Origin of the sequence: Micromonospora sp. NPDC047738 (assembly GCF_040642675.1) — a bacterium.
In the GTDB taxonomy this organism is placed as follows: Bacteria; Actinomycetota; Actinomycetes; order Mycobacteriales; family Micromonosporaceae; genus Micromonospora.
Map to the genome: position 1 here is coordinate 115,344 of NZ_JBEYSO010000016.1, position 47,954 is coordinate 163,297.

At 72.8% G+C, this 47,954-nt stretch carries 35 protein-coding genes (1 of these 35 only partly in view); 19 read left to right on the forward strand and 16 right to left on the reverse strand.

Going from position 1 to position 47,954, the window contains the following annotated elements:
* Positions 1-3,135: the 3' portion of an amino acid adenylation domain-containing protein gene (locus tag ABZ783_RS23625; RefSeq protein WP_357441778.1), read on the forward strand. It extends 783 nt beyond the left edge of the window; 3,135 of the gene's 3,918 nt are visible here — the last part of the coding sequence; its start codon lies beyond the left edge, outside the window; its stop codon occupies positions 3,133-3,135.
* Between the two features lie 86 nt (positions 3,136-3,221).
* Here ABZ783_RS23625 and ABZ783_RS23630 read toward each other — a convergent pair whose 3' ends face one another.
* On the reverse strand, positions 3,222-4,247 hold the full coding sequence (locus ABZ783_RS23630; RefSeq protein WP_357441780.1) for an acyl-CoA dehydrogenase family protein: 1,026 nt from the start codon (positions 4,245-4,247) through the stop codon (positions 3,222-3,224).
* Between the two features lie 203 nt (positions 4,248-4,450).
* On the opposite strand from ABZ783_RS23630, the gene ABZ783_RS23635 reads away from it, so the two are divergent.
* A complete protein-coding gene (locus tag ABZ783_RS23635) occupies positions 4,451-4,804 on the forward strand; it encodes a VOC family protein (protein WP_073834315.1) in 354 nt (117 codons plus the stop codon).
* An 86-nt stretch (positions 4,805-4,890) separates the two neighbouring features.
* Here ABZ783_RS23635 and ABZ783_RS23640 read toward each other — a convergent pair whose 3' ends face one another.
* Positions 4,891-6,165 (reverse strand): condensation domain-containing protein, encoded by a 1,275-nt coding sequence (locus ABZ783_RS23640; protein WP_357441781.1) that lies wholly within the window; start codon positions 6,163-6,165, stop codon positions 4,891-4,893.
* Between the two features lie 156 nt (positions 6,166-6,321).
* On the opposite strand from ABZ783_RS23640, the gene ABZ783_RS23645 reads away from it, so the two are divergent.
* The 6 genes from ABZ783_RS23645 (at position 6,322) to ABZ783_RS23670 (ending at position 12,953) form a co-directional block, all read left to right on the forward strand.
* Complete coding sequence (locus tag ABZ783_RS23645) at positions 6,322-7,521, forward strand: cytochrome P450 (RefSeq protein WP_357441783.1); 1,200 nt, start codon at positions 6,322-6,324, stop codon at positions 7,519-7,521.
* A 52-nt stretch (positions 7,522-7,573) separates the two neighbouring features.
* Positions 7,574-8,731, forward strand: coding sequence for an acyl-CoA dehydrogenase family protein (locus ABZ783_RS23650; protein WP_357441785.1), 1,158 nt, complete (start codon positions 7,574-7,576; stop codon positions 8,729-8,731).
* A 30-nt stretch (positions 8,732-8,761) separates the two neighbouring features.
* The gene (locus tag ABZ783_RS23655; RefSeq protein WP_357441787.1) at positions 8,762-9,865 is read left to right on the forward strand and encodes an acyl-CoA dehydrogenase family protein; all 1,104 of its coding nucleotides are present in this window, start codon (positions 8,762-8,764) and stop codon (positions 9,863-9,865) included.
* Positions 9,866-9,900: 35 nt separating this feature from the next.
* On the forward strand, positions 9,901-10,248 hold the full coding sequence (locus ABZ783_RS23660; protein WP_357441789.1) for an MmcQ/YjbR family DNA-binding protein: 348 nt from the start codon (positions 9,901-9,903) through the stop codon (positions 10,246-10,248).
* A 66-nt stretch (positions 10,249-10,314) separates the two neighbouring features.
* Entirely contained in the window at positions 10,315-11,331 is a 1,017-nt protein-coding gene (locus ABZ783_RS23665) for a methyltransferase (protein WP_357441791.1), read from the forward strand.
* Positions 11,328-12,953 (forward strand): AMP-binding protein, encoded by a 1,626-nt coding sequence (locus tag ABZ783_RS23670; RefSeq protein ID WP_357441792.1) that lies wholly within the window; start codon positions 11,328-11,330, stop codon positions 12,951-12,953. Before ABZ783_RS23665 ends, ABZ783_RS23670 begins: the two co-directional genes overlap by 4 nt.
* 7 nt (positions 12,954-12,960) lie before the next feature.
* Here the strand turns inward: ABZ783_RS23670 and ABZ783_RS23675 are convergent, their stop codons facing one another.
* The 5 genes from ABZ783_RS23675 to ABZ783_RS23695 all read right to left on the reverse strand — a co-directional run bounded on the left by ABZ783_RS23675 (position 12,961) and on the right by ABZ783_RS23695 (position 27,685).
* The gene (locus tag ABZ783_RS23675) at positions 12,961-13,728 is read right to left on the reverse strand and encodes an alpha/beta fold hydrolase (protein WP_357441793.1); all 768 of its coding nucleotides are present in this window, start codon (positions 13,726-13,728) and stop codon (positions 12,961-12,963) included.
* Positions 13,725-14,858 (reverse strand): Gfo/Idh/MocA family oxidoreductase, encoded by a 1,134-nt coding sequence (locus ABZ783_RS23680; RefSeq protein ID WP_357441795.1) that lies wholly within the window; start codon positions 14,856-14,858, stop codon positions 13,725-13,727. The genes ABZ783_RS23675 and ABZ783_RS23680 overlap by 4 nt, the downstream gene beginning before the upstream one ends.
* Complete coding sequence (locus tag ABZ783_RS23685) at positions 14,855-15,973, reverse strand: saccharopine dehydrogenase NADP-binding domain-containing protein (RefSeq protein WP_357441797.1); 1,119 nt, start codon at positions 15,971-15,973, stop codon at positions 14,855-14,857. Before ABZ783_RS23685 ends, ABZ783_RS23680 begins: the two co-directional genes overlap by 4 nt.
* An 85-nt stretch (positions 15,974-16,058) precedes the next feature.
* The gene (locus ABZ783_RS23690) at positions 16,059-21,182 is read right to left on the reverse strand and encodes an amino acid adenylation domain-containing protein (RefSeq protein ID WP_357441799.1); all 5,124 of its coding nucleotides are present in this window, start codon (positions 21,180-21,182) and stop codon (positions 16,059-16,061) included.
* Entirely contained in the window at positions 21,179-27,685 is a 6,507-nt protein-coding gene (locus tag ABZ783_RS23695; protein WP_357441842.1) for an amino acid adenylation domain-containing protein, read from the reverse strand. The genes ABZ783_RS23690 and ABZ783_RS23695 overlap by 4 nt, the downstream gene beginning before the upstream one ends.
* A 203-nt stretch (positions 27,686-27,888) precedes the next feature.
* Between ABZ783_RS23695 and ABZ783_RS23700 the strand changes: the two genes are divergently transcribed.
* The 3 genes from ABZ783_RS23700 (at position 27,889) to ABZ783_RS23710 (ending at position 30,355) form a co-directional block, all read left to right on the forward strand.
* Positions 27,889-28,617: a 4'-phosphopantetheinyl transferase superfamily protein gene (locus ABZ783_RS23700; protein WP_357441801.1), complete on the forward strand. Its 729-nt coding sequence runs from the start codon at positions 27,889-27,891 to the stop codon at positions 28,615-28,617.
* A 43-nt stretch (positions 28,618-28,660) separates the two neighbouring features.
* Complete coding sequence (locus ABZ783_RS23705; RefSeq protein WP_357441803.1) at positions 28,661-29,086, forward strand: VOC family protein; 426 nt, start codon at positions 28,661-28,663, stop codon at positions 29,084-29,086.
* A 63-nt stretch (positions 29,087-29,149) separates the two neighbouring features.
* Positions 29,150-30,355, forward strand: a complete 1,206-nt coding sequence (locus ABZ783_RS23710; RefSeq protein ID WP_357441805.1) for a cytochrome P450 — start codon at positions 29,150-29,152, stop codon at positions 30,353-30,355.
* A 117-nt stretch (positions 30,356-30,472) separates the two neighbouring features.
* On the opposite strand, the gene ABZ783_RS23715 is transcribed toward ABZ783_RS23710, so the two are convergent.
* Both ABZ783_RS23715 and ABZ783_RS23720 read right to left on the reverse strand, forming a co-directional pair.
* Entirely contained in the window at positions 30,473-31,504 is a 1,032-nt protein-coding gene (locus tag ABZ783_RS23715; RefSeq protein WP_357441807.1) for a methyltransferase, read from the reverse strand.
* The gene (locus ABZ783_RS23720; protein ID WP_357441808.1) at positions 31,497-32,453 is read right to left on the reverse strand and encodes a ferritin-like domain-containing protein; all 957 of its coding nucleotides are present in this window, start codon (positions 32,451-32,453) and stop codon (positions 31,497-31,499) included. Before ABZ783_RS23720 ends, ABZ783_RS23715 begins: the two co-directional genes overlap by 8 nt.
* A gap of 58 nt (positions 32,454-32,511) precedes the next feature.
* Between ABZ783_RS23720 and ABZ783_RS23725 the strand changes: the two genes are divergently transcribed.
* The 4 genes from ABZ783_RS23725 to ABZ783_RS23740 all read left to right on the forward strand — a co-directional run bounded on the left by ABZ783_RS23725 (position 32,512) and on the right by ABZ783_RS23740 (position 36,022).
* The gene (locus tag ABZ783_RS23725) at positions 32,512-33,813 is read left to right on the forward strand and encodes a condensation domain-containing protein (protein ID WP_357441810.1); all 1,302 of its coding nucleotides are present in this window, start codon (positions 32,512-32,514) and stop codon (positions 33,811-33,813) included.
* Between the two features lie 163 nt (positions 33,814-33,976).
* Complete coding sequence (locus ABZ783_RS23730) at positions 33,977-35,077, forward strand: LLM class flavin-dependent oxidoreductase (protein ID WP_357441812.1); 1,101 nt, start codon at positions 33,977-33,979, stop codon at positions 35,075-35,077.
* The gene (locus tag ABZ783_RS23735; protein WP_357441813.1) at positions 35,074-35,688 is read left to right on the forward strand and encodes an NAD(P)H-dependent oxidoreductase; all 615 of its coding nucleotides are present in this window, start codon (positions 35,074-35,076) and stop codon (positions 35,686-35,688) included. The genes ABZ783_RS23730 and ABZ783_RS23735 overlap by 4 nt, the downstream gene beginning before the upstream one ends.
* Positions 35,689-35,734: 46 nt before the next feature.
* Positions 35,735-36,022 carry a phosphopantetheine-binding protein gene (locus ABZ783_RS23740; protein WP_357441815.1) on the forward strand — a complete coding sequence of 96 codons (288 nt, stop codon included), beginning with the start codon at positions 35,735-35,737 and terminating at the stop codon, positions 36,020-36,022.
* Between the two features lie 193 nt (positions 36,023-36,215).
* Here the strand turns inward: ABZ783_RS23740 and ABZ783_RS23745 are convergent, their stop codons facing one another.
* A complete protein-coding gene (locus tag ABZ783_RS23745; protein ID WP_357441817.1) occupies positions 36,216-37,304 on the reverse strand; it encodes a methyltransferase domain-containing protein in 1,089 nt (362 codons plus the stop codon).
* A 185-nt stretch (positions 37,305-37,489) separates the two neighbouring features.
* On the opposite strand from ABZ783_RS23745, the gene ABZ783_RS23750 reads away from it, so the two are divergent.
* The gene (locus ABZ783_RS23750) at positions 37,490-38,626 is read left to right on the forward strand and encodes an acyl-CoA dehydrogenase family protein (protein WP_357441819.1); all 1,137 of its coding nucleotides are present in this window, start codon (positions 37,490-37,492) and stop codon (positions 38,624-38,626) included.
* 16 nt (positions 38,627-38,642) lie between these two features.
* Here ABZ783_RS23750 and ABZ783_RS23755 read toward each other — a convergent pair whose 3' ends face one another.
* Entirely contained in the window at positions 38,643-39,104 is a 462-nt protein-coding gene (locus tag ABZ783_RS23755) for a hypothetical protein (protein WP_357441821.1), read from the reverse strand.
* A 267-nt stretch (positions 39,105-39,371) separates the two neighbouring features.
* Positions 39,372-40,835, reverse strand: a complete 1,464-nt coding sequence (locus ABZ783_RS23760; RefSeq protein WP_357441823.1) for an aldehyde dehydrogenase family protein — start codon at positions 40,833-40,835, stop codon at positions 39,372-39,374.
* Positions 40,836-41,044: 209 nt separating this feature from the next.
* On the opposite strand from ABZ783_RS23760, the gene ABZ783_RS23765 reads away from it, so the two are divergent.
* Entirely contained in the window at positions 41,045-42,736 is a 1,692-nt protein-coding gene (locus ABZ783_RS23765) for an MFS transporter (RefSeq protein ID WP_357441825.1), read from the forward strand.
* Between the two features lie 486 nt (positions 42,737-43,222).
* On the opposite strand, the gene ABZ783_RS23770 is transcribed toward ABZ783_RS23765, so the two are convergent.
* The gene (locus ABZ783_RS23770; RefSeq protein ID WP_357441827.1) at positions 43,223-43,756 is read right to left on the reverse strand and encodes a DUF4188 domain-containing protein; all 534 of its coding nucleotides are present in this window, start codon (positions 43,754-43,756) and stop codon (positions 43,223-43,225) included.
* Positions 43,757-43,920: 164 nt separating this feature from the next.
* Between ABZ783_RS23770 and ABZ783_RS23775 the strand changes: the two genes are divergently transcribed.
* Positions 43,921-44,712 carry a DUF427 domain-containing protein gene (locus ABZ783_RS23775; RefSeq protein ID WP_357441829.1) on the forward strand — a complete coding sequence of 264 codons (792 nt, stop codon included), beginning with the start codon at positions 43,921-43,923 and terminating at the stop codon, positions 44,710-44,712.
* A 348-nt stretch (positions 44,713-45,060) separates the two neighbouring features.
* Here ABZ783_RS23775 and ABZ783_RS23780 read toward each other — a convergent pair whose 3' ends face one another.
* Positions 45,061-45,336, reverse strand: a complete 276-nt coding sequence (locus ABZ783_RS23780) for a CPCC family cysteine-rich protein (protein WP_357441830.1) — start codon at positions 45,334-45,336, stop codon at positions 45,061-45,063.
* Positions 45,337-45,934: 598 nt separating this feature from the next.
* Positions 45,935-46,660 (reverse strand): YcnI family protein, encoded by a 726-nt coding sequence (locus ABZ783_RS23785; protein ID WP_357441832.1) that lies wholly within the window; start codon positions 46,658-46,660, stop codon positions 45,935-45,937.
* A 349-nt stretch (positions 46,661-47,009) separates the two neighbouring features.
* Between ABZ783_RS23785 and ABZ783_RS23790 the strand changes: the two genes are divergently transcribed.
* A complete protein-coding gene (locus tag ABZ783_RS23790; protein WP_357441835.1) occupies positions 47,010-47,591 on the forward strand; it encodes a sigma-70 family RNA polymerase sigma factor in 582 nt (193 codons plus the stop codon).
* A 42-nt stretch (positions 47,592-47,633) separates the two neighbouring features.
* Here the strand turns inward: ABZ783_RS23790 and ABZ783_RS23795 are convergent, their stop codons facing one another.
* On the reverse strand, positions 47,634-47,873 hold the full coding sequence (locus ABZ783_RS23795) for a transposase (RefSeq protein WP_357441844.1): 240 nt from the start codon (positions 47,871-47,873) through the stop codon (positions 47,634-47,636).
* Positions 47,874-47,954: the final 81 nt, after the last annotated feature.

Consider the following 47,954-nt stretch of genomic DNA (forward strand, 5'->3'; position numbering starts at 1 on the left):
GGCGACCGGCTGCCGTTTCACCCGGACGCCGACAAGATCATCGGCAACTTCAGCAGCACCCTGCTGATGGAGTGCCGCCAGGGCGGCGCGGGCGACACCTTCCTCGACCGGGCCCGCGCCTGGCGCCGGCAACTGCTTCAGGACATGGAACACTCCTCCTTCAGCGGGGTCTCCGTCATCCGGCAGCTCAACCAGCGGCAGGGCAACGCCCGCAACGCGCTGATGCCGGTGGTGTTCACCAGCATGCTCGGCGTCGGGGAGGCGGACACCGGGGTCTTCCTGGAACACCTCGGCTGGCAGCGGCTGGAGGGCAAGGTCCGCACGCCGCAGGTCGCGTTGGACCACCAGGTGTTCGTGGCCGGCAACGCTCTGGTCACCACCTGGGACAGCGCGGACGACCTCTACCCGGCGGGCATGATCGACGACATGTTCGCCGCGTACCGGTCCCTGCTGATCCGGCTGGCCACCGAGGACGAGGCGTGGGGGACGGAATCGTTCGATCTCACCCCGGCGGCCCAGCTCAAGATCCGCGAGCAGGTCAACGACACGGCGGCGCCGGCCCGGGTGGTCACCATGCACGAGCTCTTCGAGGAGCAGGCCGAGCGACAGCCGGACCGGCTCGCGGTGATCGCCGGCGGCCGGGAGATCACCTACGCGCAGCTGCGCGACCAGGCCAGCGCCGTCGCGGCGGAACTCGTCGCCGCCGGGGTACGGCCCGGCGAGGTGGTCGGTGTGCAGGCGCTGCGCGGTGCGCACCAGATCATCGCGTTGATCGGGGTTCTGATGGCCGGGGCCGCGTACGTGCCGGTCTCGCCGCGGTGGCCGCGCCGACGCCGGGAGCAGGTGGCCGAGATCTGCGGACTACGGGTGCTGCTGGCCGACCGCAGCGTCCAGGGCGAGGAGCCGTACCCGGGAGCGCGGACCGTCGACATCGCCACCGCCATCGCCTGCCAGGACGGCGCGGCGCGGCCGGCGGTGGACGTCGACCCGGAGTCGCTGGCGTACGTAATCTTCACGTCCGGCACCTCCGGCACGCCGAAGGGGGTGATGATCTCGCACGGCAGCGTCGTCAACACGCTGGTCGACATCAACGAGCGGTTCGGCCTCGGCCCCCGCGACCGGGTGCTCGCCGTCTCCGACTACACATTCGACCTGTCGGTGTGGGACGTGTTCGGGATGCTGGCCGCGGGCGGGGCGGTGGTCGTGCCGACACCCGGGCAGGAACGGGAGGTCACCCACCTCTACGAGTTGTGCCTGGCCGCCGGGGTCACGGTGTGGAACAGCGTCCCGGCCTACTTGGCGATGTTCGTTGAGTTCGTACGCACGAGCGGCCGGCACTCGCTCACCGAGCTGCGGCTGGCCATGGTCAGCGGCGACTGGGTGCCGATCAACCTCGGCGCGGAGCTGGCGGAGATCGCGCCGCACGCCGCGTGCGTGAGCCTCGGGGGCGCGACGGAGGCGTCGATCTGGTCCAACTACCACCCGGTGCCGGTGCGGGTGCCCCCGCACTGGATTTCGATCCCGTACGGCCATCCGCTACGCAACCAGCGCTTCCAGGTGCTCGACGCCCGCCTGATGGACCGCCCCGACTGGGTGCCGGGCGAGTTGTTCATCGGCGGGCGTGGCCTCGCCCTGGGCTACCTGGGCGACGGGGACCTGACCGCCGCGTCGTTCCTCGTGCACCCCCGGCGGCAGGAACGGATCTACCGCACGGGCGACTGGGCCCGCTACTGGCCCGACGGCACGCTGGAGTTCCTGGGCCGGGAGGACCCACAGGTCAAGGTCAACGGCTTCCGGGTGGAACTCGGCGAGATCGAGGCGGCGCTGCTGGCTCATCCGGCGGTCGCTGACGCCGCCGTGGTCACCCGTACCGACGGACGGGCCGTGTCGCTGGTCGCCTTCGTGGCCTCGCAGACCCCGGCCGAGCAGCTGGTCGCGCAGCTGAAGGCCCACCTTGAGGCCCGGTTGCCGGACTACATGGTGCCGCGCAGCATCGACGTGCGGCTTCGGCTGCCGCTGACCGCCAACGGCAAGGTCGACCGGCGGCAGCTGGCCGAGCGGGCCGCCGCCGTGGGGGCCGCCCGGCAGGTCGGCGACGACGCGCCCCGCACCGCCACCGAGCGGGCCCTGGCCGCGCTGTGGCAGGAGCTGTTGGACGTGCCGGAGGTCGGCCGCGCCGTCGACTTCTTCGCCTACGGCGGCAGTTCGCTGCTCGCGGCGCGCCTGATGAACCGCATCGAGCAGCAGTTGGGGCGGCGGCTGCCGCTGGCCACGCTGTACACCTCGGGCACCGTCGGGGAGCTCGCCGCCCTGCTCGACGCCGCAGGCGGCACCGGGCCGGCGCGCAGCCTGGTCCCGCTGGCCGACAACGGGCACCGCCCGCTGATCCTGGTGCACCCGGTCGGCGGCGACCTGCTGTGTTACCGCCCGCTGGTGGCCGAGCTGGCGCAGCGGCACCGGGTGCTCGGCCTGTCCGCGCCGTCCCCGGCGCAGCCGGGCGTGACCATCGAGGAGTTGGCCACCCGCTACCTGGCGGAACTCGCGCCGGTCATCGCGAACGAGCCACCGGACCGGACGGTCCGGCTGGCCGGCTGGTCGCTGGGCGGCGTGGTGGCGTACGAGATGGCCCGGCGGCTGCGGTGGCAGGGACGGAATTGTGCGGTGGTGCTCATCGACCCCTGGGTCGGCTGCGGCACCGGCCGCCCGGTCGACGACGCCACCCTCGTGCAGGCGTTCCTGCACAACCTGGCTGGCGCGCCGGTGGAGGTGCCGAGCGACCCGTGCGCCACGGACACTGTCCAGGAGACGCTACGCCGGACGTGGGCGGCGCCGCCGCCGCAGCTCAAGGAGCTGAAGTCGGTGACGTACGCCGAGCTGCACGACATGTACCGGGTTTTCGAGGCCAACACCCGGGCGCTGCTGCGGTACTCGTTCGTCGCCGAGCAGGGTCTGGAGCTGGACGTGGTGGAGGCGGCGCGGGGGCTGACCGGGCCGGCGGCGGGCTACCTGTCGCCACTGCGGCACGCCGCGGCGGCGCTGCAGGCCCGCTTCCACGTGCTGGAGGGCGACCACTTCACGGTGGTGAACCGCGATCAGGCGCAGGCCGTGGCCCAGCTGGTCGACCGGATGCCGTAGGCCGGACGCGCGCAGGCCCGCGACGCCGGTCGTGCGCGTCGCGAGCCCAGCCCCGGGGCGGCGCCCGGCGACGCCGCCCCGGGGTGTCAGGCGACGCCGCCGGAGGTGACGAACGCCGTGTGCAGGGCATCGCGGATGCCCGGGCGGGAGCCGAAGACCAGCAGGAAGGTCGCCTCCCGCACCAGGCGCTGGGCGTGCTGATCGAGCAGAACCGCGCGGCTGCCGGCGGCCACGGCGAGGTTCGCGCTGGCCCGCAGCGCCAGCTCCGAGGCGGCAGCCCGGGCCGCGGGCATGGTGTCCGGGTCGGCGGCGTCGAGGCGGTCCCGGACGGCGTCGAGCTGCTGGCGCAGCCGCGGCTCATCGGCCAGCTCGATCGCCCGGTCGGCCACCCCGAGCGCGAGGGAACCGTTGAACCGCAGCGTCGCCGGGTCGCGTTGCCGCCACGCCTCGAGCGGCATCTGGTTGGCGACGCGGTCGGCGGGCACGAAGTGGTTGTCGAAGGTGACCGTCACCGTGCTGCTGGCGTTCACCGCCGACATCCGCAACGGCTCGACGGCCAGCGTGCCACTCGTCGCGGCGTCGACCAGGGCGAAGACCAGCGTGTCGTCGGGCAGCCGGGCGGCCACGTAGATCGTGTCGATCAGGCCCCAGCCGCTCACCCACGGCGCGGCGCCGGAGAACAGGAACCCGCCGTCGGCCGGCGTCGCCACCAGCGCTGACGGACCGGGCCGCACCGCCGCGCCGATCGCCAGTCCCGCCCGGCGCCGCCCCGTGGCCAGCGGCTCCAGCCAGGCCGCACGAAGCTGGGCGTTGCCGGTGTTGGCCGCCGCCATCACCGCGTTGTGGTGCTGGGCCCAGACGAACGTGGTGGTGAGGCAGCCGCTGGCGAGCGTCTCGATGACGCGGCACACCGCTGGGAAGCTCGGCAGGTCGAGGCGGTTGAACTCCGGGGGCGCGGCCAGTCCGTAAAAGCCCTGCTCGGCGAGCAGGTCCAGGTGGGAGATCGGGACGCGGTCGGCGCCGTCGACCGCAAGCGCGGCGGGGAAGAGCGCCTCGTCGGCGATCTCGCGCGCCTGCCGCAGGCTCGTGGACTCGTCGATGGAGACAGTCACAGCAGTGCCCTCCGTTCATGGGGCCCTGGGGGGCCGGTGGTGCGGGCCCACGGGCCCGGTGGCGCGTCGGCCGCCGCGGTGGCTGGCCCGCCAGCCACCGGAACTCGCCTTCACTAGTATCCTCGTGCGTCTGCGGAAGACGAGCCAATACCCGTTATGATGCTAGGACATCTCCCCTGACAGATCACGCACCGGAGGGCGCCGTGGCAGGAGAACCTTCGTTCATCGAGTTCGCAGTTCCGGTCCCCGAACGCACCCGGGAGTTCTACGAGGCGCTGTTCGGCTGGAAGTTCACGATGCTCACCCACGGGTCGTACATCGAGATGCCGGGCGCGGCCCCGGGCCTGGAGGCCGGCTCCCACCCGGACACCGACCCCCCGCACATCATCGTCTACTTCGGGGTGGACGACCTGGCCAAGGCCGTCGAGCGGGTCAAGGAGCTGGGCGGCGAGGTGGGCCCGCTGCGGCCGCCGAGCCCGCAGTACGGCGCTTTCGCCGAGTGCCGCGACAACCAGGGCGTGGCCTTCGGCCTGCGGGAGCTGCCCAAGGCCGGGTGACCGGCCGTCCGGATGCGACGGGGGTGGTCGGCGGCGCGCCGGCCGCCCGCCGGCCCCGATGCACCGCCGTGGCACGCATCGGCGCCTCAGGAAGGCGTGCCCGGCAGGCGGCCCGGGTCCGTCACCACCGCCGCGGCCAGCTCCACGTAGTCCTTGACGAGCTGCCGCGCCCAGTCCGGAGTGAACCGGTCGCGGTCGCACATGACGACGGCGGTGAGCGCGTCGCCCTGGGGTACGACGACGAACTCCAGCGCGAACCGGCTGCGCTCCAGCTGCGCTTCGAGGTCGTCCAGCTCGTCGCCGCTCATGTCGGCCCTCGGCACGAACGACCCGAGCAGCTGGAACATGACGTCGTCGGTACGGCCCTCCCCCGTGACCGTTCCGGGCGGCAGCAGCTGCGCCGGCAGCTCCTGGTGGCGCAGGCCCTCCATCACCACGTTGCGCACCTGCCGGAGCAGGTCGGTGAACGGCTCGGCGGCGACCACCCGGCCCCGCAGCAGCACCATGGACACGAAGAAGCCGACCGTGTCGCGGACCTCCGGCCGGCTGCGGTTGGCGAACAGCGACGCGACCGTCAGGTCCGACTGGCCGGTGGCCCGGTGCAGCACCAGGTAGAACAGGGAGAGCATCACCGGGAAGAGGGTGGTGCGTTGCTTGCGGGCGAGCTGGTGCAGCCCTTGCGCCACGTGCGGGTCGATGGTCAGCTCCACCGACACCCAGGCCGGCTCGCCGGGGCCCCGGGGGACCTCGGCGCGCTCCGGCAGGCGCACCAGCCGCGCCCCGTCGAGCTGCCCGCGCCAGTGGCCGAACAGGGCTCCCGAATCCGGCCCGGAGATCAGCTCCCGCTGCCATGCCGCCCACGTGGCGTACTGCCATCCGACCTCCGGCAGCTCCTCGCCGTGGTAGAGCGCGCGGACGTCGCGCGACAGCAGCGCGTTGGACCAGTCGTCGCTGACGTAGTGGTGCATGGTCAGCACGAAGATGTGGTGCTCGGGGCCGACGGTGATCAGCGTGGGCCGGGTGGACCACACGCCGATGTCCACGGCGGTGGTCAGCTCGGCGGCGATGTGCTCGCGGGCGGCCCGCCGGGGATCGGCGTGCCCGGACACGTCCACGCGAAGCAGCTCGACCGGGCGCGGCGGATTGATCACCTGGACGAGCTGGCGCCGCCGAGCGACGAACGTCGTCCGCAGCGACTCGTGCCGCTCGTGCAGCCGGTCCACGACGCGGCGCAGGGCGGCGATGTCGCAGTCCCCGCGCAGGTGCCACACCACCTGCTCGTTGAGTGAGTTCTGCTGCCCTCGATAGTGGTCCATCAGCCACAGGAGGCGTTGACCCACCGAAGCCGGATCCTCTCGCATGCCGGCGACGCTACCGCAGCAAGCGCGTGGTTACGAGTGTCCGGCAGATACTTCAACAGTCTCCGCAAACACTCCTTGACACGAGTTTCGGGGAGCCCGAATAATCGGCGGCGGACGCGGGTGGTGCACGCCGTACCGGTCCGCCGGGAGGCCCCTATGACAGCCGTTCGCGCGCCACGGGTCAGCTTCGACGTCTCGGACCCGCGGCTGCTGGCCGACCCGTTCCCGACGTACGAGCGGCTGCGCCGCACCGGTGCCGTGCTGAGCAACGGGCCAGGGCAGTGGGTGGTCCCCGGCTACCGCGAGGTGGCCGCCCTGCTCAGGGACCAGCGGCTGACCAAGACCCTGCCGGAGCAGTACTACCGCTTCACCGTCGGGGACCCGGACCTGAGCGGCTTCTTGTCCGGTCAGAACCTCGGCCAACGCAACCGGCTCGCCAGCCGGGTCCTGGTCAGCTCGTTCAGCCCCGGCCTGGTCCGGCGGCTCGGCGAACGCATGACCTCCCTCGTGGACGACCTGCTCGAACCCGTGCTGGCGACCGGCCGGATGGACCTGGTCGCCGACCTTGCGCTGCCCTTCCCACTGATGGTCATCTGCGATCTGCTCGGGGTGCCGGCGGCCGACCGGGCCCTGCTGTGGCCGCACGCGGCACAACTGGTCCGGGCCTTCAGCGACGTGGCGTTCCGCAGCGACCGCGACGTCGGCGAGGCGGTTCGCTCGCTGCGCTGGCTGCGCGCGTACCTCGGCGACCTCGTCGAGGACGGCCCCGGCGGCGACAACCTGCTGACCCGGATGGCCATGACCGAGTCGGACGGGCAGCGGCTGCGCCGCGAGGAGATCGTCGACAACGCCATCACGGTCTTCTACGCCGGCTTCGAGACGTCGATGGGCATGATCTCCAACGGCATGGTCGCCCTGCTGGAGCACCGCGACCAGCTTGCCCGGCTACGGGCGGGCGCCGCCAGCACCGCCACCGCGGTCGAGGAGATGCTGCGTTACGAGGCGCCGATCCAGGTGACCATGCGTAGCCCGGTGGAGCCGGTGGAGGTCGCCGGCCGAACGGTCCGCCCCGGCCGGGTCCTCTACCTGCTGGTCGGGTCGGCCAACCGGGACCCGGAGCAGTTCGGCGAGCCGGACCGCTTCGATGTCGGCCGCCGGCCCAACCAGCACCTCAGCTTCGGGGCCGGCGTCTACCACTGCCTGGGCGCCGCGCTGGCCCGCGCCGAGGGCGTCGCCGTGTTCGACCGGCTGCTGCGCCGCACCAGCGCCATCGAGTTCGACGGCGAGCCGGTACGCCGGCCCCGCTTCAACTTCCGCACGTACGACCACGTGCCGCTCACGGTGCGCGCGGCGTGACGGTGACCAGCACGAGGCGCCCGCACCCGGCCGCCAGGAAGCGAGGACGGCGTTGAACCTGCACGACGACCCGGCCGAGGCCGCGTTCCGCGCCGGGCTGCGCGAGTGGCTACGGTCCCGCCTGCCGGACGACGACCCGTCCCGTACGTGGAGCACCGCGCAGCTGCGCGAGTGGAGCCACGACCTGTCCGAGGCCGGCTACGCCGGCATCACCTGGCCGAAAGAGTACGGCGGCCAGGGCCTGACCGCCGCCCACCAGGCCATCTTCGCCGAGGAGACCGCCCGCGCCGGCGCGCCGGAGCACATCAACATCATCGGAATGAACATGGTCGGTCCGACGCTCATCGCGCACGGCACCGACGAGCAGAAGGCGCGCTACCTGCCCGGCATCCTGTCCGGTCGTACCCTGTTCTGCCAGGGGTTCTCGGAGCCGGAGGCCGGCTCGGACCTGGCCGCGGTGCGCACCACGGCCCGGCGGGCGGAGCCGGACGGCTACCTGCTCGACGGCGAGAAGGTCTGGTCCTCCTACGCCCACCTGGCCGACCACTGCCTGCTGCTGGCCCGCACCGGCCCCGCCGAGCCGAAGCACCAAGGGCTGACGTGCTTCCTGCTGGACATGCGGGCGCCGGGGTTGAAGGTGTCGCCCCTGCGGCAGCTCAACGGCGACACCGACTTCAACCAGATCATCCTGACCGATGCCCCGGTCGGCGACGCCGACGTCGTGGGCGAGGTCGGCAGGGGCTGGTCGGTGGCGCTGTCCACGCTGGCCCACGAGAGGGGAACGTTCGGGGTCACCCTCACCGCCCGGTTGGTCGCGCAGTTCGACCGGTTGCTGCGGCTGGTGCGAGAGGTCGGCGCCGACGGCGACCCGGCCGTCCGCCGCGAGCTGGCCACGCTGCACGCACGGTTGCAGGGGCTGCGGTACACGGGCTACCGGTCGCTGGCCGCGCTGCGCCGCTCCGGCGAGCCCGGCGCGGAGGCGTCCATCCTCAAGCTCGAATGGTCGCTGCTGCACCAGCGGGTCTGCGCGCTCGCGCTGCGCGTACAGGGCCCGGCGGCGCTGCTCGACAGCGGTGACGCCGCCTGGCACGGGTACTGGCAGCGGCAGCGGCTCCGCAGCCGGGCGAACACGATCGAGGGCGGCACCTCCGAGATCCTGCGCGGGATCGTCGCCGAGCGCGTGCTGGACCTGCCCAGATCCCGCCAGTGACCACCAGCCGGCGACGACACGGAGAAGACCATGGATTTTGCCCTCACCGATGAGCAGCGGGAGATCCGCCGGGCCGCCCGCGACCACCTGGAGCGACGCTACCCGGCGACGCGGGTGTGCGCGCTGGCGGAGGGCCCCGGCGGGAGCGAGGCGGGTGCCTGGCCCGAGCTGATCCGGCAGGGCTGGCTGGACGACGACCTGGGCATGGTCGAGCTGGCGCTGCTGGCCGAGGAGAGCGGGCGGTGCCTGCACCCGACGCCGTGGTGGACGACGGTCGCGCTGGCCGCGCCGTACGCGCGGGCCGCCGGAGAGCCCCTGACCGTGCCGGCGACGTTCGCCGACGGCGCCCCGGACGGCGCCGCGCCCACCGGCGCCGGGACCGTGCGGGCCACCCGCTCGCGTCGGGGCTGGTCCCTGACCGGGCAGGTGCCGGCGGTGCCGCAGGCGGGCGCGGTGCGCTGCGTCGTGGTACGGGCCCGTACCGAGGAGGGGCCGGCCGTGTTCGCCTGCGACACCGGGTCCCCAGGGCTGGTCGTGGAGGAGCTGTCCACGCTGGACACGCTGCGCCGGATGGCCCAGGTCCGGTGGGACGGCACGCCGGCGCGGCTGCTCACCGAGCCGGCCCGCACGCCGGAGGTGGCGCGTCTGGCCCGGCTGCGTGGCGGCGCGCTGCTGGCCGCCGAGGCGGTCGGGGTCGCGGCGGGCGCGCTGGACATGGCCGTCACCCACGCCCGCCAGCGGGAGCAGTTCGGGCGGCCGATCGGCAGCTTCCAGGCCGTGGCGCACCAACTGACCGACGCGTACGTCGGCACCGAGCTGGCCCGGTCGCTGGCGTACCGGGCCGCTTGGCTGGTGCAGAACGATCCCGAGGGGTCACTGGCGTGCGCGCAGGCGGTCGACGAGGCGGTGCTGGTGGCGCGCGACGCGGCGGTGCGCACCTGCGAGACCGCCGTGCAGATCACGGGCGGGATGGGGGTGACGTGGGAGTACCCGCTGCACCGGTGGCTGCGCCGGGCGCTGTGGCTGGACGCCTTCCCGGGGTTCGGCGACGATCCGCACGGTCGGGTGGCGGAGCGGCTGCTGCGGCGCGGCGACGCGGGCGGGATCACCCCGACCACGCTGGACGGGCGTTAGCGTGAAGCCGTCCGTCGATAACCGAGGAGGTCGGAGTGGTCAGCCCCGAAACCGTCAGCAGCATCGCCCTGTCGCTTCCCGGAGCGCACCAGTCGGCGCACTTCGACGTGACCGACTTCCGCGTCGGCAACAAGATCTTCTGCACCCTTCCCAAGCCCGGGGTGATGGGGATGCGCATCGACGTCGCCGAGCAGGCGGCGCTCATCAGCGAGGACCCGGCGACCTTCTCGGCGCCGAACAACAGGTACGGGCAGAACGGCTGGACCTTCGTCGAACTGGCGACGGTCGACCCCGCGCAGCTGCGAGAACTGATCACCGATGCGTGGCGCCGGCTCGCGTCCAAGAAGTTGCAGGCCGAGTTGGACGAGGCCGGCGCTTCCTGACGCCCCGTCACGCGATTCCGATGGCCCGGCGCCGCCGGAGCATCACGCGAAGGGACGGAGACACCCTTGGGCACCAGGCGCACCATTGACGCCGAGTCGATCTTCAAGCTCCTCGAACTCGGTGACTACCTCCTGCCGTACACCATCCGGGCAGTCTGCCTGCTCGGCGTGGCCGACCATCTGGTGGACGGGCCGGTGCCGATGTCCCGGCTGGCCCGGGTGACCGGGACCCACGAGCCCACCCTCCGCAAGACGCTGGAGTACCTGGCGACCCGGGAGCTGTTCGAGCTGGTGGAGCCGGATGGCGTGGCGCTGACCCCGCTGTCGGACCTGCTGCGCGAGGGGCACCCGTACTCGGCGCGGGACATCTTCCTGTCGCCCGTGGCGTGTACCCGGGCGATGGAGGGGCTCGCCGAGTCGATCCGCACCGGCGGGCCCGCGTTCGACGTGGTGCACGGCCGGTCCATGTGGGAGCACCTGAGCGCCCAACCCGAGGACGGGGAAGCGTTCGACAAGGTGATGAGCGGGGTCACCGGCATGGAGCTGCTGGCGGTGCTGCGGGCCTGCGACTGGCGGCGCTTCGCCAGCATCGTGGACGTCGGCGGCGGCAACGGCGGTTTCCTGGCCAGCCTGCTGCGCCGGGTCCGGGGCGCCCGGGGCGTGCTGTTCGACCTGCCGGGCGTCGTGGCCAACGCCCCCGAGGTCCTGGCCGCGGCAGGGGTCGCCGACCGGGTGGAGGTGGTGCCGGGCAGCTTCCTGGAGGGGCCGATTCCGCCCGGCGGCGACGCGTACGTGCTCAAGCGCATCCTCTACAGCTGGAGCGACGACGAGGTGGTGGGCATTCTCGGCCGGGTCCGGGCCGCGATGACGCCGCACAGCCGGCTGTTCGTCATGGAGGCCGGACGGCAGGACGCCGAGGTGCCGACCCTGGCGCGCCGCATGGACCTGCTCATGCACACCCTCACCGCGGGCGGCGCGCGGACCCTCGAGCAGCAGGGCGAACTGCTGGGCCGGGCCGGGCTACGGCTGGTCCGCAACGTCTCCACCCCCATGTTCCCGATCATCGAGGCGGCGCCCGCGTGACCGGTCCGCTCGGCTGGCTGGACCGGCCCGACGACCGGCGCGGCATCCGGTTCGCCGAGCCCGACGGGTCGTGGCGGCTGTGGTCGTACGCCGAGCTGGCGGACCTCGTGCGCCGGTATGCGGGGGTGTTGCGCGGCGCCGGGGTGGGCGCGGGCGACGTGGTGTCGATCGTGGAGACCACCGGCCCCCGGTTCGTGGGGCTGCTGTTCGGCACCATGCTGGCCGGCGCCGCCGCCTCGCCGGTGGCGCCACCGCCGCCCTTTGGGGACCGGGCACGCTGGGCCGAGCACCTGCGCGGCGTGCTGGGGGCCAGCACGCCGCGGCTGGTCGTGCACGACCCCGCGCTGTCCCTGGTGGCCGACGTGTGCGCCGAGGCGGGCGTGCCCGCGCACGACGGCGAGGAGTTGCTCGCCGCCGCCGACGGCCGCTGGGCGCCGACGCCCCGGCCGGCCGGGCTGGCGCTGGTGCAGTTCACCTCGGGCAGCAGCGGCCGGGTGCGCGGGGTGCGCGTGCCCCATCCGGCGCTGGCGGCCACCGTCGCCGGCATCCAGCGGTGGCTGCGGATGACGCCCGACGACCCGACCGCCTCCTGGTTGCCCGTGCACCACGACATGGGCCTGGTGGGCTGCCTCCTGGCGCCCGTGGCCACGGGGTCGGACCTGTGGCTGATGTCGCCGGGCGACTTCGTCCGCCGGCCGCTGCGCTACCTGGAGTGCTTCGGCCGGCGCGGCGCCCGGCTGACCGCGATGCCGGCCTTCGGACTGGACCACATCGTCCGGCGGGTGCCCCGCGAGGCGCTGGCCGGGATGGACTTCTCGGCCTGGCGGGCGGTGATCGTCGGCGCGGAGCGGATCCCGCCGGCGCTGCTGGCGGAGTTCGCCCGCTTCGCCGCTCCGCACGGACTACGCCGCGAGGCGCTGCTGCCCGCGTACGGGCTGGCCGAGGCAACGCTGTCGGTGACTGGCGTGCCGCTGGACACCGGCTGGCGCACCGCCACCGTCGACCGGGGCGAGGTGGTGGGCTGCGGACGCCCGCTCGCCGGCGCGCGGGTGACGGTGGTGGACGACGACGGCCGAGCCGTTCCCGACGGCGTGGTCGGCGAGATCGTGGTGCGCGGCCCGTCCGTGGCGGCGGGCTACCTGCCGGCGGTCGCGGACCGCACCGTCAGCGGCACCCGGCTGCTCGCTGGCGAGGTGCGCACCGGCGATGCGGGTTTCCTCGACAGCGGGGAGCTGTTCGTGCTGGGCCGCCTCGGCGACGGCGTCAAGGTGCGCGGCCGGATGCTGCTCGCCGAGGACGTCGAGGCGGCGGCGGTTTCGGCCTGCGGGGCGCCGGCCGGGCGGATCACGGCCCTGCTCGGGCAGGTCGGCGACACGCCTCGGGTGGTCCTGCTGCTGGCCCGGCCCGAGCCGGGCTGGCTGCCGGCGGCGTGCGACGCGGCCACCGCCGCCGCGGAGGGGGTGCCGGTGGAGCCGGTGGTCGTGCCGGTGGGCGCGGTGGCGCGCACGAGCAGCGGCAAGCCGCGCCGCCGGCTCATGTGGCAGGACTACCTCGCCGGCCGGCTCGGCCTCGGCGTGCCGGCGACGGATGCCCGACCGGCGGGGGTGCCGGCGGCGACGTGACCTGCGGTCAGCGGGGCTGGCCGGCGGGCAACCCGAGCGCCTCGCTGACGTGGTCGAGCACCTCGGCCTGCCGGTCGATCAGATAGAAGTGGTGCCCGGGAAGCACCCGGAGCTGGAATTCCCCGGTGGTGCAGCGCCGCCAGTCGGCGACCTCGGGCACGTGCGCCTCCGGGTCCTCGTCGCCGGTGATCGCGGTGACCGGCACCGACAGCGGCGCGCCGAGGGTGGGCCGGTATGTCTCGACGAGGCGGTAGTCGGCCCGCAGCGTGGGCAGGAGTGCGTTGCGCAACTCCGGGTGCGCCAGCGCCTCGTCGGTGGTGCCGCCGAGGCGGCGCAGCTCGTCCCACAGTTCCTGGTCGCTGCCGAGGTGCTTGACGCCCGGCCGGTGGTGCTGCGGGGCCGGGCGGCCGGAGACGACCAGCCGGCGCGGCGAAACGCCGAGGCCGTGTTCGAGCCGGTGCGCCACCTCGTACGCGACGGCGGCGCCCATGCTGTGGCCGAACAGGGCGAAGTCGGTGTCCAGCAGCGGTTGCAGCGCGGCGACGATCCCGTCGACCATGGTGGCCATGTCGCGCACGCACGGCTCGTGGATGCGGTCCAGCCGGCCGGGATACTGCACCGCGACGACCTCGACCTCAGGGGACAGCCGCACGGCCCACTGTCGATAGAAGGTCGCGTTGCCGCTGGCGTACGGGAAGCAGACCAGGCGGCGGGTCGCGGCCGGACGCGGCCGGTAGCGGCGCAGCCAGGACGCGGCCGCCACGGTCGCCCTCACGGCCGCGCCGCCTCGTCACCGGCGGCGGCGATGGCCTTGAGGTCGTCGTCGGTCAGCGGCCGGGGCGGGGTGGACGACAGCAGCTCCGGCGGCCCGAGCCGCAGCGTCAGGTCCTGCCACAGCTTGCACAGCGACAGGTGGTACTGGCCGCGGCGCAGCGGGTCCTGCCGTTCCCGGACGGCCTGGTGCAGCTCGGTGAGGGCGTGCGCGATGCCGGCCGGCCACAGGCTGCGGAAGATGTGCCGGTACGACGGCACGGTGTCCGGTCCGAGCACGACGGCACTGGGCGCCTGCGCGTCGTCCGGCATGGTGGCGTAGTGCGGGTCGGCGTTCGGGTCGGCGACCTCGCGGGGGAAGTCGGGGCGCGCGGACCAGACGACCGGCCCGTGGGTGTTGACCAGGGTCAGGTTGCCGGCCTCCGTGCCGATGCTGATCCGGTGCATCAGGTGGGCGTAGTTGTCCGGGTCGGCGGGGTCCATCTGGTTCTGGACACGCAGGGTGGCGGGTACCCCCGCCAGCACCCCGTCGAGGCTGCGGAACGGGATGTCCAGGGTGGTCGCGGCGCGCACCGGCGGGGCCGACTCGGGCAGGTCGCCGAAGGCGAACGGCCGCACCCCGCCGAGGGCCTGCCCGAGGATGTCCAACAGGGAGTAGGCGAGCTGGAACCCGGCCGCCGCGTCGACGTAAAGCGGGCGCTGCCGCCGCGTCAGCTCCTGCGCCGCCGCCACGAACCGGCGTACGGGGGCGACGTGGGTATAGAACGGGTTCAGGTGGTAGACGACGCCGTGCCGGCGGGCGGCGCGCAGGTTCTCCGCCAGCTCGTCGTGGTGCAGGGGGTGTTCCTGCAGCACGTGGATGCCGCGGGCCATGAGCGCGCGGGCCAGTTCCGAACCCCGGCCGCCGAGCAGGCCGCCCCGGATCACCACGCACGCCATGTCGATGTCGTCGGGCAGCTGCTCCGGGTTCGTGTACAGCGGCGCGTCGTAGCGGCGGGCGCAGGCGCGGGAGCGTTCGCTGCCGGCGCCGAGCACTCCGGCCAACTCGAAGGGCAGGTCGGGGTTGCGGAACGCCTCCAGGTAGACCTGGCCGAATCGGGCGCCGCAGACGACGACCCGGGGACGCTGCGTCAAAGTGCCTCCTCCACGTGGCCGCCGGCGTGGGCGGCTTCGCCGTCGAACACCGTCAGGCCGCTCACCGCGGCCGAGCCGGCAAGCAGGTCTACCGCGAGCTGCGGGTCGAGCGCCTCCCCCGCGTGGTGCAGGCCGGCGGCCAGGGTCCCCTCGGTGAGCGCCGCCACGGCGACGGCCGCGAACGCGCCGGTGAGCGAGCTGGCACTGTCGCCGCGCAGCACGACGGTGTGCGCGGCACCGGCGACGGTGGTCAGCTCCACGACGATCAGCTGGTAGGTGGCGCGCCCGAAGGCGTCCAGCTCGGCGGCGCGGCACAGTGCCTCGGGGGCGTTCCCGCCGGCTGGGGGCTGCCGCAGCACCTGCGCGACGTGCGGGCCGGCGAAGACGGAGTGCCAGGTGGCGTCGGTGACGCCCAGGACCCGGGCCACCCGTTCCAGCTCGGTGCTCAGATACGGCACGGCCGTGGCCGGCTCCGGGAAGAACGGCAGCTCGGCGTCTGTGCGGGTGGGCAGCGGATGCCGCGCTCGCCCGCCCCCGGTCAGCGCCGCCCCCGCCTGGCCGAACCCCTCTCCCACGCGCAGGTAGTCGGCGGCGGCGGTGGCGGTGAACCGGTCGCGACCGCCGAGGTAGCCGAGCAGCGCGCGCGGCGGGTCCAGCAGGGTGGCGGCGAGATAGCGGGGTAGCAGTGCGCTCAGGCCGGGCATCATGCCGGCGGAGATCACGGCGGTCCGCCCCGGCGCCCGCGCCAGCAGGGCCCGCGCCTGCTCCCACAGAACGTCGTCGCCAGCGGCGTCGACGTAGTCCGCGCCGGCGGCAAGCGCCGCCCGCGCCACCCGGTCCTCGACTAGGTAGGCCGGGCCGGCGCAGTTGAGCACGACGTCGCAGCCCGCGCAGTAGCGGTGCAGCGCGTCGGTGTCGGCGATGTCGAGGACCTCGGCGGTGGGCGGGGAACCGCCGGTGGCGGCGAGCCCGTGGCACAGCGCGTCGAGGGGGGCGCGGCGGCGGCCGGCGAGGCGCAGCGCGTGCCGGCCCCGACGGTGCAGCTCGGCCACGGCGGCGGCGCCGACCGCGCCGGCCGCGCCGACGACGCCCACCACGGGGGCCGGCCCGGTCACCGGGAGCCCTCGCCGACCGCGCCCGGTGTTGTGGAACCGCCGGGCCCCGAAAGCGACCCTTGGGGACCGCGGGGCACCGGGCGGCTCATCGCGCCGGGTCCAGCGCGGCGGCCAGCGCGGCGGGCTCCGCCGACCAGCGCAGCCGCTCCGCCGGCAGATCCGTGTCGACCACGTCGAGGCTGCCGAGGCACAGGTCCTCCCAGAACTCGATCTCCGCGTCCCGCGCCGGCTGCACCAGGGTGATGTCCCCGGCGTAGATGGCTGGCTCGTGGCGCGCGAGGGCGTCGCGCACCGGGGTGGCGGGGTCGTCCGCGACGCCCGGGCCGGGCCGGTGGCCGGCGACCAGGCGCAGCCCCTCGACGAGCACCCCGCGTTCGGTCAGGTTGCGTGCCACCTCGACGGCGAGGACCGCCATCGGTCCGTGGGCGAGCAATTCCACCTGGGCCAGGTCGGCGTCGACGACCGCCTGGGCGTACGCGGCGGCGGCGTTGTCCACCGAGGGCAGCAGCTCCAGCCCCGCGCCGGTGAACACCCAGGCGGGGGCGGCGGGGCGCAGCGCCGCGGCGAGCGGCGCGACCCCGTCGAGCGACCCCGACTCGTCGGGCAGGAAGATCCGGGGTACGCCGGTGCCCTCGGCGTGCACGGCGACGAGCAGCTCGGCCGGCCGCTCCTGGCCCGTCTCGTGTGGCTGCTCTCCGGCCTCCGCGGCGGTGGTCAACCACTGCGCGAGCCGGGCCACGGTGGCCAGTTCGAGCAGGTTGCGCAGCACCTCGTCGAAGAACAGCGTGCGGGCCGGCGGCAGTTCCTCGATGATGCGCCCGGCCAGCTGGGCGGCGACCAGCGAGTCCCCGCCCAGCTCGAACAGGTTGCCGTCGCGCCCGACCGGCGTGCCCAGGGCCTCGCTCCACAACGCGACGAGGTGCCGTTCGAGCTCGGTCTCGGGTGCCGCGCCGGGCAGTCCGGCCCGGGTACCGCCGTGCCGGCGGCCCAGCCGTCCCGCGAGGGACCGGCGGTCGATCTTGCCGTTGTCGGTGACCGGTAGCTCGTCGAGGATTTCCACGGTGCCGGGCACCATGTACTCGGGCAGCCGGGCGCGCAGGTGATCGGTGAGGGCCCGGGGGTGCGCGGGTGCGCGGTCGGCCTTGAACCGGGCGGCGAGCACGCACATGCCCATCCGCCCGACGAAGGTGCCTTCCGCCGGCAGGCAGACGCTCGTGTCGGCGCCCGCCCGGTCGAGGATGTCCCGCCACCGGTCGCGGGCGAGGAAGACCGTCTCGGTCCCGGCGCGGTCGTCGGTGAAGTCTCCGGTGGCGTCGTCGAGCCGGACCAGCAGCTCCAGCGACGTCATGATCTGGTAGTGGTCCCGGGTCATCTCCAGGGCCACCAGCCATCCGCCGGGGGCGAGCAGCCCGCGCAGCCGTTCCAGGACCCGGTCGACGTCGGCGGTGGCGTGCAGCACGTCCCCGGCGACGACCAGGTCGAAGGAGTTGGGCGCGAGGCCCTGCTCAGTGGGGTCGGCGTCCAGGTCGTACAGGCCGAACCGGACGCCGGGCACGTCGGCGAAGCGGGCCTGCGACTGCCCCGCGAAGTAGGGCGACAGGTCGGTGCACAGGTAGTCGATGTCCTGCCCGGCGAGCGCGTCGAGCACCGCGGCGGTGGTGCCGCCGCCACCCGCGCCGACCTCCAGCACGCGCAGCGGGCCGGGGTGCCGGCGGCGGGCGCCGAGGTCCGCCACGACGGCACCGGCGGCCTGGTTGGCCCAGCGGTTGAACACCGCCTCCTCGTAGAGTTGCTGGGAGACGTCCAGCCGGCCCTCGGGGAAGAGCAGCCGGAGCGGGTCCTCGTCGCCGCGCAGCAGGGCTGGCAGGTGGCGGATGCTGGCCCGGAAGTAGTCCAGCAGGCGCTCCTCGCCCGGCACCGCCGCCGCCTCGACCGCGGCCCACGCGGCGTCGAGCGCGTCGGGTCTGACGGCGCCGGCCAGCCGGTAGCGGTCGCCGTCGACGGCGAGCAGTCCCTCCGCGACCAGGGCGGCGAGCCAGCGGCGCAGCAGCCGGTGGTGCCGGGGCGCGGCGTCCGTGGCGGCCACGATCTCGGCGGCGGTGTGGCGGTCGTCGGGCGAGGCGAACATGCCTGCGCGGCGGAAGGTGTCCAGCATGGCGGGCAGGGCCACCTGGTCGAGCCGGTGGGCGTACTCCAGGTAGCGGTCCGGGTCGATGCCGGCGAGCGCGGCGTCGCCGGCCCGGGCCGCGACTGCCTCCAGGTCGGCTACGTCGCCGGCCGGCGGCGTCGCGGCGGCGGGCTGCGCGAAGGCGACGAGCGTACGCTCCAGCGGCTGGTCGCCCGCGACCAGCACCGCCGCCGCGGCGACGTCCGGATGGCTCTGCAGGGCCGTCTCGATCTCGGCCAGTTCGATCCGGTGGCCGCGGATCTTGACCTGCTGGTCCTCCCGGCCAAGGAACTCGATGTCGCCGTCGGGCAGGTACCGGCCCAGGTCGCCCGTGTGGTACAGGCGCTCGCCGGTGACGGGGTGCACGATGAACCGCTCCGCCGTGCGCTCGGGGTCGTGCAGGTAGCCGCGCGCGAGGCCGGCGCCGCCGATGTACAGCTCCCCGGTCACCCAGTCGGGGCAGGGCCGCAACAGCGGGTCGAGTACGTGGAAGGTCTGGTTGGCCAGCGGCCGACCGTACGGGATGCTGGCCCAGTCCTCGCCGACCGCCCCGACGGGGTAGTGGATCGACCAGATGGACGCCTCCGTCGCCCCGCCGAGGCTCACCACGCTGAGGCCGGGCACCTGGGCGCGGATCTGGTCGGGCAGGGCCACCGGGATCCAGTCGCCGGAGAGCATCGCCAGCCGCAGGGTGGGCAACGCGGTGCCGGCCACCCCGAGGTACCCGGAGAGCATCTGGAGCTGGGCGGGAACGGAGTTCCACACGGTCACCCCGTGGGTGGCCACCAGGTCGGCCCAGTGCGACGGGTCCGCGCGCCGCTCGGCGTCGGGGACGACCAAGGCCCCGCCCACGGACAGCGGGCCGAAGATGTCGTAGACCGACAGGTCGAAGCCGAGCTGGGACAGGCCGAGCACCCGGTCTCGCTCGCCGACGGCGAACCGGGCGTTGATGTCGAGGACGGTGTTCAGCGCCGCCTCGTGGGTGATCATGACCCCCTTCGGCGTCCCGGTGGAGCCCGAGGTGTGGATGACGTACGCCAGGTCCTCGGGCCGCGCCCCGCCCGGTTCGCGGGGCGGGTCGGCCGGCGGCACCTCTTCCAGCGCCACGACGACGACCCCGGGCGGCCAGGGCCCGGCGGCCAGGTCGCGGGAGGTCAGCACGTACCGCACGCCCGCACCGGTGAGGATCGTCTCGCGCCGGGCCGCGGGTTGCACGGTGTCCACCGGCACGTACACGGCGCTGGCGAGCAGCGCGCCGAGGACGGCCACGACCTGCCCCGGGCCGCGTTCCAGGGTCACCCCGACGAGGTCGCCGGGTACGCAGCCCGACTCGACGAGCCGGGCGGCGACGCCGGTGGCGCGGGCGGCCAGGTCGGCGTAGCTGAGCGTGGCCGTGCCGTGGATGACCGCCGGGGCGTCCGGGGTCCGTCGGGCCTGGGCGAAAACCGCGTCGTGCAGGCGGGCGCGGGTCAGCGGGGCGGCGGTGGCGTTGACCTCCTCGCGGCGACGCCGCTGCCGCTGCGGCAGCAGGCTCGACGGAACCCGCTGCCACGCCTGGTCGTCGGTGGCGAGCTGGCGCAGCAGCTGCTCGAACGCGGCGAACATGTCCTCGGCGACTCCGTCGGGCAGCACGCCATCGCGCACGTCCCAGTTGGTCGACAGCCCGCCGTCGCGCTCGGAGTTCTGGCAGTCGATGACGACCTGCGGGGTCTGGCTGATGCCGTAGCCGAGCCGCCCGTGCGACGCCGCGGCCGGGGCGCCGGCTTCGCCCAGGCCGATCGCGCTGGTGAAGACGACGGGGAACAGCGCCGCGTCGGCGCCGCGTCGGCGGGTGATCTCCCGCATCACCTCGATGCCGGAGAACGCCCGGTGGTCCATGTCCTGCCAGAGCTGGGCCTGTACGGCCCGGGCCCAGCGGTCGAAGGTCTCCGCCCCGCTCTGGCCGACCGCGAGCAGTTCCACCCCGGTGAAGTCGCCGACGACGGCGGGCACCTGGGGGTGCAGGGGCAGCCGGTTGAGCAGCGTGACGTTCAGGGTGAACGTGGGGCGGCGGCTCCACGCGGCGATGACGTGCGCGTACGCGGCGAGCACCGCGCAGGACGGGCTCACGTCGTGCTGGCCGGCGTGCTTGCGCAGCCCCTCCCACAGCTCGGGTTCCAGGGTGGCGGCCAGCCGGCGGAACCGGCCGTCGGTCTGCCGGGCGCGGCTGGTCAGCGGCAGCTCTGGGCCGGGTGGCAGGTCGTCCACGCGGCGCAGCCAGTAGTCGCGGTCGGCCTCTCGGTGGCTCGCCGTCCAGTTCCGCTCGGCCTGCAGGTAGTCCCGGAAGCCGATCTCCAGTGCGGGCAGCTGCTCGTTGCCGTGGTAGAGGTGGTGCAGCTCGTCGAGGATGATCTGGATGCTGACGAAGTCGGCGATGAGGAAGTCCACCGAGACGTGCAGCACGGCCTCGTCGTCGCCGCGGGTCACGCGTGCCTCGAACAGTGGCCAGGCGTCGGGCCGGAACACCCGGTGGTCCATCTCGGCCCGCACCTCGGCCACCCCGCGGTCGAACTCGCCGCGTTCGCGCCCGCGCAGGTCGTGTACGGCGACGTGGTAGTCGTCGACGTGCGGCAGCACCCGCTGGGAGCCGTCGATGTCGATCACAGCTCGGAGCATGTCGTGCCGGGCGATGAGCGCCCGCCAGGCGCGGGTCATCCGCTCCGGGTCCAGGTCCGGGTAGTGCAGCTCGCCGTAGCCGTGGCAGGCGACGCCGCCGTAGGCGAAGGTGGAGCCGCGGCCCAGCAGGTACGCCGACTGCACCTCCGTCACCGGGAACGGGTCGTGGCGGTGCTCCTGATCCGGCACGACCCGCGGCAGCCGGCCGTTGGCCAGGTGGGCGAGAATCTCGTCGCGGCGGGCCCGCAGTTGCGCGCGCCGCTCGTCGGTCATGAAGCCGGCGGGCGCGCGGAACTTCAGCGTGCCGTCCTCGGCCCACAGCCGCAGTCCGGCCCGTTCGAGGTCGGTGACCAGCCGCTCGACGGGGATGCGGGGGTCGTTGCTCATATGACACCTTCCTCGACGTCGTCGTTGGCCGACGCACGGAGCTGCTCGTCGACGGCGGCCGCGAGCTGGGCGAGCGCGGGTACGGCGAACAGTTGTCGCAATGTCATGTCCACGCCGAGCCGCTGGCGCAGCGTCTCGAGCAGGCGGGTGGCCAGCAGGCTGTCTCCGCCCAGGGCGAAGAAGCTGTGCCGGCGGTCGTCGACCGGCTGGTCGAGCAGCTGCGACCAGAGCCCGGCGAGGAGTTCCTCGGTGGGCCCCTTGGGCGGCTCGGCCGTGTCGTCGAGCGGGTCGGCGCGCAGCAGTGTCCCGAGCCGCTGGCGGTCGACCTTGCCGTTGGCGGTCAGCGGCAGCCGGTCCAGCGTCACGACGTATTCGGGCACCATGTACGCGGGCAGTCGCTCGGCCAGCCAGCCGGCCAGGTCCGGCTCCGTACCTTCGGTGGCGGGTACGACGGCGAGGCCGATGTGCTGTGCCGGCGCCTGGCCGACGACCAGCGCCACCGCCCGCCCGACGAGCGGGTGGGCCTCGGCGTTGGCCTCGATCTCGCCCAGCTCGATGCGGTGCCCGCGCACCTTGACCTGGAAGTCGACCCGGCCGAGGAACTCCAGCGTCCCGTCCGGCCAGTACCGGCCGAGGTCGCCGGTGCGGTACCAGCGCCGGCCCTCGTCGTCGACGCCGAACTGCCGGGCGGTCAGCTCGGGGGCGTTGCGGTAGCCCAGCGCCACCCCGGCGCCGCCGATGCGCAGCTCCCCGGGCACCCAGTCCGGGCAGTCCCGGCCACGCGAGTCGGTCACTCGGTAGCGCTGGTTGCGCAGCGGGCGGCCGTACGGGATGGAGCGCCAGTGCTCCGGCACCGCCGCGACCTCGCACGCGTTGGACCAGATCGCGGCCTCGGTGGCGCCGCCGAGGGCGACGAACCGGGCGTGCGGGGCGGCCCGTGCCAGCCGGCCCGGCAGGTCGAGGCCCACCCAGTCACCGGAGACCAGGGCCAGCCGCAGGCCGGCCGGCGGGTGCTCGCCGGCCGCCACGAGCAGCATGTCCAACAGCGCGGGCACCGAGTTCCAGACGGTCACCCGCCACCGGTGGGCCAGCCACGCCCAGCGGCGGGCCTCCCGGCGGTCCTCGTCGGCCAGCACGACCAGCGCCCCACCGGCGGCGAGCAGCCCGAACACGTCGTAGACGGACAGGTCGAAGTCCAGCGCGGAGACCGCCAGCACGCGGTCCTCCGGGCCGACCCCGTACCGGGAGTTGACGTCGGTCACCGTGTTGACGGCAGCCCGGTGGGTGATCTCCACCCCCTTGGGCTCCCCGGTGGAGCCGGAGGTGAAGATCGTGTAGGCCAGCGCGTTCGCGGCGACCGTCACCGGCCCGCGCAGCGGCGGCCCGTCCACGTCGGGGGCCACTGTGGGCAGGTGGTGCGCGCCGGCGCGGCCCACCACGGCGGTCACCTGCGCCTTGGCGTAGATCCGATCGCGGCGGGCGGCGGGCTGGTCGACACTGACGGGCACGTACGACGCGCCGGCGGCCAGCACGCCGAGCACCGCGGCGACCTGTTCCGGCCCGCGGGGCAGGGTGACGGCGACCGCGTCGCCCGGTTCCACCCCGGCGCGTAGCAGCGCCCCGGCGATCCGCAGCGCCCGTGCGGCCAGCTCGCCGTAGCTGATCGATGTCTCACCGTACGCGACCGCGAGCCGGTCGGGGTCGCGGGCGGCGTGGGCGAAGAACGGCTCGTGCAGGGTGTGCCCGGGCGCCGGGGCATCGGTGGCGTTGACGGCGGCCCGGACGGCACGCTGCGCCGGCGGCAGCATGTCCGGCAGCGGCCGGTCCCACTCGCCCTCGGCGAGCCAGCACAGCAGCCGGTGGTAGGCGTCGAACATGGCGTCGAGCAGCCCGTCGGGGAACAGCTCGTCGACGCTGTCCCAGTTGAAGGTCAGCCCGCCGTCGCGTTCCATGACCTGGTTGTCCAGCCACACCTGCGGGGTCTGCGAGATGCCCCAGGTCAGCTCGCCGAACGGGAACCGCATGTTGACCAGGTCCGCGGCCACGCCGAGCGCGCTGGTGAACACGATCGGCATGCTGACCGTGCCGCTGTTGCGCCGGCGCGCCAACTCCCGCAGCACCCACAGGGCGGAGACGTCGTTGTGTTCCAGCCCGGCCCACAGGTCCTGCTGGAACCGGTGGGCGGTCTCCCGCCATGGCTCGCCCGCGTCCCCCCGGTAGCCGACCAGGACCAGCGAGGTGAAATCGCCGAGGATCGCGCCGATGTCCGGGTGCACGTCGTGGCGCTGGAACATGGTCAGGTTCAGCGTCAGCTCGTCCTGCCCGCTGTACGCGCTGAGCACCTCGGCGTACGCGGTGGCGAGGACCGCGGCCGGGGTGAGCCGGTGGTCGCGGGCGCGGCGGGTGATCGCCGCCCACTGCTCGGGGGTGAGGCTGCGCTCGCGGCGGACGAACCGCGGGGCGACCAGGGTGTCGGGGTCGACGGCCAGCGGCAGCGCGGCGGCCGGGGCGATGTCGTCCAGGCGTCCGCGCCAGTACGCCCCCGCCCGGTCCACCGCCTCCGGCGGCGGCGCCGCGCCGAGCACATAGTCGCGGAACGACACCCCCAGCGGGCGCAGCTCGGCGCCGGGGTCGCGGTAGAGGGTGGACAGCTCGGAGAAGAAGATGACGATGCTCAGCGCGTCGAGCACGATGTAGTCGAAGCTGAACGCGACGCGGGTGCCGCCGGGGTGACGCACGGCCTGGATGTCGATCAGCGGCCACCGGGACGGGTCGGGGACGCGGTGGGACAGCTGCTCGCGCAGCGTCGCCAGGTGCTCCTGCCCCTCGCGCACGGTGATGGTGAACGGCGGCACCTCCGGCAGGATCCGCTGGTCGCCGTTGTCGTCGAAGACGGCGCGGAGCATCTCGTGCCGGGCGATGAGCGTGTCGACCGCCTGGCGCAGCCGGTCGAGGTCGACGTCCCGGCCGTCGAACTCCCAGTACCAGTGGGAGCCGACCCCGCCGAGCGCGAAGTCGTCGGTGCGCCCCAGCCAGTACGCGCGCTGCACGTCCGTGGGCGGGAACGGCTCGTGCCGGTGGGCCCGGTCGGCGGTCAGCTCACGCCGCTCGGTGGGCGTGCCCGCGTCGCCGGCCGTATCCTCGGTGTGCAGCCGCGCCGCGAAGCCGGCCAGGTCGCGGGCGTGGAACAAATGGTGCAGTTCAGCGCGGGCGATGCCGGCCTCGCGCAGCCGGGCCAGCAGCCGGGTGGCGACCAGGCTGTCGCCGCCGAGGGCGAAGAAGTTGTCCTCCCGGCGTACCTCGGGCACGCCGAGCAGCTCCGACCACAGAGCGGCCACGGTGGTCTCGACGCCGCCGCGGGGCGCGGTGCCGGTGGCCGCGGGTCGCGCGGCGAGCAGCTCGGGCAGCCGGGCGCGGTCGATCTTGCCGTTGGCCGACAGCGGGAACGCGTCGAGGACCACCACGACGGCCGGCACCATGTAGGGCGGAAGCTGTTCGGCGGCGCGCTGGCGGATCGACTGGGGGTCGACCCCGGTCCGGGTGACGGTGACGGCGGCGGCGAGGGTGTCTCGCTCGACGACCTGGGCAACCGCCCGGGAGACGTCCGGGTCGCGTTCCAGCACGGCTTCGATCTCGCCCAGCTCGATCCGGTGTCCCCGGATCTTGACCTGGAAGTCGGTGCGCCCGAGGAAGTCCACTGTGCCGTCGGGCCAGTACCGGGCCAGGTCGCCCGTGCGGTACCAGCGCTGCCCGGCGTGCTCCACGAACCGGTCGGCGGTCCGCTGCGGGTCGCCCGCGTAGCCGGCGGCGACCGAGCGCCCGCCGATCCAGAGCTCGCCGGGTACCCAGTCCGGCCGGTCCCGGCCGTGCTCGTCGACGACCCGCATGAGCTGGTTGCGCAACGGCACGCCGTAGGGCACCGACCGCCAGTGCGGCGGCGGGTCGACGGGGGCGGGCTGCACGGTGGAGTGGATCGCCGTCTCGGTGGTGCCGCCGAGGCCGTACAGCCGGCTGGCCGGGGCCAGCCTGGCCAGCCGGCCGGCCAGGTCGAGGCCGACCCGGTCGCCGCCGAGCACGGCGAGCCGCAGCGGCAGCGGGCTCTCCCCGACCGCGTCCGACGCCTCGGTCTCGGCCTGGGTCAGCAGCAGGTCGAGCACGGCCGGGACGGACTGCCAGACCGTCACCCGGTGCTCGTGGACCAGGCGCAGCCAGGCGGCCGGGTCGCGGCGGGTGTCCTCGGTGACGGTGACGACGGCGCCACCCGCGCCAAGCAGGGCGAACATGTCGAACACGGACAGGTCGAAGTCGAGGGCCGAGACCGCCAGAACGCGGTCGTCCGGGCCGATCGCGAACCGCCGCACGAGGTCGTCGAGGGTGTTCCGGGCCGCCCGGTGGGGCACCCGCACCCCCTTCGGCACACCGGTGGAGCCGGAGGTGAACAGCAGGTAGGCGTCCTGCTCGGGGTCGACCGCCAGCGCGTCATCACGCAACGGCACGCCGGTGGCGGGGACGGTGAGCATCGTCGAGGAGTCGGCGGGCGACCCGGCCGCGGCCCCGGCGGTGGTGACGGTGAGCCGGACCCCGGCGGCGGCCCGGATCAGCTCGCGCCGGGCGTCGGGCTGGTCGACGCCGATCGGCACGTACACGCCGCCGGCGCGCAGCACGCCGAGCACCGCCACGATCTGGTCGGGGCCCTTCGGCAGGGTGACGGCGACGGCGTCGCCGGGGGCCAGGCCGCGGGCGGTCAGCTCGTCGGCCAGTGCCTGCGCCCGGCCCGCCAGTTCGCCGTACGTGAGCACGCCCGCCTGGTCCGGTCCGGGCAGCACGGCCGGGCGGTCGGGCTCGCGGGCTGCCCAGGCGAAGACGTCGTGGTGCAGCGTCCTGTCGTCGGTGGGGCCGGCGGTGTCGTTGGCCGCCGCCCGCGCGGCCAGGGTGCGGGCGGGCAGCGCGATCGGGGCGCGCCGGGACCAGTCCGTGGCCGGGTCGAGCAGCCAGTCGACGATTCCCAGATAGGCGGCGAACATGTCGTCGACGAACCCGTCGGGGAACAGCTCGTCCACGACGTCCCAGTTGAGATAGAGGCCGTCCTCGCGCTCCGTGATCTGGTAGTCGAGCCAGACCTGGGGCGTCTGGGACATGGTCCAGCCGGGCGGGCCGAAGCAGTCACGGACGTCTGCGTCGAACAGCTCGCCGAGGTTCAGCGCGCTGGTGAACACGACGGGCGCGCCGACGGGCTGGCCGGTCCGGGCGCGGGACAGGTCGCGCAGCACGTCGACTCCGCTGTACGCCGAGTGGCCGGCGTCGCTGCGCAGCCGGTCCTGGTGCCGGCGGACGAGGTCGACGAAGCCGGCCGGGCCGGTCGTGTCGATCTCCAGCAGAATCAGGTTGGTGAAGTCGCCGACCACCGCGCCGACTTCGGGATGGACGGGGCGCCGGTCGTACATCGGCAGGTTCAGCACGAACCGGCCGCTGCTGCTCCAAGCGGCCAGCACCTCGGCGAAGGCGGTGAGGAACACCATCGACAGGGTGACTCCCGCCGCCGCCGAGCGCCGTCCCAGTTCCGCCTGCTGCTCCGGGGTCAGCCAGTGGTACCGGCGGACCACCCGGTGGCCCTGCACGGTGGCCGGGTCGACGGCCGTCGGCAGTTGGGGCGGGCCGGGCAGCGTGGCCAGCCGCTCGCGCCAGTACTCGCGGGCCCGGTCCCGAGCCGCGTCGGGCCGGGCGGCGATGGTGGCCAGGTACGCGGGATAGCTGAGGCCCACGGGGGCCACCTGCCGGTCCGGGTTCCGGTAGAAGGCCGCCAGGTCCGACAGGATGAGCCGGAAGCTGTGGGCGTCGGCGACCAGCATCTCGACGTGCACGTGCACCCGGGTGGCACCACCGGGCAGCAGGGACAGCTGGATGTCGAAGGTCTCCGCCTCCTCCACCCGCAGCCGCCGGTGGGACAACCGGTGGCGCAGCCGCGCCAGCTCCTCCTCGCACCGGCGCGGCGACAGCTCACGCAGGTCGTGCACCGTCAGGCCCGGCCACGGGCTCTCCGGCCGGATCTGCTGGGTGCCGTCGGCGTGGAACTCCGCCCGTAGCATGCCGTGCCGGTGCAGCACGGCGCGGACGGCGGCGTCGAGCCGGTCCGGTTCGACGCCGGACCCGTCGAACTCGTTGTAGAAGTGGGCGCCCACGCCGCCCAGGGGCTGCCCGTCCGCCCGGCCGATCCAGTACGCGTGCTGCATCGTGGCCAGGCCGAACGGCGCGGACTCAGCCACGGCCACCGGCGGCAGCTGCGCCGGGCGGGCCTCGGCATGACGCTTCGCGACCAGCTGCCACCACTGTGCGAGGGTGCGCCACTCGACGAGCTCGCTGAAGGTGACGGGGACGCCTCGGCTGTGCCAGCGGCTGGCCAGCCGCATGACCGCGATCGAGTCGAGGCCGAGCACCAGCAGATCGTCGTCGTCCCCGACGAGTGACGGCGGGCACTCGAGGGCCTCCGCGACGTCCTCGCGCATCCGGTCGAGGGTCAGGGTTGGATCGGTGTCGACGGCAACGTCCAATGTCGCGTCTCCTCAGTCAGCCTCTACCACGTCTCCGGTCGGCTGGCGCTAAGCTATCAGCGACTCATGACTTGGGTCTAGAGACAGTCGATGATACTCGGAAAGACTCGTCCGACAGGCGAGGGGAAAGGCGACGGGGCGGCGGGCGGAGGAGCGGCGTGGGCGAGCGGCTCGGCAGCGGCGAGTGCCTGGTGTGGCGGTGCCCCGCCGGGCCGGTCCCCGAGCCGCTGCACGCCCTGCTTGACGACGCCGAACGCGCGCGGGCGCGGCGGCTGGGCCACGACGCTGCCCGCACCCGCTTCGTGGCGGGCCGCGTCGCGGCGCGGCTGCTGGCCGCCCGGCACGCCGGCACAACGCCGCGCGAGGTCGTCTTCTCCTCGACGTGCCGGCACTGCGCCGGCCCGCACGGCCGGCTGGAGGTGCACACCGGTGCGGGCGTGCTGCACGTGTCGGTGTCGCACTCGGCCGAGCGGATCGTGGTGGCGATCGCCCGCGACACGGTCTGCGGCGTCGACATCGAGCGGGTGGCCCTGCGTGGTGGCCGGATCCCGGTCTCGGCGCTCTCCCCCGCCGAGCGTCGGGTGCTGGCCGGCCTGCCGCAGCCGCGGCGACTCGCCGCGTTCATCCGGTACTGGTCCCGTAAGGAAGCCATCCTCAAGGCGACCGGGGACGGCCTCGTGCCGTCGCCGGCCGACCTGACCGTCAGTGCCCCGGATGCCCCCGCGCGCCTGCTGAGCTGGGCAGACCGGCCGCCGCCGCACATCAGCGTGCACCTGCGGGACCTGGCCGTCGGCGACGACTACCGCGGCGCGCTGGCCACGCTCGGCCGGCCACTGTCGGTTGTCGAGCGTGATGTTGACCCTCGCGCAGAGGCGAGTCACCTATGATGAACCACACCGGACGGATTGACTCCATACGAGAAGAGGCTTCATGTCGGAACGTTCGTTCTCTCCGGTCATCCCCTTCCTGCGCTACCAGGATCCGACGGCTGCCGTTGACTGGCTCGTCAACGCGTTCGGCCTGGAGCGTTTCGACGTCACCGAGGTCGACGGCAAGGTGGTGCACGCCGAGCTGAGCTGGGGTAACGCCACGATCCAGCTCGGCGGCGGCGGCCCGAACGACTCGCTGGGCATGGTCAGCCCACGCGAGCTGCCCGCGACCAGCGGCGGCGTCTACATCTGCGTCGGCGACGCGACGGACGTCGACAAGCACTACGAGCGGTCGGTGCAGGCCGGCGCCAAGCTGGTCTACGAGCTGCATGACACCTCGTACGGCTCCCGCGACTACGGGGTGTACGACCTCGAGGGTCATGTCTGGAGCTTCGGCAGCTACCTGCCCCGCGAAGCGTCGGCATAGGGTTTCCGGCAAACACGCGTAAACACTTGCCCGGGCAGCGGGTCCGGGCCAAGACTGGCAGGCATGGATGCCTCCGGTCTGCCGCCCAGGTTCGACGCGCTCGACCCCGCTGTCCTGCACGATCCCTATCCGACCTATGCGCGGCTGCGCGAGGCCGGACCGCTGTGCCGGTTCGGCCCCGGCAGCTGGGGCGTCACCCGGCACGCCGACGTCGTGGCGTTGCAGCGCGACCCCCGCCTCGGCAGCGAGTTCCCCGAGGCCTACCACCACCTGTCGGTGGGCGAGGGACCGGCCAGCCACTTTTTCCAGCGCATCATGCTCTACCGCGACCCGCCTGACCACGTCCGGCTCCGGCGGCTGATGAGCGGCGCCTTCACCCCGGCCGTGGTGCGGCGGATGCGCGGCTACATCGAGCAGACCGTGGACCAGCTCCTGACCCCGGCGCTGGAGACCGGCACCTGCGACGTGGTGCGCGACCTGGCGTACCCGCTGCCGGTGCTGGTGGTGTCCACGTTGATGGGCATCCCGCCCGAGGCCCACGACGACGTCCGGCAGCACGCCATGCGGCTCGGGCGGGCGTTCAGCGCCATCGTTCCCGAGGCCGCCCGGGGCGCGGCGCACGAGTCCGTGGAGTGGCTGCGCAAGTACATCGGCGGCCTGCTCGACGAGCGCCGCGCGGCGCCCGGGGACGACCTGCTGTCGACGCTGTTGCGGACCGAGAACGACGGGGACCGGCTGACCCACGACGAGATCGTGGACAACACCGTCTTCTCGTTCTTCGCCGGCTTCGAGACGACCGTCCACCTCATCACCAACGGGTTCGCCGCGCTGCTGCGGGCGCCGGACCAGTTCGCCCTCCTGCGCGCCGACCCCGGCCTGGTGCCCGGCGCGGTGGAGGAGTTCCTCCGCTTCGAGGCGCCCATCCAGGGCACCGCCCGGCTGGTCCGGGAGCCGGTGCGGATCGGGTCGCGCACCGTGCGGGCCGGACGGGTGCTGGTGCTGATGCTGGGCTCGGCGAACCACGACGAGGCGGTCTTCCGCCTTCCCGACAGGCTGGACGTCACCCGCAGCCCGAACCCGCACGTCACCTTCGGCGGCGGCGGGCACTTGTGCCTGGGCGCGTTCCTGGCCCGCACGGAGGCGCAGGTCGTCTTCGACTGGGTGCTGCGTCGTACCCGCTCGGTCGAGCAGGCCGGCGACCTGGTTCGGGAGAGCGACACGCCGTTCCGCGCCTTCGCCCACGTGCCGCTGGCCGTCCGGCCCGCCTGACGCCGGTGGCGGCCCGCCGCGGCCCCCGGTCGGCCGGGCCGCGCGGGCGCGGCCGGGCCGACATCGGTGGGCGGTCGAGCCCGCGTACGGCCCTCGGGCCGCCCGGCGGGGGTCGGATCAGGCCGGCGTGGCGGCGAGGATGGTCAGCGTGGCCGTCGGCCGGACGGTGTCCAGCCGCAGCCCGGCACGGCCGAGCAGGGCCTCGGTTTCCTCGGCCGTGCGGTGGGTGCCGCCGGTGAGCACCAGCGTGTGCACGTCATACAGCTTGGCTACGTCGTAGGTGTCCCCGGCGGGCAGGACGGCCTCCAGCAGCAGCAGCCGACTGTCCGACCGCATCGCCTCCCGGACCCGGCGGAGCACCGCCACCACCTGGTCGTCGCCGAACCCGGGCAGCACCGTCTTGAGCAGGTACGCGTCCGCGTCGGCGGGCAGCGGGTCGAAGAAGCTGCCGGGGACGATCGCGCACCGGTCGCGCACCCCCGCCTCGGTCAGGACCCGGTCGGCCGCCGCGACGACGTGCGGCAGGTCCAGCAATGTGCCGCGCATCGCGGGGTACCGTCCGAGCAGGCCGGCGAGGAAGCCGCCGTCACCGCCGCCGACGTCGACCACGTGGGACAGCTCCCCCCACGGGTGGCAGGGCAGCACGGTACGCAGGTGCAGCCGGGTGACGGCGTGCATCCAGCGGTCCACCCGCCGGCTTTCGTCCGGGTTCCCGGCCAGGTGGCTCCAGTAGTCCGTGCCGTGCGCCCGGTCGAAGGCGGCCTCGCCGGTGCGCAGGCTGTGCGGCAGCATCGCCCATGCCTGCACGTCGGAGGCGAGCAGCGTGTAGACGGCGCGCACCGACAGCGGGTGGTCGCTACGCAGCGGCTGGGCCAGGGGCGTCAGGGCGAACACCTCCGGCTCCGGCTCCGTGAAGATGCCCTTGGCCGCCAGCGCCCGCAGCGCCCGGCACAGCGACCGCTCGTGCGCACCGACCGCGGCGGCGAGCTCGGCCACCGGCCGTGGCCCGTCGATGAGCAGGTCGGCGATCCCCAGGTCGCTGACCGCCCGCACGGTCATCGGCACGATGACATCGGCCAGCTCCGCCAGCCGCATCAGCGACGACAGGTCCATCGGCGGCCGCTGCCGGACGCCCGTTCGCTCAACCACCGCGCCTACCCTCCACGAATTGGATCAGATCCAGCCGGGCGAGCCCGTCCCGCACCCGAGGGGTCATCAGCCCGATCTGGTCCAGCGCCCGGCCTACCCGGGAGAAGATGGCCTGCCGGTAGGCGACCATCAGCTCGTTGCGGGCGGCGAAGTCGAGCCCCTCGGCCATCGGGATCTCCATGCGTTCCCAGATGTCACCGAGCAGGAACCGGCGGCGGATCAGGGCGGCGGCCTCCAGCACCAGCTCCTCCCGCTCGGCCCGCTCGCGAGAGGTCATCTCGTCGTACAGGCCGCGCAGCGACAGCACGCCGAACGACACGTGTCGGGCCTCGTCCCTCGCCACGAGGCCGGTGATCCGCTTGATCAGCGGGTCGTGGAAGGTGCTGTGTGCCAACCGAAACGCGGCCATCGCCAGCGCCTCGACCATGATCTGCATGCCCAGCGAGATGACGTCCCAGCGGTTGTCCTCGAGGATGTCGGACAGCAGCAGCGCCAGCGGCTCGGAGATCGGGTACGGCCGCTCGATCTTCTCCCTCAGGTAGCGGGAGAAGACCTCCACATGGCGTGCCTCGTCCACCGCCTGAGTCGCCGCGTACAGCTTGCTTTCCAGTCCGGTGACGATCTCCACCAACCGGGCGGCGACGACCATGGCCGCCTGCTCGCCGTGCAGGAACTGGCTGACCATCCACACCTGGAGTTCCCAGCGGAACTCGTCCCAGGCTGGCCGGCCCCGCCGGGCCAGCGGGGACGCGGCGAACGCGGCCATGGCGAAGGCGGAGTCGTCGGGCAGCGGCGCCCCGAAGGGCACGTCGAGGAGCCAGTCGATTTCGTCGACGCTCCACTGCGCCTGCTTGGCACGCTGGTAGAGCAAGCCGGTGCGGGAGTCCGAGGGTTCGTAGTTCCAGTTGAGCCGCGCGTCCTGGGTCGAGCGCACTACCAACTCGCTCATAGCAGCAAAGACTAGTTCGCCATACGCGCAAAGCCAATGGAAAGACTATCCTGCCGTTGTGGAAGCACTCGAAACACCCGCCTCGGTCTCCCAGCGGCTGCTGTGGATGATCAAGCACTACCGGTCGGACTTCGGCGCGCTGAACTGCCCGGTCGTCTGCCGCATCGTGGGGCGCCTGGACGAGCGGGCGTTACAGGCCGCGGTGGGCCAGCTCGTGGTCCGGCACGAGTCGCTGCGGACGACCTTCCACGGCCGCGGCGCACGCCTCGTGCAGCGCGTGCACGCCCCGCGCCCGCAGCCGCTGGTCTGGGCCGACGCGACGGCAGCGGGCGAGTCGCCGGACGCGGCGCTGGCCCGGGAGCTCCAGACGCCGATCGACCCCGGGCAGTGGCCGGCGCGGGCGAGCGTCTGGCGGGTCGGCCCGCGAGAGCACCTGTTCTGCCTCAACCTGCACCACCTCGTCACCGACGCGTGGTCCACCGGCATCCTGCTGCGCGACCTGGTTGCCTGCTACGACGCCGCCTGCGGCGGGGCCAGCGTCCCCACGCCGGTGGGCTGGCAGATGGCCCGCTTCGCGCAGGCGCAGCAGGAGCTGCTGGCCTCGGACCAGCTCGCCCGGTATCAGCGGTACTGGCGACGCCAGCTCGAGGGCAGCCAGATTCCCCGGCTCGACGCGCTCTATCCGGCCGCGGACGCCACCGGCGCCGCCACGGCGGCGACCCGATCAGTCGCGGCGGAGCTGCCGGCCGCGACCGTGGCCGGGCTGCGGGAGCTGGCGAGGCGGGAGAAGACGACCATGTTCACGGTGCTGCTCGCGGCCTTCCACGCCCAGCTGCACCGCCTGACCGGCCAGCCCGACCTGGCGGTAGCGTCGATGTTTGCCAACCGGTCCCGGCCCGAGGTACGCGACACCGTCGGCCTGCTCGCCGGCATGGTGCTGCTGCGCGCCCAGGTCGCCCGTCAACGCAGCTTCACGGACCTGGTACGCCACGTGCACGTCGCGGTGATCAGCGCGTTCGCGTACCAGGACCTGCCCTTTCATCTGCTGCCGACCGGCCTCGTCGACACCGGCGGCGGGCGGGCCGACGACGTGATGTTCAACGTGATGTCGCCTCTGCGGCATGACCTGACCGGCGGCGGCGCGCGCTTCGAGCTGGTGGTTCCCACGGAGATCGGCAGCCGCTTCCCGTTCGAGCTGGCCCTGGCCCCGGTGGGCGAGCACCGGGTGCAGGCCGTGCTGTTCCGCGCCGGGGGTTGGGCCGACCCGGCGCTCGGGCAGGACTTCCTGGCCGGCTACCTGGATGTCGCGGCGGCGGCGGCGCGCCGTCCGGACATGGCGCTGGCGTCGCCCGGGCGGTGACGGGTCGCGGCAACGCCAACGGTATTGACAGCGTCACAGGCATCCTGAGAACCTCTCAACACATACTCGTAAATGCACGTGGATAGCAGGAAAGGCAAGTGCTCACCGGGATAGCAGGTCAATCCGGGGCCGGTCGGCCGGCCCGAGGCGGAAGGGACCGTTGATGACGCTGCGACTGCACTGGTTCCTGCCACTGCACGGCGACGGCCGGGAGGTGGCCAAGAGCGCGGACGGAGCGGACGGGACCAGGAACATCCGGCGGGAGCCGGAGCTGAACTATCTCAGCCAGGTCGCCCGGGCCGTCGACGGGCTCGGCTTCGCCGGCGCGCTGGTGCCGACCGGCCTGTTCTGCGAGGACCCCTGGCTGCTGTCCACGGCGCTGTCGCAGCAGACCCGCAGCATGCACTTCATGATCGCCTGCCGGCCCAGCGCGCTACCGCCGATGGTGTGCGCCCAGTCGGCCGCGACGTTCCAGCGGCTCTCCGGCGGCCGGCTGATGCTCAACATCGTCACCGGCGGGGACGCCGACGAGCAGCGGCGCTACGGCGACTGGCTCGACCACGACGAGCGCTACGCCCGCACCGAGGAGTTCCTCGACGTCTTTCACCGCGCCTGGCACGGCGAGCCGTTCGACTTCCACGGCGACCACTACCAGATCAAGGCCGGGATGCTGACCCGGCCACACGACGTACGGCCGACGATCCTGCTGGGCGGCTCCTCGGCGGCGGCGCAGCGGGTGGCCGCCGCCCACGCCGACGTCTACCTGGCGTGGGGCGAGCGACCGGACGGGCTGGCCACTCTCACCGGCCGGGTCGCCGAGCTGGCCGCTGCCCGGGGCCGCAGCGTCGAGTTCGGCACCCGGTTCCACGTCATCAGCCGGGACACCGCGCAGGAGGCGTGGGCGGTGACCCGCCGGCTGCTCGACGGCATGGACGCCAGCCGGATCGCCGACGCCCAGCGGCGGTTCCGCCGCACCGACTCGGAGGGGCAACGCCGGATGGCCGCCCTGCATGGCGGCCGGGTCGACGACCTGGAGGTGTACCCGAACGTGTGGGCCGGCTACGGCCTGGTCCGCCCGGGCGCCGGCGCCGCACTGGTCGGCAGCCACGAGCAGGTGGCCGAGCGGATCGAGGAGTACCACACGCTGGGCATGAACCATCTCATCCTCTCCGGGCAGCCCCACCTGGAGGAGGCGTACAACTTCGCCGAGGGCGTGCTGCCGCTGCTGCGGCGCCGGGGGCTGCTCGGGCTGGAGGCGTCGTGAGGGACCGGAGCGCGCTGGTGCAGACGACGCTGCTGGTGGGCAGCCCTCGCAAGGGCTCCCGTACCGGCGGGATCGCCATCCGGCTGATGGAGGAACTGTCGCCAGCCCTCGCCGCGCAGGGCGTCGAGCTCGCCCGACCGGACATCGTCGACCTCGCCGACGTCGGTGCCGCGCTGCCGCTGCGCGCCAGCCGCAGCGTGCCGTTGGGGCCGGAGATAGAGCGGTCCCTGGGCCTGGTCCGCCGGGCCGGCCTGCTGATGGTGGTCAGCCCGACATTCAAGGGCACCTACACCGGCCTGCTGAAGCTGTTCCTGGACATGCTCCCGATGGACGGGCTGGCCGACTGCGTCGCCGTCGGGGCGATGACCGCCGGCTGGGCCAAGCACCGCGGTGCCGGGGACCAGTACCTGCGCCCGCTGCTGACGGAGCTCGGCGCGACCGCGCCGGTTCCCTGCCTGTCGATCCTCGAGGAGGAGTTCGAGGACGTGCCAGAGGTCGTCGCGGGGTGGTCGCGCCGCTGGGCGCCCGCGCTCGGGGCGGTGGTGCGCCACCAGCACCAAAGTGCTCCGCCGCTCGTTTCCCACCCGCTGACCGGCGCTCGGGCCTCCTGAGCGTCCCCACCCAACCGTCACGCCAGCAGCACGGAGGAGATCGACCATGACCGAGCAGACCGCTCCCGCCCGCCGTACCGAGGAGGAGATCCGCGCTACCGTGGCGGCGATCATCTCCGACATGGCGCCGAAGGACAGCGTGGAGGCGACCGCGGACTCCCACCTCATCAAGGACCTGGGCTACCACTCCCTGGCCCTGATGGAGGTGGCGTTCGCCATCGAGGACGAGTTCGACCTCGACCCCATCGACGAGGACACCGCACGCAAGATCACCACGGTCGGCGCCGTGCAGGACCTGGTGGTCCAGCGGCTCGCGGAGCGCGACGGGGCCTGAGCACGTATCGGGGCAGGGTCCGGGTCGCCCCGGACCCCTCCCACACCACTTGACGTGCGGGTCCGCATCCGGCCGTCGGGGCAGCACCACCTCGTCCCCAGCGGACTCCCGCGGCCGAACGAGTGCCCCTCCCGTGCGCGCCTGCGCGACGAACGCGGCGGCCTGCTGGTCACCCCGGCCGGCCTGGTGCCGTTCAACCCGTCAGTCGATAGAGCCGGTGGAAGCGGTCGTTGACGGCGAGGACGGTCATTCCCGAGAAGCCGGCCTTGACCGCCAACTCGCGCACCATCCCGGGACGCAACACCGTGCCAGTGCCCGTCGAATCTTCCCCGGTGCGGCTCGCGGGCAGGCAGTGCAGCACGCTCGTGCCGTACTGGAACCGCTCCACGTCGTCGCCGGGGGCCGTGAAGGCCGGCGCGACCTTGGCGTCCATCACGAGCACGGCGCCGCCGGCGGCGCGCAACTGCCGGCACGCCTGGAGCACGGCGACCGGTTGGGACACCTCGTGCAGCGCGTCGAAGAGGCACACGAGGTGGTACTCGCCCGCCAGCTGGGGGTCGGCGGCGTCGCGACGGGCGAAGCGGACCCGATCTGCGACGCCCGCCTCGGCGGCGTGCCGCTCGGCCTGCCGCAGGGCGGCCCCGTCGAGGTCCAGGCCGGTCACCTCGGCACGCGGGTACGCCCGGGCCAGCGCGATGCTCGACCAGCCGGTCCCGCAGGCGACGTCGGCGATGCGCTGCCCGGGCGCGTCGAGCCGGGCGTGCACGTCGGGCAGTTGCTCGGCGATCCAGCCAGCGAGCTGGTGGGCGAACAGGGCCCGGTTGGCGCCGGAGTGGCCGTCGCGCCAGTCCACGCCGAACACGTCGTCGGGCACGCCCGCACCGCTGCGGTAGGCCGCCAGGAGGTCCGGCAGGGCGGCGGCGACACCCCCGAGGGGCAGCACGGCGAGGGAGGCCAGGGACATCGGGTCGTCCGAGACCGTCAGGACGGCGGCGTGCCCGGCGGGCAGCCGGTACGCTCGCCGCTCGGCCGGCAGCCGGGCGTCGTCGGTCTCGACGATGCCGCAGACGGCCTGCTGTTCCAGCCACTCTCTGGCGTAGCGGGGGGCGACGCCGGCGGCATGGGCCAGCTCGTCCGGGCGCAGCGGTCCCGGCGCGGTGGCCAGCGCCTCGTACAGGCCGAGCTTGACCCCCAGGTACGCCGACAGCAGCTCCTGGGTGGCGAGAAGAGACTTCCACATTCTCATCGCGAACACGTGTGTCTGCGCGTCAGACGCCGTCATGAGGTACCTCCCCAGCCGGTTCGGCTGTGCTTTTCAGAGTGTCTACACACAACAGTCTCGTGTCTGTTGCGACGATACAGGCAGACAGTACGATGGTCATCGGTCGTTCCGGGGCGCCTGGGTGGATCGAGCGGGCGCGGCCCGGTATTCGGACCGGCACGCCAGACCGGAGGGCGAGGATCGGCATGACGACTCTGCAAATGGTCCGTGATCTCCTTCCGGAGATCGTCAAGCACGCCGACGAGGTCGAGCGGGTGCGGGGGCTTCCGGAGCAGCTGCTCGACGGGCTGCGCGCGGCGGGTTGCCTGCGCATGCTCGCGCCCGTGGAGCACGGCGGCACCGGCCTGAGCGTGCCGGACACGCTGCGGGTCGTCGAGACGCTGGGCACGGCGGACGGGTCGGTGGCCTGGATGGTCGGCCAGGTTGCCCTGTCCCAGCTCATCATCGGGTGCGCGCCGGCGGCGACCGTCGCGGCGATCTTCGCCGACGGCCCGGACGTCTACGCCGCCGGCGCGGTGGCCCCGAAGGGCCGGGCCACCGAGGTCGACGGCGGGTGGCGGATCTCCGGTCAGTGGCCGTTCGTCACCGGCTGCGAGCGCGCCGCCTGGGTGTACCTCAACTGTGTCCTGGTGCGGGGGCGCGCGGTGGCGTTGGACGGGGACCGGCCCGCCACCCGGATCATGCTGCTGCCCGCCGCAGACGTCACGGTGGTCGATACCTGGCACACCCTCGGCCTACGCGGCACGGGTAGCCACGACCTCGCCGTCTCCGGCGGCTTCTGCCCGACGGAGCGGGCCGTGGAGCTGGTGCCCGGGTCGGCGACAGCGGAGCGGGCGGCGATGAGCATCGCGCAGTCCAGCCTCATCATCGCGGCGGCGGCGCTGGGCGTCGCCGAGGCGGCCCTGCGGGACGTCGTCGAGCTGGCGGCGGGCGGCAAGCGGCCGGCGCTGAGCGCGAAGCGGCTGGCGGCCTCAGCCGCCTTCCAGGAGCGGCTGGGCGAGGCGCGGATGGTGGTGCAGGCGGGTCGGGCGCTGCTCTACGACCAGGGCCGCGATGAGTGGGGTGGGTACGCGGGCCCGGACGCGGCGCTGCGGCGAGCGCAGGTGCGTGCGGCTGCCGCGCAGGCGACCGCTCTGGCGGTCAGGGCGACCGACGCGGCCTTCGAGTTGGCTGGCGGGACAGCGGTGTACGACTCTTCTCCCCTGTCCCGGCGGCTGCGGGATGTCAACACTGCCCGCCAGCACTTCGTGGCCAGCCGCAACTCGTACGTCGCCTTCGGCGCACACCTGGTGGGTGAGGGGGGTGACGGCGGCCCGCTGTGACTCGTGGGCCGCGTCGTCACTTGACGCTGGGGATGACACCCTTGCGTCGCAGGCGGGTGATCCACCCCTGCGCGGTGTGGGTGGGCACGTCGTAGTGTTTGGCGACCCCGGTGACGGTGCGGTTCTTGAGGTAGATGTCCTTGAGTTCGCTCGGGTCCGGCATACGCCGGTAGGCGCGGTCTGGCTTGGTGGCCCGGCTCGGCGCGGCGATACGGTAGGGCCTGGCGGTGTCCAGGCTCTCGGCCGGCGCGGCGGCGGCCGCGGGACGCTTGGCGGCGAACGCCTGCATCAGCAGGTCGAGGTCGACCTGGAGCAGGTCGGCGGCAGCGAGCTTGACGTCCTCGGCGACGCGGACGGTCAACTCCTTGATGTAGACCTGGCCGTCCTCGGCGAATACGCGCATGGTGGTGCGGGAGGACTCCTCTCCCGCGCCTTGCTCACCAAGCACCGGTGTGATCGTGACGATGTACTGAGCCATGTTTCCGCCCTCTCCCTACTCAGCATCCGGCGCCCGCAAGACACTAAGACACTGTCATACGTTTCCGCACGTTCACTTAGTCGTTCCGGACGTGATCAGAAGGTCACCCGTCAGGTCAGGGTGAGGTCATCATAACGGCTGGTGACGCCACACACGCCCATCAACGCTGATGGTTATCGAAAGACCACGTTGTGTGTCACCACCACGCAGACCAGGCCCCGAAAGACACTTCTCGTGTTACCAAGATCACCCTACCTGTGGCTGCGTTCAGACTGGTATCCACACGTTCTTCGGCCGGAGGAACTCGCGCAGACCGGCGAGGCCGCCGATGCGCGCGGAACCGCTCTGTTTCACCCCGCCGAACGGGGCCGACGGCATCAGGCCCGGCGCCCCGTTCACCCATACGCTGCCGGCCGCGACGGCCCGGCTGACCCGGTGGGCGCGGCGCAGGTCGTTGGTGTGCAGATAGGCGCCCAGGCCGTATCGGGTGGCGTTGGCCAGCCGCACCGCCTCCTCCTCGGTGTCGAAGCTCGACACCGCCAGCACCGGCCCGAAGACCTCCTCCTGGGCGAGTTCGGCGTCGCAGTCGACGTCGGCGAAGACGGTGGGCTCCACGAAGAAGCCGTCAGCGAGGTCCCCACCGCAGCGCCCGCCGCCCGTCAGCAGCTGCGCGCCGGCCTCGCGGGCCCGGTCGACCACGCCGAGGATGCGGTCGCACGCCTGCCGGGACACCACGGGACCCATCACGGTCGTCTCGTCGGCCGGATCGCCCACCCGGACGCGACGCAACCGTGAGGTCAGCGTCTGGAGGACCTGCTTGCGGACGGCGGAATGCACCAGCAGCCGGGTGCCGTTGGCGCAGCCCTGCCCCGACAAGGCCACCACGCCGCTCATCGCGTACCGCGCCGCCGACCGGACGTCGGCGTCTTCGAAGATGACGTGCGGGGACTTGCCGCCCAGCTCCAACGCCACCGGCGTCAGGTTCCGAGCCGCCTCGGCGAGCACCTGCCGGCCGGTCGCCGCACTGCCGGTGAAGTGCACCTTGTCGACGCCAGGGTGTCCCGCCAGGGCCGCCCCGGCCGGCGGCCCGCCGGGCACGACCACCACCACACCCTGCGGCACACCCGCCTCCACCGCGATCTCGGCGAACCGCACGCCGACGAAGGGCGCCAACTCCGACGGCTTGACCACGACGGCGTTGCCGGCCGCCAGCGCCGGGCCGAGCAGTTGCGCCATCGACATCAGCGAACCGTTCCACGGGATGATGCCGGCCACCACGCCGTACGGCTCGTCGAGGGTGTAGTCGAGGCTGCGCCCGGGCCAGGTGGGCACCACCTCGCCGCCGACCTTGTCGCACCACCCGGCGTAGTACCGCAGGTGGTCAGCCGCCAGCGCCGGCAGCCGCCGCGCCAGCTGCGTCGGCAGGCCGATCTCCAGGCTCTGCAGCGCGGCGAGGGACTCGGCGTGGACGAGCAGCAGGTCGGCCAGCCGCAGCAGCGCGTCGCGCCGGACCTCGGCCGAGCTGTCCCGCCACTGCGGCAGGCTCTCTCGGGCCAGCGCCACGGCCTGGTCGACTTCGGCCGGGCCGGCGAGCACCACCTCCGTCGTCGGCCGCCCCGTCGCGGCGTAGACGTGTTCCGCCCGCCCGCCAGACGACTCCACCACCCGCTCCCCGCCGATCCACAGCGCCGGCTCGGGCAAGAGATGGGTGGCCGGTTGAGTCATTCCCATCGCGCGCTCCTCACGTCGAGGCTTCCCACCGGTCGTGCGTGTCTCTCAAGAATCCCATCGAAACCTCGTAGGACACTAGAGGCGTCTTTGATGGACACTGCTACACAGCGTAGATAGCCTGTTTCCCAGCAGCCGAGGCGGCAGAGGTGTCCGCGCTGGTCGCCCCGGCCGGTCAACGATCCGAGAAGCGATCATGGAAGGTACGGCGAATGACACGACCGAGGACGCGACCATCCCCCAGCCCTGCAGAGACCCCTGCGGAGCCACGTCCGATTGCCGGTCGAGCGCGGACCATCGCGCTCTTCGCCGTTCTGGTCGGCCTGCTGCTCGACCTGCTCGACATCGTGATCGTCAACGTAGCCCTACCGACCATCCAGGAGGACATTGGCGCCTCCAGCGCCAACATGCAGTGGATGGTGGGCGGTTACACCCTCGCCTTCGCCACCATGCTGGTGACCGGTGGCCGTCTCGGCGACATCTACGGCCGCAAACGCATCTTCATCATCGGCATGACCGGGTTCGCCGCCGCCTCGCTCGTCGCGGGGATCGCGGCAGCTCCCGAACAGATGATCGTGGCCCGTTTCGTGCAGGGCGGCATGGGTGCGCTCATGGTCCCGCAGGTGCTGTCGATCCTCCAGGTCATGTACCCGCCCAATGATCGGGGACGCGCGTTCTCCGCACTGAGCGTTGTCTTCGCCGTCGGCACGGTGGGCGGTCCCGTCGTGGGCGCCCTGCTCACCGCCTCCAACGTCGGTGGTCTCACCTGGCGCACGATCTTTCTGGTGAACCTCCCCATCGCCGTGGCTTGTCTGCTGATCACCGCGAAGCTGGTGCCCGAGTCCCGAGGGGAGTCCGCCCAGCGGCTGGACGTCAAGGGCGCCGTCCTGGTGGGTCTCGGCATGCTGTTGCTGGTGTTCCCGCTCATCCAGGGTCCGGAGCAGGGCTGGCCGGCGTGGACCTTCGTCAGCCTGGCCGCCTCGGTGCTCGCCTTCGCCGCGCTGGTGGCGGTGCAGCGACGCCGAACAGTGTCGCCGCTCATTCCGATGTCACTGTTCTCCCACCGCTCCTTCCGCGGCGGCCTCGCCGTCTCCCTGTTGTTTATGAGCGGCGTCATGCCGTTCTTCCTGGTCAACACCCTCTACCTGCAGTTCGGGCAGGGCTTCTCGGTGATCAAGGCCGGCCTGATCGGCGTGCTGTGGGGCTTCGCCGTCCCCCTGTTCACCGCCATCTCCGCGCGCCGCATCACCCCGAAGCTCGGACGGCTCGGCCTTCAACTCGGCCTGGTCATGCTGATCGCGGCGATGGTCATCCTGATCACCGTGATCCACCGCTTCGACACCGCCTCCCCGTGGGCGCTGGCCCCCGGGCTCATCCTCGGCGGCGCGGGCATGGGCATGACCTTCGCCCCGCTGCTCACCTACACCCTCAACGACGTGCCGTTGGACAGCGCAGGCGCCGCCTCCGGGGTGTTCAACACCGTGCAGCAGATGGGTGCGGCCATCGGCATCGCCCTGAGCAGCATGGTCTTCTTCCTCGTCCTGGGTGCCCAGTCCCCCGCCGTCGGCGACGACCTCCGCGCCACGGTCAAGGAGGAGCTGACCGCCCGAGGTCTGCCGGTGGCGAACGTCGACGCCGCCGCCGGCAACGCCCGGGCCTGCTTCAGCGGGCGGATCGAGGTCGCCAACCCGATTGCCGATCTGGACCCGTGCCGCGCCGTGTCGGCCCAGTCCGGGGCCGCTGACCCGGGCGTCGCTGACCTGCACGACAAGCTGCAGTTCCTGGCCAACCGAACCGCCTACCAGCAGACCACCGAACGGGCGCTTGGCTTCCAGATCCTGGTGTTCACGCTGGCCATCGCCGCCAGCTTCCTGCTTCCCCGCCGCGTCCAGCAGCAGGGTTGAGTCGCCTGCCCAGTGCCCGAGTCGGGTCCGCCGCCAGCCGTGGCTGCGGACCCGACAGGCCTCCGGGCACCTGGCGGAGGCTGTCGGCGAGGCGGGGCACGATCGGCTCGGCCTGCCTGCCTGCCTGCCTGCCTGCCTGCCTGCCTGCGGGGGACGGTAACGGTCTGCTCGTCGAGGGCGGCCAGGATCGCCGCGACCAGCGTCGCGCCCATACGGGGGCGCGTTCTTGACCGCGATCGAGGTGAGTTTGCGCCGGCGCCGGTGCCGACCGGATCCCTGTCAGCGGTCCGCCGGCGCCACCCGACCCGGCGACAACACCCCCCTGATCATTCGTACGACAGGGGCAGTCAAGTCATACCGGGCCGGGCGACAGCGGGGTGCCCGGCTGAGGACGATCAAAAAGGTAACGAGGGTGGTACCCAGGCGGGATGAGGTCGCGGTGCGGCGGGCCGATCCGGAACGCCGCGCGCCAGCCGCACGACGATCTCACTCCGTGTCCACGCGGCCCGCGGCAGCCTTTTCCTCCACAGCCGTCTGGGCGGCCGCCTTCTGTTTCGCGAGCCGGGCACCGGTGGCGCGGCGCTGCACGGCGAGGTCGCCGCGGCGCTCGACCGGCACGTGAGACGTGCCCATCGCCAAACCGGTGGGCGACGGCATGTAGTCGTATACAGCCTCGTACTCGCCGGACCTGACCACGAAGGTCTCGTGCCAGACTCCGACGTCGCCGTTGTTCTTCATCCGCTTGAAGTATCGTGCCCAGACCTCGGCATGCGGCTGCTGCGGGTCGTTGGCGAATCGTTCCAACTGCTCGACGCTGCGGAAGTATCCGATCAGGATCGGCCCGCGGCGAGTCCAGGCGTGGTGGGCGCACAACGCGCCGTACTCAGGGTCGCTGAAGAGCGCCATCAGGATCTTGCGCATGTCGCGGAAGTTCGGGTACCACTGGTGGATCTTCCAGTATCGATTGATCCGCATGCCGGTGATGAAGACGGCGAAGTCACCTTCGATCTCCGCGGTCATCCGCGGTCGCTGCTTCGGCTCATCGCCCATACCGGATCGCTCCCCTCGCTGGGTGCCGCTGGGCGGCAGTCGTATGTAGGATTTCAGGACAGCAGTAGAGAGTCGAAAACACAAGCTTTGACTGTGGAACACGTGGAAAGCCGCGTGTTGTCGAGGGGGTGGCCATGCTCAGGCCCGCACCGCGTTTCGCCCCGCCGAACGACCGGCTCACCTACCACCGCAGCGAGCGGTGGGTCCGCGGCAGCATCGGCGAGGTCACCGTCGTGGACAGCCGGCGACCGCTGCTGGTCTGGGAGCCCGGGCTGCCCGTGCCGTTCTACGCCTTCGCGCTGACCGACGTGACCGGTGGAACGCTGCGGCCCGCCGCGCGGCCGCCGGAGCCGGGCAGCCGGGCCGGCAGCAGATTTTACGATCTGGCCGTCGCCGGGCTGACCCTGCCCAACGCCGCGTGGACCTACCCTGGCGACATCTTTGCCGAGACAGTGTGCCTCGCCTGGCGGGAGTGGTTCGGCCAGGGCATCGAGCGGTGGTACGAGGAAGACGAGCAGATCTTCGTGCACCCACGTGATCCGTTCTCTCGCGTCGACTCGCTGCCGAGTTCACGGCATGTGGTGGTCGAACATGACGGCGTCGTGCTCGCCGACACCCACCGTCCGGTGCTGCTGTTCGAGACCGGCCTGCCCACCCGCTACTACATCCCGGCCGACGACCTGGTCCAGGATCTGCTGCTACCCTCCGACCATCACACCCGCTGCCCCTACAAGGGGGTCGCCTCATACTGGTCGCTGGGCGACCTACCCGGGCGCGACGGGCGCGACATCGGGTGGTACTACCCCGACCCACTGCCCGGCGTGGCCAACATCGCCGGGCTGACCGCGTTCTACCAGGATCGGGTGACGATACTGGTGGACGGCGAGCCGGTGAGTCCGACGGTAAGCGCACGGATACGGGGCTGAAGGCGATCTCCACCGGCTCCGGCGGCCGGTGCGGATCGAAGCGGCGGACGACGTCGGCACCGACGATCGCCGCGCCCAGCGAGTGCCCCCGGACAGGCTGTCGATGTTGCGGTGACAAAGGAAGCTCCCGCCTCCCCGTCCGCGTTGCCATCTCGGTCGCCGTCGCCCAGGCCATCTGCGGGCCGCCCCGCACGTCCGGCTGAGCTGATCGCCGGCATGCAGGCCACGATCGACTGGCTTGTGCGGGAGCGGCAGATATCCCGAGACGCCGGCGACGAGCTGGGCAAGCGGCTGCGTGAGGTCGAGAAGGAACTCGCCGACGGTGACCTAGACGAGGCGCGGGAGAAGCTATGGCAGCTCATCGCTGCGGGGCGGCCGTACCACGTCCACGTACCGTGGGTGGCTGGCCCCGTAGATGGCGAAGTTGAGCTGGGCGTCGCTCAGGCTGATATCACCGTTGGGGCCGCCGGCCACCGTGCCGGCGTCCGCATCCCGCTGTCCGTCATCGGTCCAGAAGCAGACCGGGCAGGTCGTACACCCAGTCCGGTATGCGCAGCAGGGACAGCGGTCGAGGGATTGTTGAATCACGTCGGCAAGCCTTCCATGACATTGACCAATAGGCATCCTCGCCTCGCCTGACTCACGCCACGGTGTAGCCGGTCCCTTCGTTGACCGCTCTGAACTCGTCCACACGTAACCTACGTGTTCCTGCAGCAACTGCGGCGACTGCCCGCTCCCCGCCCGAAGTCCGTCAGACCTCACCGTCGAGAGGAGGGCAGCGGCGAGCAGGTATGGGCCGAGAGCGTGGTGAGGCTGGCGGCGCAGCGCGCGGCGCGTTGGCGCATCGGGAGCGGCGAGCGCGTACGGCAACGGACCGCCGCGGAGCACTGCGGGCCAGCCGGGAGTGCTCTCAGAGCCGCGCCGAGCAGCGCGGCCAGCCGGACCTGGCCCAGCCTCATCGGCGTATCACGGGCGCGTTCCCGCTGCTGGCCAGGTCTGCGGTTCGGTTCAGGGCCTTCGTTGGTCGGCGACAGGGACGGGAACCCGGAGGGCTGGAGGGGGTGGGTTTGTCCCGCCCCTGTCGCCTTGGATGCCCGCACGTGGCATCCGTTTGTTTTGCGCGGGGGCCACGCATTCGTTGCATCCCGCATCTTTGGGCCTCGATGCTTCTCAAGCCGACATCGGCCGCCGTTGGTCGGCAGCCGAGGCCACCAAGACGGGGTCAGTCCGCCGCAGAGGGGGTGGCGGGTCGACGCCGCCAGGCCAACAGCCCGAAGGCCAGTCCAGCGAGGCCGGCGATCAGTCCGGCGATGCCGGCCGTGAGGGCCAACGTGGTGCGGCCGTCGTCGGTGTTGGTGGTGTCGCTGGTGCGGACGGTGGCGATGTTGTTCGAGCCGGCCGCAGGCGTGGCGGCTGCATCCTTGGCCGGGGCCTTGGCGAGCTTGAGGACGGGGGCCGGGTGTTCGACCTCGGAGCCGTCGGTGCTGGGTTCCTCGATCCAGCGCACGATCTCGCCGTTGGAGTAGGTCTGCAGGGCCTTGAAGATCATCGTGTCGGTTTCGGGCAGCGGACCGGCGGAGATCTCGAACTCCTGGAACTGGCCCGGCTTGATCGCGTTCGCCTCGCCCTGGGCAGTCCACGTGATCTTCGACGGCGCCTCGGTCACCTGGCTGCCGTGCATCTCGATCGGCTTCGCGAGCGTGGTCTTGTCGACCTGCACCGTCCATCCGGCCATCGGCCGGACCGACACCGACGCCACCGGCGAATCGGTCGGCAAGGCGACTTCCAGCTTGGTCGTGCTGGCGTTGTCCCGCTCGTTCGGCACCCGGAAAGCGAGTTTGGCGTAGCCGCCCTGGGTCGCCTCGCGGGGATTGACGGTGACGTGCGCAGACGCCACGCCGACTCCTATGGTTGCGGCGGCAAGCGCTCCGGCCACGGCTGCGGCCATCAGCCTGCCCACCGATCGTGCACGCATCAACAGACTCCTTGATCCACATATCCGCGCCAGCCGACCAGCGACCCGCACGAGGCGACCCCACGGCCACCGCCTCTGTTGGTCGTATCCGAGGGCGCTCAAGTTCCCGCAGATCCCCGACGGAGGACGGTTGGCTTCCGTCCGTCTTCGGAAGGTGCCCCCGCAGTCGACCGCAAGGTCGTAGAACTCACCGCCGTTAGCCGGATTCCAGCGGCGGGTCGCCCGTACCCGCCGGTGCCGTACTCTGGCACGGGACTACTACAGGTCGTCGTTCTGGCAGGCGGGCGGCCGCGTTCGTGGATCCGGACACGGAGGTATCAGGGTGACTGACGACGCGGACATCACCGCGTGGGCGCTCGCCGCGGGCCGTGGTGACCGGGACGCGGCGGCCCGGTTCATCGGCGCGACTCAGCACCCTGTGCGTCGCTTCCTTGCCGCGCTGATCTCTCCAGCGGAGGCCGATGATCTGGCGCAGGAGACGTATCTGCGGGCGATGCGGTCGCTGCCGTCGTTCGCGGCGCGCTCGTCCGCGCTGACCTGGTTGCTCGGTATCGCGCGGCGGGTCGCTGTTGACCACGTCCGTGCGGCGTCGGCTCGGCTCCGTACGGTGCCGATGTCGGACTCCTACGACATCCCCGATGCCTCGCGCAGTGGTTTTGATCGGCAGGTGGTGTTGGAGCGCCTGATCGCGGCGTTGCCTGCGGACCGGCGGGAGGCGTTCGTGGCCACGCAGGTCCTGGGCCTGTCGTATGCCGAGGCGGCGGAGGTGTGCGGTTGTCCGGTCGGCACGATCCGCTCCCGGGTGGCCCGGGCTCGCGAGGACCTCGTCGCCGCGATGAACACCCAGCCGCTCAGGCGGCGGCGGACACCGGGCGACGCTGCGGGGTCAACTACCCGCCCATGAATGGGCGGGCTTGCGGGTCACTCGCCCTCGCTGGTTGCGAGGTTAGGCCGCGTGCGGGCGATTGACTGCGCCCCAGTCCTCGACACCGCGTGCAGCAATGTTGAGGGCCGCATTGTGGTCGGCGTGGGCAACGACCCCGCACGACCGACAGTGGAAGGTTTCCTGGTCGGGTCGGTTCCGTTTGTCCCGCTGACCGCATTCTGCGCAGGTCTGGGAGGTGTACCGCGGGTCGACCTGGACCAGCGGTACACCCGCCCGGCGAGCTTTGTGTAAGTGAGGCATGCGCCGAGTTGCTGGAACGCCCACGAGTGCAGCGTGACCCGTTGGGGCTTGCGCAGCCGTACCCGGTCGCGGATGCCCGTC

Excerpts from the sequence above, each read along its gene's own strand:
- ABZ783_RS23640 (WP_357441781.1), bottom strand. The coding sequence starts at position 6,165 with ATGCGAGAGGATCCGGCTTCGGTGGGTCAACGCCTCCTGTGGCTGATG.
- ABZ783_RS23645 (WP_357441783.1), top strand. The coding sequence starts at position 6,322 with ATGACAGCCGTTCGCGCGCCACGGGTCAGCTTCGACGTCTCGGACCCG.
- ABZ783_RS23655 (WP_357441787.1), top strand. The coding sequence starts at position 8,762 with ATGGATTTTGCCCTCACCGATGAGCAGCGGGAGATCCGCCGGGCCGCC.
- ABZ783_RS23690 (WP_357441799.1), bottom strand. The coding sequence starts at position 21,182 with ATGAGCAACGACCCCCGCATCCCCGTCGAGCGGCTGGTCACCGACCTC.
- ABZ783_RS23695 (WP_357441842.1), bottom strand. The coding sequence starts at position 27,685 with ATGCGCGAGGACGTCGCGGAGGCCCTCGAGTGCCCGCCGTCACTCGTC.
- ABZ783_RS23705 (WP_357441803.1), top strand. The coding sequence starts at position 28,661 with ATGTCGGAACGTTCGTTCTCTCCGGTCATCCCCTTCCTGCGCTACCAG.
- ABZ783_RS23710 (WP_357441805.1), top strand. The coding sequence starts at position 29,150 with ATGGATGCCTCCGGTCTGCCGCCCAGGTTCGACGCGCTCGACCCCGCT.
- ABZ783_RS23720 (WP_357441808.1), bottom strand. The coding sequence starts at position 32,453 with ATGAGCGAGTTGGTAGTGCGCTCGACCCAGGACGCGCGGCTCAACTGG.
- ABZ783_RS23730 (WP_357441812.1), top strand. The coding sequence starts at position 33,977 with ATGACGCTGCGACTGCACTGGTTCCTGCCACTGCACGGCGACGGCCGG.
- ABZ783_RS23740 (WP_357441815.1), top strand. The coding sequence starts at position 35,735 with ATGACCGAGCAGACCGCTCCCGCCCGCCGTACCGAGGAGGAGATCCGC.
- ABZ783_RS23745 (WP_357441817.1), bottom strand. The coding sequence starts at position 37,304 with ATGACGGCGTCTGACGCGCAGACACACGTGTTCGCGATGAGAATGTGG.
- ABZ783_RS23750 (WP_357441819.1), top strand. The coding sequence starts at position 37,490 with ATGACGACTCTGCAAATGGTCCGTGATCTCCTTCCGGAGATCGTCAAG.
- ABZ783_RS23755 (WP_357441821.1), bottom strand. The coding sequence starts at position 39,104 with ATGGCTCAGTACATCGTCACGATCACACCGGTGCTTGGTGAGCAAGGC.
- ABZ783_RS23760 (WP_357441823.1), bottom strand. The coding sequence starts at position 40,835 with ATGGGAATGACTCAACCGGCCACCCATCTCTTGCCCGAGCCGGCGCTG.
- ABZ783_RS23765 (WP_357441825.1), top strand. The coding sequence starts at position 41,045 with ATGACACGACCGAGGACGCGACCATCCCCCAGCCCTGCAGAGACCCCT.
- ABZ783_RS23770 (WP_357441827.1), bottom strand. The coding sequence starts at position 43,756 with ATGACCGCGGAGATCGAAGGTGACTTCGCCGTCTTCATCACCGGCATG.
- ABZ783_RS23775 (WP_357441829.1), top strand. The coding sequence starts at position 43,921 with ATGCTCAGGCCCGCACCGCGTTTCGCCCCGCCGAACGACCGGCTCACC.
- ABZ783_RS23780 (WP_357441830.1), bottom strand. The coding sequence starts at position 45,336 with ATGCCTATTGGTCAATGTCATGGAAGGCTTGCCGACGTGATTCAACAA.
- ABZ783_RS23785 (WP_357441832.1), bottom strand. The coding sequence starts at position 46,660 with ATGGCCGCAGCCGTGGCCGGAGCGCTTGCCGCCGCAACCATAGGAGTC.
- ABZ783_RS23795 (WP_357441844.1), bottom strand. The coding sequence starts at position 47,873 with ATGCCTCACTTACACAAAGCTCGCCGGGCGGGTGTACCGCTGGTCCAG.